This is a genomic window from Micromonospora sp. NPDC049523 (genome assembly GCF_040676775.1).
GTDB lineage: Bacteria > Actinomycetota > Actinomycetes > Mycobacteriales > Micromonosporaceae > Micromonospora_G.
Genome location: NZ_JBFAPP010000018.1, coordinates 115,343 through 170,045 on the forward strand (window position 1 = coordinate 115,343; position 54,703 = coordinate 170,045).

Below are 54,703 nucleotides of genomic sequence, written 5' to 3' on the forward strand. Positions count from 1 at the left end.
GCGGGGGAACTGGCCGCAAGCGACGACGCGGTGCAGCGGCGGGCGGCCCGGCACCGGTTGCTCGACCACTACCTGCACAGCGCCCTGGCGGCGGACCGGTTGCTGTCCTACCAGCGTCCGCCGCTGGCAGCGCCAGCGGACGCACCGGGGTCGTCGTCCGCCGTCGCTCGGCCCCAGCCTGGCAGCACAGCCGAGGCGCCGTCCGATGTGGACGCCGCGTGGGCCTGGTTCACCGCCGAACGCCCGGTTCTGCTCGCCGCGGTCGAGCGGGCCGCCGCCGAGGGTTTCCCCCGCCACGCCTGGCAGCTCACCTGGGCGATGGTGCCGTTCCTGCACCGGCGCGGACACTTCGCCGACTGGATCAGCGCGCAGGAGACCGCGCAGGCAGCGCTCGACCCGCACGAGGACCGCCTCGGGCTGGCCCACGTCGGCAGCCAGTTGGGCCTGGCCTACACCGAACTCGGCCGGTACGACGAGGCCAGGGAGCAGCTCACCCGCGCGGTGGCCCTCTTCGCCGACCTCGGTCACCACATCGGCCAGGGCGACACCTACCGTCGCCTCGGCGGCATCGCGTACAAGGAGGAGCGGTACGACGACGCCCTCGCACACAGCCTGGCCGCGCTCGACCACTACACGGCGGCCGGTGACCGCCCCGGCCAGGCTCACGCCCTCAACAGCGTCGGCTGGGTGCACGTGCTGCGCGGCGACCACCACCTGGCCATCGACTATTGCGGGCGGGCGCTGGTCATCCTCCAGCAGGTCGGCAACCGGCAGGGTGAGGCGGCCACCCGGGACAGTCTCGGTTACGCCCACCACCACCTGGGCGAGTACGCGCACGCGGCCGACTGCTACCGGGAGGCGATCCGGATCCGCCGGGAAACCGGTGACCGGGTGTACGAGGCGAACAGCCTGCACCGCCTCGGTGACAACCACCTGGCGGCCGGTGAGCCCGACGAGGCGTACGCGGTGTGGCGGCAGGCCCTCGACGTGATGACCGAGATCAGTCACCCGGACACCGAGAAGGTACGGGCAAAGCTGACCGCCGGCCCGGTCGACGGTTAGGTGATCTCGGTGTCCCGGAGCAGGCGCCAGAGGCCGGCACCGTCCGGGGCGTACAGCCACGGCTGGCCGGCCAGTCCGGAGGCGCGCGGGTCGCCGTTGTGGTGACCGGGCAGGCCACCGGCGAGCACCGACTGGGTCGGGGAGAGCCGGCGGATCGCGACCGCCGCCACGTTCTCCGCGTGGGCGGCGGCGAACTCTGCGTAGATCTCCTGGTCGTGCTGGCCGTCGTCGCCCACCAGCAGCCAGCGGACCTTCGGGAACTCGCGGGCCAACTGGGCCAGGGTGGCCCGCTTGTGCTCCCGCCCGCTGCGGAACCACCGGTCGACCGTCGGCCCCCACTGGGTGAGCAGCAGCGGGCCGGCCGGGTAGAGGTGCCGGGAGAGGAACCGGGTCAGCGTCGGAGCCACGTTCCAGGCGCCGGTGGAGAGGTAGAACACCGGGGCGCCGGGGTGGGCGGTGACCAGCCGCTCGTAGAGCACCGCCATGCCGGGTACGGCCATCCGGGCGTGTTCGTCGAGCACGAACGTGTTCCAGGCGGCGAGCAGGGGCCGGGGCAGCGCGGTGACCATCACCGTGTCGTCGATGTCGGAGAGGATGCCGAAGCGGGCCTCCGGGTCGACCACGCGTACCGGTGCCTCGACGGGTTCGGCGCCGGGGCTGGTCAGCCTCGCCGATCCCCAGCCGGGCGGCAGGTCGGCCTTGATCACGGCGTCGATGAAGCCGCTGCGGTCCGTGCGCGCCTCGTGCCGGCTGCCGCCCGCCTCGATCAGCACCGGGGCGTCCTTCACCGGCAGGGTGACGAAGCTGCGCCAGCCGCGTACCTTCTCGGCGGGTCGGGGTGCGCGCGGGTCGATCCGGGTGAGCAGCATCCGGCCCATCACCCGCAGCCAGCCCTGGCCGCCGTAACCGGCGTACGCGACGATCGTGGGCGGCCATCCCCGCTGCCGCAACCGGCGGGCGAACAGCTCGTGCACCGCGTCCTCGACCCGGGCCGCCCGGTGTGGGCGCCGGGTCACGGCCGACGATCGGGCGGGTACGAGCGACACCCCTGACACCCTGCCATAAGCGGTCCCCGCCGGCCATGCGAGCGGCGGGCGCAATGATCAAAAATTCCCCGGACCTGCCCGTTTTGCCGAGATGAACGGTTTTCACCCTATTCATCGTGCGACACTGCCTGCGGGACGACGACGGGGGCGTTGGTCGTGTCAGTGGCAGTGGAGCAGACCGAACGGCGGCACCGGTGGCTCGATGCGCCGGGGCTGGTGGCCCTCGTACTCGGGCTGGTGGGCATCGGTTACCGGCTGGTCCTGATGCTGCTGACCGTGCCGGGCGGGAACAGCGACGAGGCGACCTTCGGGCTCGCCGCGGCGCACATCGCCACCGGTCGGGAGTGGCCGATCTTCCTCTACGGGCAGCACTACATGGGCGTCGTCGAGTCGTACCTCGCGGCGCCGCTGTTCGCCGCCTTCGAACCGAGCTGGGTACTGCTCCGACTGCCGCTGATCTTCCTCTACGCCGCCTTCGTCTACCTGATGTACCGGCTCACCCGGCGGCTCTACTCACCCTGGCTCGCCACGCTCACCGTCGGGCTGTTCGCGCTCGGCTCGGAACGGGTCATCCGCGACCAGCTCACCGCGGTCGGCGGACGACCGGAGGTCAAACCCGCCGTCGCCCTGCTGCTGCTGATCGCGCTGGCCCTCGGCGAGCGCCGGATCGTCCGCCGCCGCTGGCTCGCCTTCGGCGTATTCGGCCTGGTCACCGGGCTCTGTGTGTGGGACGACTGGCTGATCCTGCCGTACCTGGCGGTGGCCGCGATCGTGCTGCTGATCGGTAACGCCCGCGAACTGCTCGGCTGGGCCGGACTGCTGCTCATCGCCGGATTCGTCCTCGGCGTACTGCCGCTGATCCTGGACAACGTGTACGCCCCGCCGGGGCAGGACTCGCTGTCCGTGCTGTCCCAGGTCAGTGCCGGTGAGGGCGGGGACACCTCGACCCTCGACCAGTTGCACGGCAGCGTACTGGTCGGCATCCCGCTCGCCACCGGAATCTGCCTACCGACCGCCTGCACCGGATGGCAGATGGCGTGGGGGGCGCTCTACCCGCTGCTGTTGCTGGTCGCGGCGGTGCTCGCCGTACTCTGCCTGCGCCGGCCGGCACCGGTCGAACCGACCGCCGGTCACCGTGGCGACTCCGCCGCCGGGCGCACGCCGCTCGCCCGCCGGCTGCGGTACGTCACCCAGCTCGCCCTGCTCGCCGGTGCCGCCCTGACCCTGGCCGGGTACGCCCGCAGCTCGCTCGCGGCCACCGCACCGCTGGCCAGCGCCCGGTACCTGTCGATCCTGCAACTGTCCCTGCCGGCCGTGCTCTGGCCGCTCTGGCTCGCCGCCGGCTGGGTGCGGCGGGGCCGACGACGAGCGCGGGTGGCCGGGGTCCTGGCGAGCGGGGTGCTGGCGGTGCTGGCGGCCACGATGCTCTACACGACGATCGACCTGATCAGGGAGGTGCCCACGATCAGGGCCGAGGAGGGTCGGTCCCGGGAACTGGCGACCGTACTGCGCCGGGCCGGCATCACCCGCGTCTACGGCGACTACTGGACCTGCAACCGGCTGATCTTCAACAGCCGGGAACGGGTGATCTGTGCCGTACTCGGGGACAGCCTGCGGCCCGGTCAGGACCGCTACCCCGCGTACCCGCGCCAGGTGCACGCGGCCGACCGGCCGGCGTTCGTGTTCGGCCGGCTCGAACCGGCCGACCAGGCCTTCCGCGACCTGCTCCGGGAGCGCGGCATCGGGGCGCGGACGACCGAGTTCGCCGAGTACCGGATCTACCAGCCCGACGTGACCGTACGGCCAGGCCGGTGACGCGCCGGCTCAGCCGTAGAGCCGCTCGGCGTACGCCGGGCCGTAGTAACGCTCCAGCTCTTCGAGAGACTGGTCGGGTGATTCGAGCGCCTTGGCGATGCACGCCCGCGACGGCACCACCTCGGGCTGCCAGCTCTCCGGCCGCCACAGGTCGGAGCGGAGGAACGCCTTCGAGCAGTGGTAGAAGATCTCCTCGACCTCCACCACCATGGCCAGTACGGGCACCCGCCCCTTGACCGCGAGCCGGGGGAAGAACGGGGCGTCACGGACCAGCCGGGCCCGGCCGTTGATCCGGAGCGTGTCGCCCCGGCCGGGGATCAGGTAGACCAGCCCGACGTGCGGGTTGTCGATCACGTTGTGGAAACCGTCGGCCCGCCGGTTGCCCAGCCGGTCCGGGATCACGATCGTGGTGTCGTCCAGGACCAGGGTGAAACCGGCCGGGTCGCCCTTGGGCGAGACGTCGCAGGTGCCGTCACCGCCAGCGGTGGACATCAGGCAGAACGGTGACGCGGCCAGCCACTGCCGGTCGTAGTCGTGCAGGGACGTACGCGCCTTCTCCGCCACCCGTTGCAGCGGTGCGCCGAGCAGCTCGCGCAGCTCGTCGTGCGAGGTCACCTCGACCAGATCGTCCGTGTCCGTCATCACGCCACTCCCCGTGCCGTCGGCTCTACCGGGTCCGAGCCCTCCGAACCGAGCCTAACCAGGCCCGCAAGGCCGTTACCGTCCCGCGAGCCCGCGTGACGTCACCGGGCGGTCGTGTCGACACCGAGTACGCCGTCGCTGCGCCGGACGATGCCCAGCGGATTGCCGTCACGCAGCGCCACCGGCAACAGTTCCTGCGGCAGCCCCTGGTACGCCACCGGGCGCAGGAAGCGTCGGGCGGCGGTCTGGCCCACCGAGGTGTGGATCGAGGCGGTGGTCGCCGGCCAGGGCCCGCCGTGCTGCATCGCCCAGGTGACCGCCACCCCGGTCGGCCAGCCGTTCCAGATGATCCGGCCGGCGCGGGCGGTGAACACCTCGACCAGGTGCCGGGCGAGCACGTCGTCGTCGGGCAGTTCCGCGTGCAGGCTCGCGGTCAGGCTGCCGGGCAGCGCCGCCAGCGCCGCGAGGAGTTCGGCGTGGTCGGCGTACTCGACCAGCAGTGCGGCCGGGCCGAAGCACTCGGTCAGCAGTTCGTCGGGGCGGGCCAGCAGGTCGCTCACGGAGACCGCGAGCAGCCGGGCCGGCACCCGGTAGCCGTCCCGCTCCGCGTCGTCGGCCGGGGCGAGGTCCCGTACGCCGGGCACACCGGCGAGCGTGGCGGCGACGGCGGTGTAACCGTCGCGGATCCGGGAGTTGAGCAGTGGTCCGATCGTGGCGGCGCGCAGCGCGTCGAGCAGCGCCGGCTCCAGCCCGTGACCCGCCGGCAGGAACAGCAGGCCGGGCTTGGTGCAGAACTGGCCGGCGCCCATGGTGAACGAGGCCACGAACCCGGCGGCCAGTTCCGCCGGCCGGGCGGCGGTCGCGGCCGGGGTGAACACGGTCGGGTTCAGCGAGCCCAGCTCGCCGTAGAAGGGAATCGGGTCCGGCCGGGCGTTCGCCAGGTCGTACAGGGCCCGGCCACCGGCCTCCGAGCCGGTGAAGCCGACCGCCCGGATCGCCGGGTGGGTGACCAGTGCCCGCCCGGCCTCGGTGCCGTGCACGACGGCGAACGACCCCGGGGGCGCACCGGCGGCGGTCAGCGCGTCGGCCACGATCTGTCCACTGAGGACGGAGAGTCCGGGGTGGCCGGGATGGGCCTTGACCACGACCGGGCAGCCGGCGGCGAGCGCGCTGGCCGTGTCGCCACCGGCGACCGAGAACGCGAACGGGAAGTTGCTGGCGGCGAAGACCGCGACCGGTCCCAGCGGCACCAGCATCCGGCGCAGGTCCGGCCGGGGTGCCGGCAGGGCCGCCGGGTCGGCGGGGTCGACCACCGCCTCCAGCAGCGATCCCTCCTCCAGTGCGGCGGCGAAGAACTCCAACTGGACCGTGGTGCGGGTCAGTTCGCCGCCAAGGCGTACCGGCCCGAGCCCGGTTTCCCGGTCGGCGAGCGCGACCAGCTCGTCGCGGCCCGCTTCGAGCGCCGCCCCGACCGCGCGCAGCAACCCGGCCCGCTCGGCCGGCAACAGCGCAGCCAGTACGGGAGCCGCAGCGGCGGCCGCGCGGGCGACCCGCTCCACCCGCTGGGCGGAGCTGTGCGCCACCGGGGCGCCGACCGCCGTCCCGGTCTGCGGGTCCATGCCCTGGTCGAAACCGGTCGTCTGCACCGTGATCCCTCTCCACCCCGTCGTCACGCCGGTCGGCCTGACGTCCACCACACCCGGCTCGTCAACTCAGCCGGCTGGTCAACCCAGCCGGCTCGTCAACCCAGCCGGCTGGTCAGCTCAGCCGGCTCGTCAACCCAGCCGGCTGGTCAGCTCAGCCGGCGATGACCAGCTCGCGCAGTTGGGCGTCGAGTGCCGCCGCGTCGAGACCACCGGGCCAGCCGCGCAGCAGCGCGCCGCCCTTGGCCACGACCGCCACCGCGCCTGGCTCGCGGACCGCGTACGACTGCCAGATCGTCTGGGCCGGGTCGAAGACCACCGGAAACGCGACCTTGTGTTCGCGCAGGTAGGGCTCCAGGTCGGCGGGCTCGTCCTCGCTGACCACGCCGACGAAGACCACCCGGTCGCGGTAACTGCGGGCGAGGTCGCTCAGTGCGCTCTGTCGTTCGGCGCAGGCGGTGCACCACGAGCTGAAGAAGGCCAGCACCACCGGGCGCTCGGCCCAGAGATTCGCGACGGTCAACGGGCTGCCGTCGGTGAGGGTGCCGGTGAAGGCCGGTGCGGCGGGCGCGCCGGACGGGGCCGGGCGCAGTGCCAGCCCGGCAGGCACCGGGCCGGGCAGGGTGTTCGCGCCGCCGGCCGCCGCCGGGGCGGAGGATTCCCCGGCGGCGGACTCCGCGGCGGGACCGGAGCACGCGCCGAGCGCGAGCGCGGCCACGAGCAGCAGCGCGGGCAGCAGCGCCGTACGCGACGGTCCGGTGGGGCGCGACGCCGGGCCGGACGGCGCCGTACGGTCGAGGAATCGCCTCACGACGGCACCACGGCGACCAGCGCCGGTCCCTCGTCGTTGTTGGCGGTGAGGTCGATCGGGGCGCGATCGTCGACCACCAGCCGGTAGCGGTCCCGCTTGGGCACCGAGACCGGGATGGCGAACTCGCAGTAGGTGGGGATGCGCGCCACTTCGAGATCCTCCTGGAAGGTACGCACCGAGGTGCCGGGCGGCAGCTTGCCCTCGTTCAGGGTCTCGCCGTCGCCGTCCACGACCCGGTACGACGCCTTGTTGTGGATGAAGAGGTAGGGCCCGGTTCCGGCACAGTCCACCCCTTCCTCACGGATGTTGATGTCCCGCACCAGCACCCGTACGGTCGTGGCGGAGGCCGCCTCGGGCTCGTCCGAGCAGGCGGTCAGCCCGGTTCCGGCCAGGAGCACGCCGAGCAGTAGCGGCGCGAGGGCCGCCGGTCGGGCGTACCCGATGGTCCGTCGCCGCATCGTCTCTCCTCGGTCGGTTGGTGCCCGGCGCAGGTCGTCGGGTCGGCATCGGCGTACCCCGACCCGACGACCTGTCCGGTGGTCAGTTCCGGTGATCAGTCTTGACGATCGGTCAGGACTTCTCGACCCGGCACTGCTTGGTGACGGTCTTGCTCGGGTCGCTGACCGAGGTGGCGGTCAGCTTGACGAACCCGGTCGCGGCGGCGTCGCTGTTGGCGGCAACCGAGACCTTGACCGTGGTGGACTTGCCGAACTGGGCGGTGGCGAGTGCGTTCGGCAGCTCGGACCGCCAGCCCTTACCGGCAACCTCGGTGGAGAGCCGGTAGACGTCGGACTTGAGGTATGCGCTCACGTCCTCCGGGTGCTGCTGACCGCCGGCCGAGTACGTGCCGGTGTTGGTCAGGTCGAACGAGCAGGTGACGCCCTTCTTGGTGGGCGCACCGGCGCTGGTCACCTCGCCCTTGCCGAGGTTGACACCGTGGGCGCTGGGCCCGCCGTTGCCGTCCAGCGACTGGACCGCGACGGTGTACGACAGGATGCCGTCAGCGTTGCGCTTGATGTCCAGGACGTAGAAGTGCAGCCGGTTCGGACCGTCGACGTACTCGTACTCGCTGCCGGAGTTGGTGCCCGCGTGGAACAGGGCGTCCGACAGCTGCCGGTAGTCACCCATGGTGATCTTCTGCGGGGTGCCGTTCGGCTGGTAGAAGTCGATCATGTCGATGTCCTGGGGGTTGGCATCGATGACCCACTGGAACGGTGCGCTGTCCGCGTTCTTGGTCTTGCTGACCATGACACCGGCGTCCGGGGTGAACGAGTCCGCACCCATCCGGTCCACGACCTCGACCGTGTAGTTGTTGAAGTTGCCACCGTCGCAGAGCGGGTCGGTGGAGGTGTTGCAGGCCGGCTGAAGGTCCTTGTTCAGCGCGATGTTGATGCCGGTCAGACCCTTCGGGCCGGCGTCGACAGCACGCGCCTTGATCTCGGCGACCACGAGGCCGGACGAGGCCAGGGCCTCACGGGACAGCCGCAGCGCGTGCTCCTCACCGAGGAGACCGATCTTCAGCTTGTCCCGCAGGGTATGCAGGGAACCCATCGAACCGCCGTTGAGCGGCGGGATCTGCCAACGGGTGTGCGGACCGCCCGGGCCGTTGAACGACCCGCGCGACATCATGCTCCAGACACCGGTGTACGCCCGGCGCAGCGGAGTGCCGTACGGGTTGTTGTAGTTGTCACCGATGCTGAGCAGGTGGCTCAGCTCGTGGGCGTACGTGCCCATGCCGGAGCTCTCCGCCTGGGTGGAGGAGCCGCCACCGGCGTTCGGCCAGATGGTCGCCGCCGACTTCCACGAGGTCCAGTCGACGTACCGGGTCTTGGCGTAGTTCGGCATCGCCGGGTCCGGCGGGCCCCACGCGTCCGGGACGTCTTCCTTGGTCTGGAACATCATCTGGCCGAATTCCTGCCAGGTCGACGACTCGTCCTGACCGGCACCGAGGATGAAGACCAGCTCGAACGAGTCCGCGACCTCGTCGCCGACGGCCGCGCGCCAGGCGCCCAGACCGTCGGTACGGATGTTGCGGTTGCAGGTCTCACCACCGGGGCACATGCCCGGGTTCATGTCGTTGGTGATGCCGTACTGGTACGACTTCGCCGGCATCGTGTACGGGCCGAACCCGTTCAGGTCGACGCCGTACCGGCCGTTGGAGTCCTGCATCCAGTACTCGTGCAGGGTGTGACCCTTGTTCAGGTCGTTCGGCTTGTTCAGGAAGTCCTGGTAGAACTGCGGCACCTGGTCGCGCGGGATGTTCTGCGCGGTCGACTGGGGGTTGCCGAAGACCGACGACCGGGCCCGCTGGGTGATGACGAACGGCTGGTCGACGTAGTCGAGCGTGACCAGCGCGATCTTGAAGTTACGGACCGAGCCGCGCACCGTCGGGTCGTTCCAATTGGTGCCCGGGGCGGCCTTGAAGTCGTCCCAGGTCATCGTGTCCGGGAATTCCCAGTTCTGCGGGTCGAGGACCTGGAACGGCCCGGTACCGCCGGCGGGATTCGCCGGAGCCGCCGACGCGCCACTCGTTGCCACGGAGACGACCAGTGCGGACGTGACCGCGGCGACCAGGATGGAACGCCGTGCGTTTCTCTTATTGAACGGAAGGTGCATGTAGTCGCCCTTCGTCGCGGGGGTTCGACGCGGGAGGCGCCGAGGATGCCGGGCGCCCCCGAAGGGTCCGCGCCGCGCAACGAATGTAGAAGCATCGCTACTTCCCGGTCACCGTGCAGATGTCGGCAGGTCAACCAGCGTCTTTCGACACCTGAAGGAGCAACCGGGCCGTTACGTTCGACGCTGCGTCGGGGCGGGTCGGCGGAGGTCGATGCCTTGGTCAACGGACCATCGGCGTACCGCTATTCGCCTGGTCACATGGGCGATCGCCGGGCACCGAGACAGGCCAGGTCATCGCGCGACGACGACCACGACACAGGGACGCCCGGGGGTACGGCGAACAACGCCGCCAGCGCGCAGGTCCGAGGTTCAGTCGATCGGCTCAGCCGAAGGGCGGGCAGGACAAGGGGATTCGCACTCCAAGGATCGATGTGGGAGAACGGACCATCACCGTACGGTCGATCTCGGTCCAATCCGTACGAGCGATCGGTGAGGTGTTTCCCATGAAAGGTCACGTTGACCGCAGGCGGTTCCTGCGGCGTGCCGTCGGTACGGGCGCCGGGGTCGGCGCGTTGGCGATCGGCGCCGCGGTGGGCGCGAGCGGGGCGGCCGAGGCGGCCCCGTCCGGCCACGGGGTGTCCGGCAGCCCGGTGCTGGGCACCTGGCGCGGTGTGGTCACCTTGCCGCACGAGGAGGAGGTCGGCCTGTTCACCTTCCTGCCCGGCGGCTTCTTCCTGTCGTTCGCGGAGGGCATCCACATCGCCACTGGGCGGTGGGAGGCCACCGGACGGCGTACGGTCACCTTCACCCTGTGGCAGGTGCTGCCGGACGACCTGAAGGGGCTGCCACACCGCTACAACGGCGAGGTTCGGGCACTGCACCACGCACGGGTGGACGGCGACAGGCTGACCAGCGAGGGCACGTACCGGGCGCTCGACATCGACGGCAACGAGATCGGTCGTGGCCCGGTGAGCGCCCGGGCGACCCGGTTCGACATCAGCACCTTCTGACCCGGCCCCGGGCGCGGACGGCGCTCAGTTCACCAGGCCGGCGTGGTGCGCCAGGATCGCCGCCTGCACCCGGTTGGTCAGTTGCAGCTTGGCGAGCATCCGGCTGACATGGCTCTTCACGGTGGCCTCGCTCAGGTACAGCCGCCGACCGATGTCGCTGTTGGTCAGCCCTTCGCCGACGGCCACCAGGACCTCCCGCTCCTTGTCCGTGAGCACCGCCAGCCGGCGGACGGCGTCCTCGCGGCGTGGGCTGACCGGCTCGGCGAACCGGTGCAGCAGCTTGCGGGTGACCTGCGGGGACAGCATGGCGTCCCCGGCAGCGGCGCTGCGCACGGCGGTGGCCATCTGGTCGGCGGTGGCGTCCTTGAGCAGGAACCCGACCGCGCCGTGCCGCAACGCCGTCTGGACGTACTCGTCGAGGTCGAACGTGGTCAGGACGACGACCTTCGGCGGCACCGCGAACCGGGACAGTGCCGCGGTGGCGGTGAGGCCGTCGGAGCGGGGCATCCGGATGTCCATCAACACGACATCGGGGCGCAGGGCGTGCGACTGCCGCACCGCCTCGTCCCCGTCCCCGGCCTCACCCACGACGTCGATGTCGTCGTAGGCCGACATGATCGTGCGCAGCATGGCGCGGACCATCCACTCGTCGTCCACGATCAGCACCCGGATCATCGCGGCACCTCCGTCGCCGTCGCCGCCATCGGCATCCTGGCCAGCACCTCGAATCCGCCTCCGGGCAGCGGCCGGGTGCGGAGCGTGCCACCGATCAACCGGACGCGTTCGGAGATTCCGAGCAGCCCGTGCCCACCACCGATAGCCACGTCCCGCGCCGGAGCACTGCCGTCGTCTCGGACGACCAACAGCAGGCCGTCGCCGTCCGAACCGACGGTGACCGTGGTCCTGGCCTCACCGGCGTGCTTGTGCACGTTCGTCAGCGCCTCCTGGACCACCCGGTAGACCGCGTGCTCCACCAGGGCCGGCGCCCGTAGCCCGTCCTCGACACTCAACTCGACCGCGAGACCGAGGGCCACCGAAGCGGCGACCAGTTCGTCGAGGTCGGTGAGCCCTGGTTGCGGTCGCAGCGGGGCGGCGGCGTCGTCGCGCAACACCCCGACCAGCGTACGGAGTTCCTCCAGCGCGGTTCGACCGATGCCCTGGATCTGGCCCGCGATCGCCATCGCCTCCCGCCCCTGCGCCGACTCCAGGGCCGTGGCGTGCAGCACCATGAGGGACACCCGATGGGTGACCACATCGTGCATGTCCCGGGCGATCTGGGCCCGCTCCTCGGCGCGGGCCTGGTCGATCCGCAGCCGCTCCTCGCGTTCGTTGCGCCGGGCGCGCTCCTCCAGACTGGCCAACAGCTCCCGACGGGAAGTCAGGTAGAGACCAACCAGCACCGGCACGATGCAGAGCGCGAAGCTGAGCGGTACGGCCCCGTCACCCCCGCCCACCCGCCACAACGGCACGGCCACGACGGCCAGCATGGCGGCGGTGAGTACGACCCGACGCCGGGCGGAGCGGACATCGGCGCCGACGGAGAACTGTGCCACCAGCAGGGCCGGGTAGGCGCCCACGACACCCCAGCACAGCAGGGCACACGTGTACAGCAGCACCGGGCGACTGCGCCGGACCAGGACGGCGAGGCCGGTGAGTATCCCGAGTGCCACGTCGACCGCCAGCGGCGCCCGCTGGTCGACGAGCGGGGATCCGTCGAACAGGCCGGACTGGAGACCGTCCCAGGCGCCGGCGAGTACGCAGACCGCGGCGAGCAGTACGTCGACGACGCGGCGCTGCCCGAGCCCCATGCCGGAAGTCTACGGAGGTCAACGGCACTGCGCCTCCACCGTCGGATTCAACCGAAAGTAGTGCCCGTCGCCGCATCGGCCGACTATCGACCACCGCTCTGGAACACATCGACCGATGTCGCACAGCTCGGGCGAACCTAGTTTTCGAGCATGCATCCCGACATGCCCTCTGGTCCCCGCATCGCGACCGGCCGTGACACCACCCCCGCGGCGGTCACGATATTGCACTGGGCCTTCACGTGTTTCGCCCTGTTGAACGTCGTGCTGCTCCTGAACGGCTCCGGCTCAGGCGTGCTCCCGACGGCGGCCCTCGTCGGCTACTCGCTGGCTGCCGGGTTGTCGGTGTCAGCCGCGTTACGCGGACCGGAGCGCGGTCGCCGGGTCACGATCGTCCTGCATCTGGCCATGGCGCCGCTACAGTTCGTATTCAGCATCCCGGTCCTGATCGCTCTGCTCGGCATCCCGCTGTCGTTGACGATCCTGGCGCTGAGCCGGCCACAGTTCCCCCGAATGTCGCCCCGGACCCGCAAGATCTGGCTTGTTCTGCACGTCGGGTTCAGCGTCGGATGGCTCGGTGTGGGCCTCACCATGACCGTGCTGGCAATCGTCGGCACGACCGCCGCCTCGCCCGCGATGCGACACGGCGCGTACGAGCTGCTGCACGTCGTCGATCAGGCGGTCGCGATTCCGTCGATGTTCCTGTCGATCATCACCGGCCTGGTCGTGTCGCTCGGCACGAAGTGGGGCCTCGTCCGGTACTGGTGGGTGATCGTCAAGTTCGCCATCTCGGTCAGCATTCCGCTGGTGGCCGGCACGGTCGAAAGCGCGCTGGCGGACGAACTCTCCCTGCGCACGGCCGACCCGGCCGGCGAGCCGGGTGGGACCGGGATCGCCCTGACGGCCTGCCTGGCCGCGTTCACGCTCGCCCTGTGGGCCGCCACCATCCTGTCCGTGGTGAAGCCGTGGAGCCGGACCCGCTGGGGCCGCGCCGCCGACGCGCGCGAGCGGCACCAGCGCCGCCGACGAGTCGAGGGCGTTCCCGAGTCCTCCACCATCGCTTGAACCTGCGTTGAAGACCTACCGCAATTGCACTGCGACCGGCCGGCGGCGCGACGTCGGTGCCGACGGTAGCCGGGTCGGACGTGCCGGCTCGGTTGGTACCGGCTCGGTGACTGAATGGTGCCCCTGCCCAACGTGTGACGATGGCAGGGGCCCGTCCGTACTCAGATCAGGAAGCCCTCGGGGAACGGGTCTTCGGGGTCGAGCATGTACTGCGCGGTGGCGGTGATCCAGGCGCGGCCGGTCACCGTGGGAAGTACGGCGGGCAGGTCGCCGACGGTGGTGGTGCCGGTCAGCCGGCCGGTGAACCGGGTGCCGATCGGCGACTCGTTGACGAAGTCGGTGTCCAGTTCGAGCAGGCCACGGGCGTGCCGCTGGGCCATCCGCGCCGACGTACCGGTGCCACACGGCGAACGGTCCACCCAGCCGGGATGGATGACCACGGCGTTGCGCGCGTCGGCACCGTCGCGGCCCGGCTGGACGATCTGGATGTGCCGGCAGTCGTCGATGCCCGGGTTGGTCGGGTGCACCGGAGGTGCCTGCTCGTCGATCGCCGCCATGATCTTCAAGCCCCGGCGGATCAGCTCCGGCACGGTCGCCGGCTCGACCGGCAGGCCGAGCGACTCGGCCTCGACGATGGCGTAGAAGTTGCCGCCGAAGGCCATGTCGTAGCGGACCGACCCGATCCCGTCCCCCACCGTGACCTCCTGGTCGGCGGCGAGCAGGAACGACGGTACGTTGCGGATGGTCACCGCCGCGGCCCGTCCGTCGTGTACCTCGACGTCGACGGTGACCAGGCCGGCCGGGGTGTCCAGCCGGATCGTGGTCACCGGTTCCACCACCGGCACCATGCCGGTCTCCACCAGAACCGTCGCCACCCCGATGGTGCCGTGCCCGCACATCGGCAACAGGCCGGAGACCTCGATGAAGAGCACCCCGAAGTCGGCGTCCGGCCGGGTCGGCGGTTGCAGGATCGCGCCGGACATCGCGGAGTGGCCGCGCGGTTCGAGCATCAGCAGCCGGCGCAGCCCGTCGCGGTCTCGCTCGAAGAGCTGCTTGCGCTCGAACATGGTCGCACCGGGCAGCACTCCGACCCCGCCGGTGATGACCCGGGTCGGCATGCCCTCGGTGTGCGAGTCGACCGCGTGCAGCACCATCCGGCTACGCATTCGTACCGACCTGGGTCACGGCGAGGGCGCGGGCCATGTCCTTGCGTACCTGCGCCTCGGTTTCGGTGGAGAGCGGGCCGCGCGGCGGGCGGCAGGGGCCGCCGTACCGGCCGGCGAGTTCCATCCCGAGCTTGATCGCCTGTACGAACACCGGCCGGCTGTCCCAACCGAAGATCGGGTGCAGGGCGGCGTACAGCGGCAGCGCCTCGGCCAGGTTCTGCGCGCGGGCGAGTTCGTAGAGCTGCACCGACAGCCTCGGCAGCGCGTTCGGGAAGCCGGCGATCCAGCCCTTCGCCCCGCACACCACCAGTTCCAGCAGTACGTCGTCGGCACCGGCCAGCACGTCGAGGTGCGGGCTGAGGTCGAGGATCCGGTGCAGCCGGCGTACGTCGCCGCTGAACTCCTTCACCGCCACGATCCCGTCGGTCTCGGCGATGGTGGCGAGCAACTCCGGGGTGAGGTCCACCTTGGTGTCGAACGGGTTGTTGTACGCCACCACCGGTAGCCCGACCGAGGCCACCTCGCGGAAGTGCGCGACCACCTCGGGGTCCCGCGCCGCGTACGTGTTCGGAGGCAACGCCAGTACGGCGTGCGCGCCGACCGACGCGGCGTGCTCGGCCCAGCGGCGGGACTGGCGGCTGCCGTACCCGCCGACACCGGGGACCACAGCGAACCCGGCGGGGGCCGCCTCGACGGTGGCGCGGACCACGTCGGCCCGCTCCTCGTCGCTGAGGTTCTGGTACTCCCCCAGCGAGCCGCACGGGGTGACACCGTGACAGCCCTCGTCCGCCAACCAACGCACGTGTTCCTGCAGCCGGTCGAAGTCGACGGAGAGGTCCTCGCGGAACGGCGTCGGTATGGCGACCACGACGCCCTGCCACGGCTTTCGAGCTGTCACGGGGTTGTTCCTTCCTCGGCGACGGTGCCCAGTGGCACCGGCATGGCTATGTGACGGTTGGCGAAGGTGTCGAGCGGCTGCGGCCGCCCGCTGACCTGGCCCAGCAGGCAGGCTGCGGCCCGCCCGCACATCCGACCCTGGCAGCGGCCCATCCCGATCCGGGTGACCAGCTTGAGTGCCCGCAGGTCGTCGATGCCGTACGCGGTGATGTCGGAGCGGGTACGGCCGACGGTCACCTCCTCGCAGCGGCAGAGCACGGTGTCCTTCCGCAGCCAGTGGGTCCAGCCATCCGGCACCGGGTAGACCTTGTGCAGTGCGGTGGCGAACCGGCGCTGCCGGGCGATCCGGCGGCGCAGTGGTCCGGCGGCGCGTCCGAACGCGGTGGTGTCGAGCCGGCCGATCCGGTGCAGCACCGCCAACCCGGCCAGGGTGCCCTCGTACCGGGCCAGGTCGGCGCCGCCCACTCCGGTCGCCTCACCGGCGACGAAGACCCCCGGTACGGTGCTCGCCTGGCTGTCGTCGACGCTGACGACGAGGCTGCCGTCGGCCGGGTCGTGGTGGGTGGCGCAGCCGAGCGCGACGGCCAGTTCGACCGACGGGGTGAAGCCGTGGCCGACGCAGACGGCGTCGACCGCGACCGCACGGGTCACCGCTGCGGGGCGCCACCCGGCGTCCACCCGGCGCAGGGTGGCCCGCAGCCGGTCGCCGTACGGTTCGACCATGGTCACGGCCTCGCCGGACCAGATCGGGATCCGGCGTCGACGCAGCGAGCCCAGGTAGCGAACCGCTTCGCCGACCTTGCCGGGTGTGCCGGCGATGGCGCCGAGGTGCCGCCCCCAGCGGCTGGTACGGGACGCCTCGACCACCCCGACGACCTCGGCTCCGGCGGCGGCGAGCCCGTCCGCGACGGTGAGCAGGAACGGCCCGGTCCCGGCGACCAGCACCCGCCGGCCGACCAGCACGCCCTGCCCCTTGGCCAGGGACTGGGCGGCACCGGCGGTGACCACACCGGGCAGGTCCCAGCCGGGGAACGGCACCACCCGGTCGTGCCCGCCCGGGGCGAGCACCAGCGCGGACGGGTGCAGCGTGACCGGCCCGGTCGGCCCGAGCAGGCGCAGGGTGAAGCCGGGGCCGCCCCGGTTGTCGAGGTGCGGGATCGCTTCGGTGGTGGCCTGCCAGACCTGGTGTCCGGTCAGGAAGGTGATCCGGGGATGGTTCCGGGTGCGGTCCAGCAGCCGGTTTGCGGCGGCGCTGTGCCGGGCGGGCGGCAGCCCGGCGACGGCGGGCTGGCGCAGGTACTGGCCGCCGGGCAGGGCGCCGAGGTCCACCACGGTCACCCCGGCACCGCCGTCGGCGGCGGCGAGCGCGGCGGCCAGCCCGGCCGGTCCGGCGCCGACGACCACGATCTGCGGGTCAGCCATGGTCGCTCCCGGTCACGATCGCGGCGCTGGTTTCGATGACGGCGCCGGTCTCGATCACGGCGCTGGTTTCGATCACGGCGCCGGTCTCGATCACGTCGCCGGGGGCGACGGGGCACAGGCAGGAGCGGATGCCGGGCTCGCCGTTGCAGACCACCAGGCAGTCGAAGCACGTCCCGATGCCGCAGAAGACACCGCGTGGGCGGCCTTCGATCCGGGTCCGTCGGGTGGCCAGCCGGCCGCCGCCGAGCAGCACCGCCGCGACGGTCTGCCCCGGACGGACCGGGACCCGTACGCCGTCCACGGTTATCTCGAACCCGGTGGCGGGCGGGTCGTCAGGCGGCGACATCCGCGACCACCTCCTCGCCCGAGGCGAACCGGGTCGGGCTGAACGGGCCGAGGTCCAACTCCGGTTGTTCACCGGAGACGACCTGGGCGACCAACTCACCGGTTGCCGGGGCCAGGCCGATTCCGGCGCCCTCGTGACCGTGCGCGTGCACCAGGCCGGGGGCTCGCGGATCGGCTCCGATCACCGGCAGGTGGTCCGGCGAGAACGGGCGGAAACCGTGGTAGAGCCGCATGATCCGGATCCGGGCCAGCACCGGGAAGAGCGACACCGCGCCGTACGCGAGCCGGCGGATCGCCTCCGGGTTGGGGGTCGGGTCGAAGCCGACCAGTTCCCGGGTGGCGCCGATCAGGATCGTGCCGCTCGGGGTCCCCTCGACCACCGCGGACGACTGGAGGTCGGAGTCACCGCTGGCCACGTTGTCGAGGTAGTCGGCGGCGTAGACCTTGTGCCGTACCAGGGGTGGGGCCGGTTCGGTGACCAGGATGAAGCCGCGTCTGGGGGTCACCGGCACGGCCGCACCGGCGAAACCGGCGATCTGGCCGGCCCAGGCACCGGCCGCGTTGACCACCTGCCCGGCGCCGACCACACCGGCGGCCGTCACCACTCCGGTCACCCGGCCGGTGCTGTCCCGCCGCAACGCGGTGACCTCGGTACGCAGCCGCACGCGGGCGCCCGCGTCCCGGGCCGCGGCGAGCAGCACAACCGCCGCCCGTGCCGGCATGAGCTGCATGTCCTGCGGGTAGAAGACGCCACCGGCGAGCCCTTCGGTGATCTCGGGCTCCAACTCCCGCAGCCGGTCGGCGCCGACCGGTTCGACGGTGACACCATCGGCCGCCTGCCCGGCCGCGAAGTCGGTCAGCGCCGCCAGCCCGGTGTCCGTACGGGTGACCATGAGGCCGCCCTTGCGTTCCAGTTCGAAGTCGCCGTACCGGTCGGACAGTTCGGCGTCGAGGTCCTGCCAGAGCCGGTTGCTGAGCAGCGCCAACGCCAGTTCGGGGCCGGGCGACTTGTCGGAGATCAGCAGGTTGCCCTCGCCCGAGCCGGTGGCCCCGCTGACCAGGCCGCCGCGTTCGAGCACCGCCACCGACAGGCCCCGCCGGGCGCAGGCGTACGCGCAGGCGGCACCGACTATGCCGGCGCCGATCACCACCACGTCGTACCCGTCGGGCATCTCGTCTCCTCCCCCGCGCTTCGGGGCAACCGTAAGGACGACGGTTACGGCCAGTCTTCGGACAGTTGCCGAAACAGCGGGGTGCCCGGCAGTGACTTCTGTCGGTAGTTCGCCCCGACTTCTGCCGGTAGTCGGGACCGTTTTCGGTCTGGACTTGGTAACGAGCCCTTGCGCTCGGACCAATATCAACGCGAAGGTAGGGCCTGGCGGTCCAACGGCTCCGGTCGGATTCCCGGGGCACCTGCCCCATTGGCAACCAGGGACGACCAGGGGATGACATGCAGGCTGAGCTGCAACGCATCGTCGATGCCGTCGCCGCCCGCGTCGGTCGGCCGGCGCTCATCGAAGACCGGCGCCAACGCGTCGTCGTCTACAGCGAACACACCGGGGTGCTGGACAACGTCCGGCGGGCCTCGATCCTGCGCAGGCACACCACGCCCGAGGTGATCGCCTGGTTCCGCAACGTCGGCATCATGAAGGCCCGTGAACCGGTACGCACCGAGGCGTGCGAGGAACTCGACCTGCTGCCCCGGGTCTGCGTACCGATCCGCCACGACGACCTGCTGCTCGGTTTCGTCTGGTTCATCGACGACGACGGTGGCATGACCGACGCCGACATCGAGACCGCGAACAGTGTGATGGCCGACCTGGCGCTCGCGCTGTACCGGGAGAACCTGCTCGGCGAACTGGCCTCGCAACGGGAGACCGAGGCGGCCCGGACGCTGCTGGTGGAGAGTGTGGAGGCCCGCCGGCACGCGGTCCGTACGCTGCTCGAAGAGGGTGTGATCGCCGGTGACGGCGCGGCCACCGGGCTGGTCGCGCAGCTCGTCGTACCGCGCGGGCAGGTGCCGGACGAGGTGGCCCGGATCGCCCTGGAACAGGCGCTGGTCACCACCCGCCGCTGGCTCGGCACCCGCGAGGCGCTGCACCTGGTCCGGCACGACCACGGAGTGCTGCTGCTCTGCGGCGGCCGGGTCGCCGGTCGACCCGCTCCGGAGGCGGTGGCCCGGCACCTGGACGAGGCACTACAGCACGCCACCCGGGGGCTCGGCTCGGTCGTCCGTACGGTGATCGGCATCGGTGGGTCCCGGGCCGGCCTGGTCGACGCCGTCGGCTCGTACGAGGAGGCGGCGCAGGCGGCCCGGGTCGGTGTCCAGCTACCCGCGCTCGGCCGGGTGGTGTCATGGGCGAGCCTGGGCATCTACCGGGTGCTGTCCCGGCTGGACGACCAGCACCTGGACGTGGCCGGGGTGCATCCCGGCCTGGAACGGTTGCTGCGCGACGACGCCAACCACGTCCTGCTGGAGACGCTGGAGGCCTACCTGGACCTGGCCGGCAACGCGCACGCCACCGCCGAACAGCTCCGGCTGCACCGGACCACGCTCTACTACCGGCTGCAACGGGTGGAACAGCTCGCCGAGACCGACCTCAAGGACGGCAACGAGCGGCTCTGTCTGCACCTGGCGTTGAAGCTGGGCCGGCTCACCGGCAACTACCGCCCGCAACAGTAGGGAGTGACCACCCCATGTCCGAGACGCTCGACACCGGCAGCCACGATCTCGCCATTCCCGCCGCCCTGGCCGAGTTCATGGGAACCGGGTGGAGCGAGCCGGACGCGCCGGCCGAGGTCCACCCGGAGGTGGCCGCCTGGGCCGCGAAACGCCGGGCCCGGCTGGCCGGCATGTTCCCGGGCGAGCACCTGGTGGTGCCGGCCGGAGCCGCGCCGGTACGCAGCAACGACCAGTTCTACCGGTTCCGTCCCGGCGCCGACTACACCTGGTTGACCGGGGACGGGAACCGGGGCGGGACGCTGGTGCTGGACCCGGACGGTGAGGCGACCCTGTACACCGACGAGCCGCCGACGTTGGGCAGCACGGCGTACTGGGCCGACCGGACGACCGGGGTGGTGTGGAACGGCGCCCGTGCCGACCTGGCCACCCTGGGCCGGGCCCTGGACCTGCGCTGCCGCCCCCTGGCCGAACTGCCGGCCGCGCTGCGTACGACCCGGCGGGCGCGGCTGCTGCGGGGCATCGACCCGCATCTGGACGCCCTGGTCCCGGTCACCGATCCGGCCGGCGACAACGACCTGGCGGTGGCCCTGGCCGACCTGCGACTGATCAAGGACGAGTGGGAGGTCGCCCAGCTCCAGCACGCCGTGGACGTCACCGCCCGCGGTTTCGAAGACGTCGTACGGGCGTTGCCGCAGGCCACCGGCCCCGGCGGCGAACGGTGGCTGGAGGGGACCTTCTGGCGGCGGGCGCGGACCGAGGGCGAGGAGGTCGGGTACCACTCGATCGTCGCCGCCGGTGCGCACGCGGCCACCCTGCACTGGAAGGACAACACCGGCCCGGTGCAGCCCGGCCAGTTGCTGCTGCTCGACGCCGGGGTGGAGGTCGGCACCCGCTACACCGCCGACATCACCCGGGTGCTGCCGGTCAGCGGCCGGTTCACCCCGGTCCAGCACGACGTCTACGAACTCGTACGCGCCGCGAACGACGCGGCCATCGACGCCCTGCGTCCCGGTGCCGCGTTCCGCGACTACCACTGGGCGGCGATGGCGGTGCTCGCCACCGGGCTGGTCGACCTGGGCCTGCTGCGCTGTTCGCTGGACGAGGCGCTGGACCCGCAGCGGCAGCTCTACCGCCGGTGGACGCTCTGCGGTTCCGGGCACATGCTCGGCCTGGACGTGCACGACTGCGCCCGAGCCACCCCCGGCCGGTACGCCGACGGCGAGTTGCAGGCGGGCATGACGCTGACCGTCGAGCCGGGCTTGTACTTCCAGCCGAACGACGAACTGGTCCCCCTGGAGCTGCGGGGCCTGGGCATGCGGATCGAGGAGGATCTGCTGATCACGACGACCGGCAGCCGGAACCTGTCGGCGGCACTGCCGCGCAGTGCCGCCGACGTGGAGTCCTGGATGGCCGCCCTGGCGGGGTGACCCCGGCCCCGGTCAGCCCTGCCGGCGCGCTTCCTCCAGCACGGCCAGGTAGCCGCCGGCCGCGATCTTCTTCGCCCGGTTGGTGTAGAAGTCGGGGTCTTCGGGCAGTGCGGTGGCGAGTCCGTCGACGTAGCGGTTGAACATGCAGAACGCGGCGGCGATCAGGACCGTGTCGTGGATCTCCTGGTCGGTGGCGTCCTCGGCCCGGGCCGCCTTGACCAGGTCGTCGGTGACCGCCCGTCCGGTCTTCTGTACGGCGGCGGCGATGCGCAGCAGGGCCCGCAGTTTGGCCGAGACGGGTGCGCCGTCGATGTCGGCGCGTACCTGCTCGACCAGTTCCATGCCCTCGTCGAGTTGCTCGGCGGCGTACGCGGCGTGCGCGGAGTAGCAGTAGGTGCACTCGTTGAGCGCGGACACGTACGCCGCGATCAGCTCGCGCTCGCCCCGGCTCAGCGTGCTCGGTCCGCAGAGCAGCACCTCGACCAGGCCGTTGAGCGGGAGGGCCGTCTCGGGGCGGAACCGGAACAGTCCCCGGATTCCCGGCTCGTGCAACGTCAAGTGCGGCATCTGCGCTCCTTTTCCGACCCCGGCACACCGGGATCACGGCTCGGCTCGCCGACCAGGCTGGGTTATGGGCGTTCGCCCGTCAACAAAGCTGAAAGCCGACGAAATGGCGGCATGTCGGACGGTAACTTCGGGCACTCGGAGCATCCTGGCCGGAATCGACCGGCCGCCAGCGCACGAATGAAGATGCTCGAAGCCGCGCCGCGAGTGCGCCCCGCCGACCTCCGTAGCCTTATGCAGGTGACAACAACGGTGCGGGAGCGGATCAGGGCGGTAGTCGTCGGCTCGGTGGACTATGAATCCGGGCTGGACGCGCTGACCGTCACGCCCCCGGCCGAGGTCGATCCGGCGCTCGTCGCCGTGGTGCACGAGGCGTGCGCGGGGCTGTGGCGGCGGGGGTGGCAGCCGGTCGAGCTGCACCGGGTGGTGGGCCGGCGGGGGCAGCCGACGCACACCCAACTGGTGACCGACGCGATCGCCGCGCACCTGCGCCACGTCTCCCGCAAGCGCGTCGACGAGCGGTGGCTGGCGCAGGCGAACGCGCTCGAGGCACGGGTCTGGTGGCGCAGCGACGCCACGTACCTCGACGAGGTCGCCGTCCGGTGGCGATCGGACCGGGTGGCCGTACTCGATGCGGTGTTGACCCTGCTCACCATCCTGGCCGAGCTGCCGCCGATCGAGGTGCTCGTGCCGCCACCCGGAACCGCGCCGCAACCCGGTCGCCGGTCCGGCAGCGTCGGCGGCAGCGGGCGGATCGACGAGCGCCTGCTTGACCGGGTACGGGCACTGCTGGCCAAGGCCGAGTCGAGCACGTATCCGGCGGAGGCGGAGGCGTACACCGCCAAGGCCCAGGAGTTGATCACCCGGCACAGTCTCGACGAGGCGCTACTGCTGGCTCGGGCCGGTGACACCGCCGTGGTGCCGTACGCCCGCCGGATCGGCGTGGACCACCCGTACGAGGCAGAGAAGGCCTCCCTGCTCGACGCCGTCGCGCGGGCCAACCGCTGCCACACGGTCTGGTCGCCGGAACTCGGTTTCAGCACGGTCTTCGGCTTCGACGCCGACATCGACGCGGTCGACCTGCTCTACACCTCGCTGCTGGTGCAGGCGCACCGGTCGATGGCGCGGGCCGAGCCGCCGGGTGGCAAGGCCGGCCGGGCCAGGCTCAAGGCGTTCCGCCAGTCGTTCCTGGTGGCGTTCGCGATCCGGATCGGTGAACGGCTGGCCGATGCGGCCAAGGCCGCCCTGACCGAGGCGACCCGCGACACCGACGAGATCGGCACCGCCGAACCGGTCAACCTGCTGCCGGTGCTCGCCGCCCGCGACGAGCAGGTACGCGAAACCATGCGGAAGGTGTTCCCGCAGACCGTCCGGGCCCGCGGCAGCAGGGTCGACAGCCGGGAGGGTTGGGAGTCCGGCCGGGAGGCCGCCGACCGCGCGACCCTGCCCACCCCGTAACCCGACAGCGCGCTTCGACGCGGTCAGCCACCGGCCGGGGTACGGGCGGGCCCGACGTCGACGAACCGGAACGTGCTCAGCAGCGGCGCGTCGCCCAACTCCTCCAGGATCAGCCCCTTGGTGGGCGAGAACTGGAGGAACGCGCCCTGGTTGCTGATCGCGTACACGCCCTTGCCGTGGGCGGTGATGGTGAACCGCTGAGCCGGGTTGTCAGGGTCGCAGAGAGCGCCCTCGACGGTCAGCGACCGGCCGGAGTTCGGGTTGTAGACCTGCCAGCAGGACGGCTCGTCGGCCGCCGGGTGGTTGTTCGCCCGGGGGTAGGACAGCACCTGGTAGAGGTCCCCGCCGAGCGGTTTCGGGACGAACCGCTGGCGACCGCTGTCGTCGTCGACCTCCATCAGCCCGTCGTCGAGCGCCACCGCGCCCTCGGACGCCTGCATTCGCACGATCGTGACCTCACGCGTACCCGACAGCAGGGGGTCGGCCGTACCCGCCGGGGTGGTCGGCGGCACGGACGATGGCGTCGGCGACGCGGTGGGCGACGTGGAGGGGCCGGCGGATGCGGGAGGGCCCGCGGGTGGACCGAGCTGCGGACCCGCGTTCGGCTGGCTCACCGCGATACCCGCGGTGAGCAGCCCCACCAGTACGACGCCGAGTGCCGCCGTGCCGGCGTACCTGCGTTTGCGGCGTTTGTCGCCGCGTTGCCGGACGTCGGCGGCGACGTTCGGGAGCCGGCCCGTACGCGCGGCGTGTGCGGCGAGCGAGCGCAGTGCATCGTCGAGGTGGTCGTCGGGCATCATGGCCGTTCCCCATCCATGACGTACTGCTCGGAGCTGTCGAGGTGTTCGGCCAGGGCCCGGCGGCCCCGGGCGAGCCAGGTCTTGACCGTGTTGGCGGATGTCCCGGTCTCCACGGCGATCTCGGCGACGCTGAGACCGACAAGATGGTGCAGGACGACGACCCTACGCTGGTCTTTCGAGATCTTGCGCAGGGCCTGCACCAGCGCTACATGGTCGGGGCTGATGGCGTCGACGTGTTCCTCGGTCGCGTCCCGGTGATGCGCCCGCAGCCGGTTCGTGGCCTTGCGCCAGGCGGAGACCGCGATCCGGTACGCGACCCGGCGCACCCAGGCCTCCGGGCTGTCGCACTCACGTACCTTGCTCCACCGGTCCCAGGCCCTCAGGTAGGCCTCGGCCACGGCGTCCTCGGTCTCGGCGTAGTTGCCGACCATCACGTACACCTGGCCCAGCACGCGCCTGGAGGATGCGGCGTAGAAGTCGTCGAACTCCTCGGCGTTACGCATGTGCCATGTACTCCCGCCCCGACCGGACAACCGCCTCCGGGACCCATTTACCCAGCGTGCGACCTCGGTATTCGCCAGCCCGACATCGACTCCCGCCGAAGAGGGTAGGCGCCCGACGGCACACGGCCGGCACGGGGGTACGGCGAGCGCGGCCGTCGGCCGGGGAGGCGGTTCGTCCGTCGCCTCCCGCGACCATCGGCGCGCTCGAACCTGCTCAGCCACCGGCCGGAGTACGGGCGGGGCCGACGTCGACGAACCGGAACGTGCTCAGCAGCGGCGCGTCGCCCAACTCCTCCAGGATCAGGCCCCTGGACGGGGAGAACTGCAGGAAGGCCGACTCGTGGCTGATCGCGTACGCGCCCTTGCCCTTGACGGTGATCGTGAATCCCTGGGCATTGTTGTTCGGGTCACACGCGGCGCCTTCGACGGTCAGCGGCTCCGAAGACTTCGGGTTGTAGACCTGCCAGCAGGTGGGCTCGTCGGCGGCCGGGTGGTTGTTGGCCTTGGTGTACGACTTGACCAGGTACTTGTCCCCACCGAGCGGGGTGGCGACGAAGCGCTGGCGACCACTGTCGTCGTCGACCTCGGCCAGCCGACCGTCGAGGGCCAGCCCGCCCTCGGTCGCCTGCACCCGCACGATCGTCATCTCCCGCTTGCCGGACAGCAGGGGGTCGTTCGTGTTCGCCGGCGGCGGTGCGGCGGACGACGGCGCCGAGGACGGCGTCGAGGACGGCGTCGAGGACGGCGTCGGCGCGACGGTCGGCGTCGCGGACGAGGAGACCGAGGGTCCGGCGGATGCGGTCGAACCTGCGGGTGATCCGGTCTGGCACGCCACCAGCGCACCCGTGCACGCCAGCATCGTCGCGCCGGTAACCCATTTCACCTTGGGCATGGCCTACTCCTCACACACCGCCCCGCAACTCTCTGCCGGGCTATCAACAGGGACACCGTGTGGGCAGGTCACCCTCGCCGACACCCCCCAAACACGCCTGCCACCGTCCGTCGGTTTCAAAAGGTCGCGGGTTTATTCGGTTGGCTCGGCCCGACGGGCTGGCTAGCCTGGCGGCGCCCTTGTCCCGACCTCCGAAGTGGGTGCGTTTGATGCCGGCGAACAGCGTGCTGATCCGGACCGACCAGCCTCAGCGCCAGTTCACCCACACCTCGGACGTCAGGAGTCTCAGAAATGGATCTTCCACGTAGTTTCACCATCCGCGAGGGCGACCTTCGCATCCTCAACCCGTTCACCTCGGAGAAGCTGGCCACCCTCGGGCAGGCCGTACGCCTGCGCCCCGGCATGTCGCTGCTCGACCTGGCCAGCGGCCGGGGCGAACTGCTCTGCACCTGGGCCCGGGACCACGGCATCTCCGGCACCGGCGTCGACATCAGTACGGTCTCCACCGAGGCCGCACGGGTCCGCGCGCTCAGCCTCGGCGTGGCCGACCGGGTCGACTTCGTGCACGGTGACGCCGCGGGGTACGTCGCCGCGACACCGGTCGACGTGGCCGCCTGCATCGGTGCCACCTGGATCGGCGATGGCGTCGCCGGCACCCTGCAACTCCTGGAACGCAGCCTCCGGCCCGGTGGAATGCTGCTCGTCGGGGAGCCGTACTGGCGGATCGACCCGCCCGACGAGGAAACCGTCCGCGCCTGCTACGCCCGGACGAAGGACGAGTTCCGGAGTCTGCCGAGTCTGGTGGGCCTGTTCCGGGACAGCGGTTGGGACCTGGTCGAGATGGTGCTCGCCAGCCAGGACAGTTGGGACCGGTACGCCGCCGCACACTGGCTCAACCTGCGTACCTGGCTGGACGGGAACCCCGACGACGAACTCGCCGGGGAACTGCGCCAGGAGTTGACCGACGATCCGCTGCGTTACGTCCGCTACGTACGCGAACACCTTGGTTGGGGAGTGTTCGCGTTGATGCGGCGGTAGCGGTTACGGCGCAGAGTCCAGCGCTTCGGCCTGCATCGAAAGGAAACTCCGGCGAATGCTCCATCGGGTAGCGTCAATTGCAGTCATCAACGAGCCACGTACGGGGCGGGGCTTTCGTTGACACCACGGCATTGACCTGCCTTCGGCCGCCCCTTGCTCGTACGGGCGCGGATCCGGAGGTCGTACATGCTCACTCGAAGGCGCGTTGCGGGAATGTTGCTCGCCAGCGTCCTACTCGTCCTGTCGGCGCTGGTCGGCGGGGTCGCTCCGGCCAGTGCGGTCGACCCCGCCTTCCCACCCAGTTGGCAGCGTTACCGGCTGCTGGAGGCGGCGACCAGCGACCTGTACCTGGACGTCTCCGGATCCGGCCCGGCCAGTGCGGCAGTCCAGTTGTGGCCGGACAACAGGAGCGACGCCCAACTCTGGGTCTTGGAGTACGCCCGCGAGGGCGGCGCCTACTTCCACCCGGGCTACAACCGCAACCTGTGCCTGGACTTCGACGGCGAACGGGGCTGGGGCGTACTGATGGAGGTAAATGCCTGTAATGGCAGCGCCTCCCAGCGGTGGCATTGGTCGTCGGGCTGGAATGGCGGCCTGCAACTTGCCACCCACAGCGATCTGCAGTTCTGCATCGACGTCCCGTCGAGCAATTTTGCCGCCGGACAGCGGCTGCAGCTCTGGGGTTGCAACTACAGCGGGGCCCAGTCCTGGTATTTCTACGGAGCCTGATCCCCCGCGACGACTCCGCGCCCGGCCGCGACCACCCGGCCGGGCGCGGGCCCGCCCACCTGGTCATTCAAGACCTACCGAAGGTCCACTCAAGACGGGGCAACCAGGCTGCCCCCGTACCCGTCCACGTGCACGCAACCGAGGAAGGCCACATCTGCGGTGGCTGGAGAACGTCGGCCACCTGAGCCGGACCCGGACCGGCGCCACCCTCCCGATCGAGCGGAGGGCGGCACCGGAGCTCAGCGGTCGTGCGTACGGAACACGTGCCGGTACGTCTGCGGCGAGACGCTGGTGACCCGGCGGAAGTGCCGGCGCAGGCTGACCGGGTTGCCGAACCCCGCCACCCGGGCGATCCGTTCCACCGGTTCGTCGGTCGTCTCCAGCAACTCCTGGGCCACCCGTACCCGCTGCTCGACCAGCCACTGCAAGGGGCTGGTACCGACCGTGTCCCGGAACCGCCGGGCGAACGTACGCGGGCTCAGGTGGGCCCGGTGCGCCAACTCGGCCACGGTCAGGGGTCGGTCCAGGTGTCCCCGGGCCCAGTCCAGCAGCGGGGACAGGTCCGGGTGCGGTTCCCCTCGGGTGACCGGTCGGGCGTACTGGGCCTGGCCGCCGTCGCGGTGCGGGGGCACCACCATCCGGCGGGCCACCTCGTTGGCGACGGCGGTGCCGTGGTCGAGGCGGACCAGGTGCAGGCACAGGTCGATGCCGGCGCCGGTGCCGGCGGAGGTGAACAGGTCACCCTCGTCGGTGTAGAGCACGTCCGGTTCGACGCGTACCCGGGGGTAGCGGTGGGCGAAGTCGACCGCGTTCATCCAGTGGGTGGTGGCCCGGCGCCCGTCGAGCAGGCCGGCGGCGGCCAGCACGTAGGCGCCGCTGCAGATGGAGACGATCCGCGCGCCCCGGTCGTGTGCCTGGCGCAGCGCGTCGAGCAGCGGCGCGGGTGGGCGCAACTGCACCGCCCGGTTGCAGGCGGCCACGACCACGGTGTCCGCGCTGGCCAGCTCGTCGAGCCCGTACGGGGCTTCGACCCGCAGACCGAGGGTGGTCCGCAGCGGGCCGGGCTCGGCCGCGCACAGGCGCAGGTCGTACCAGGGGTCGACCAGGTCGGACCGGTCGATGCCGAAGACCTCGCACGGTACGGCGAACTCGAACACCGGAATCGCGTCGGTGACCACGAGGGCGACCACGTGGGATGACTTCATGGCAGGAACGTACCGCAGATCGTCATTCCTGCCACTGGCCGGTAATCGACGGGTGCAGCAGGTTGGACCCGTGACCGACTCGTTGATCGAAAACAGCAGCACCGTACGAACCGGCGGTCGGCTGACCGTCGCCCAGGGCACCGCGCTCTACGTCGGGGCGGTGCTCGGCACCGGCGTGATCGCCCTGCCCGCGCTGGCCGCCGAGGCGGCCGGACCGGCGTCGCTGCTGGCCTGGCTGGCCCTGGTCGTACTGTCGATGCCACTCGCGGCGACCTTCGCCGCGCTGGGCGCGCGCTACCCGGACGCGGGCGGCGTCTCGACGTACGTCCGCAATGCCTTCGGGCCGCGGGCGGCGGCCATCGTGGGCTGGTGTTTCTACTTCGCGGTCCCAGCCGGCGCGCCCGCCGCGGCGCTGTTCGCCGGCGGTTACGTGGCGGCCGCGCTGGGCGGCGGCGGGACCACCACGGCGGTCACCGGGGCGATCCTGATCGTGGTCGTGACGGTGACGAACGCGCTCGGGCTACGGGTCTCCGGCCGGGTGCAACTGGTGCTCGCCGCGCTGCTGGTGGCGCTCCTGCTGACCGCCGTGCTGGCCGCACTGCCGCACCTGCGCTGGGACAACCTGCGCCCGTTCGCGCCGCACGGCTGGTTGGCGGTCGGGCCGGCGGCGGCCCTGCTGGTCTGGAGCTTCGCCGGCTGGGAGGCGATCACCCACCTGGCGGCGGACTTCCGGCGGCCCAAGCGTGACCTGCCCCGGGCGGCCACCATCGCGGTCGTGGTGGTCGGGGTGCTCTATCTCGGTGTCGCGGGCGCCACCGTGCTCGTGCTCGGCCCCGCCGCCGGTGAGAGCGAAGCACCGCTGGCGGAACTGCTTGCCCTCGGCATCGGGGGCGAGGTCCACCTGCTCGCCGCCGTCGCCGCGCTACTGCTCACCCTCGGCACGATGAACGCGTACTTCGCCGGTGCGGCGAAGCTCGGCGCCGCGCTCGGCCGGGACGGCGCGCTGCCGGCGTGGCTGGACCGGGGCAGCAGCGCGGGCGAGGTGCCCCGGCGCAGCCTGCTGGTGGTCTCGGTGCTGGCCGCGGTGGCGATGGCGGTCGCGGTCGCCGCCGGCATCGGCCCGAAGCCGCTGGTGCTGCTCACCACCGGCTGTTTCGTCCTGGTGTACGCCCTCGGTACGGCCGCCGCGCTCCGGCTGCTGCCGCGCGGCACCCGGGCGCACCGTTCGGCGCTGTTCGCCCTGGTGGCGGTCACCGCGCTGCTGGTGATGACCGGCTGGTACCTGCTCTGGCCGCTGCTCCTGGCCGCCGGTGCCCTGCTCTACCTCCGTCTGCGGCGGTCCACTTCGGACGCAGCCGCGTCCGGGCTCGGGTAGCTTGAGCCCGATACCCGCGACGGGATCCTGATCCGGGACGGCCGCGCGATGACCACGGGGGGCACGAGATGACGGACAGGGACCAGCTGGAGCCGAATCCCGAGCGGCCGGACAAGCCCGCGGTCGACCTGCGTACGGACCGACCGCACCCGGCCCGGGTCTACGACTACCTGCTCGGTGGCAAGGACAACTTCGCCGCCGACCGGGCCGCCGCCGAGCAGGGCCTGAAGGCGAACGGCAACAGCAGGGTCCCGCCCCGGGAGAACCGGGCCTTCCTGTCCCGCGTGGTGCGCTACCTGACCGAGGAGGCCGGCATCCGGCAGTTCCTCGACATCGGCACCGGCATCCCGACCGCACCCAACGTGCACCAGGTCGCCCAGGCCATCGCCCCGGATTCGCGGATCGTCTACGTCGACAACGATCCGATCGTGCTCGCACACGCCCGCGCCCTGCTCACCGGAACGCCGGAGGGCAGGACCGAGTACCTCGACGCCGACCTGCGCGACGTGGACCGGATCCTGGACTCGCCACAGCTGCGCCGGACGCTGGACCTGGACCAGCCGGTCGGGCTGCTGCTGATCGCGATCATGCATTTCGTGCCCGACTCCGACGACCCGTACGCGCTGGCGAACCGGCTGCTGGACGCGCTGCCGTCCGGCAGCTACCTGGCACTGACCCACCTCACCGGCGACTTCGCACCGGAGGCGTGGGAAGCGGTCGCGGCGATCTACCGCAGGACCGGGGTGACCATGCAGGTACGCCCCAAGCCGCAGATCGAACGCTTCTTCGACGGCCTGGACCTGGTCGAGCCGGGGGTGCGGGTGCTGCCGGACTGGCGCCCCGACCTCGGCCCCGCCGGGACCGGGGAGCGGCCCAGCGACGTGGCGGTCTCGGTCTACGGCGGTGTGGCCCGCAAGCGCTGACCTGTCCCGAGCCGGGTCAGCTCCCGGACGGCGCGTGGGCGCCGATCTCGGCCTCGCTGACCCGGGTCGGTTCCAGCACCCGGTGCAGGAACTCCCGGGTACGGGGCTCACGCGGCGCGCCGAAGACCTCGTCGGGTGGGCCCGACTCGACAACCGTGCCACCGTCCATGAAGACCACCCGGGACGCGACCTCGCGGGCGAAGCTCATCTCGTGCGTGACGACCAGCATGGTCATGCCCTCGGCGGCGAGTCCGCGCATCACCGCCAGCACCTCCCCCACGAGTTCCGGGTCGAGTGCGCTGGTCGGCTCGTCGAAGAGCATGAGCTGCGGATCCATCGCCAACGCCCGGGCGATGGCGACCCGCTGCTGCTGCCCGCCGGAGAGCTGCGCCGGATACGCGTCGGCCTTGTCTGCCAGGCCGACCCGGTCGAGGTTCACCGCCGCGATCCGGTCAGCCTCGGCGCGCGTACGGCCGAGCACCCGGCGCTGCGCGATGGTCAGGTTCTCCCGTACGCGCAGGTGGCCGAAGAGGTTGAACTGCTGGAAGACCATGCCGATGCGGCGGCGTACGTCGTCGATGTCGCAGTCCGGATCGGTGACCTCGACGCCGGCCACGTGCACCGATCCGCTGGTCGGCTGTTCCAGCAGGTTGACGCAGCGCAGCAGGGTCGACTTGCCCGAGCCGGAGGGTCCGATCACGCAGACGACCTCGCCGGTCTCCACCGACAGGTCGATGCCGCGCAGCACCTCGAGCTTGCCGAACGCCTTGTGCAGGTCGCGAATCTCGATCGCGGGCACCGCCGGGTCACCTCTCCTTCGCGGCCCGGCGTTCCAGCCACCGGACCAGTTGTGACAGCGGCAGGGTGATCGCCAGGTACAGCAGACCGGCCACCACCAGCGGGGTCGGGTTGACCCTGGTGTTGAGGGCGTCACCGGCGAACTTGGTCAGCTCGATGGTGGTCGCGGTGACGCCCAGCACGTACGCCAGCGAGGTGTCCTTGGTGAGCAGGATGATCTCGTTGGTCAACGGCGGGATCACGATCCGGAACGCCTGCGGCAGCACGATCGAGACCATCGCCCGGCCGTGTGACATGCCCAGGGTCCGGGCCGCCTCCAACTGTCCCTTCGGCACGGCCTGGATCCCAGCCCGGATCGTCTCCGCCATGTACGCCGCGGCGGTCACCCCGAGACCGATGGTGACCGCCCCGTACACCCCGCCGGGGATCTCCCGGTTGGGGAAGGCGAGCGGCACACCGTAGCCGACCATGAACAGGACCAGCAGCGACGGCAGGCCACGGAACAGCTCGATGTAACCGGTGGCGAACCAGCGGTACGGACCGACCGACGACAGCCGCATCAGCGCCAGCACCAGGCCGAGCACCAGCCCGAAGGCGAACGCCAGCAGGGTGTACACGATGGTGTTGCGCAGCGCGACGGTTATCGCCTCGGGGAACATCTCCCCGGCGACGTCGAGCCGGAAGAAGGCGTCGGCGAGCGTGCCCCAGTCGGCCGCCGCCACCACGGCGAGCAGCAGCGCGACGAAGACCAGGTATCCGGCCGTACGTCCGAGCCGTTGCCGTTGGCGGCGGCCGAGCCGGCGGCGCCGGGCCGGCGGCGGGACCGGGGCGGGTGCTGCCCCGCTCCCGACCGCGAGCGTCTCTGGTTCTGCCATGCCTCCCCCAGATCGCGCGGCGGCGTGCGCCACCGGGCGATGTTGTTTCCCGGACCCGGTCAGCTCGCCGGCTTCGCGCCGATCCACTTCTCGTAGATCGTGTCATAGCTGCCGTCCGCCCGCGCCGCGGCGAGCGCGTCGTTGATCGCCGCCAGCAGCTTCGGGTCGCCGCCCTTCTTGACCGCGAAACCGTACTGCTCGCCGGTGTCGAAGCCGCCCGCGACGACCACCTTGCCGGGGTTGGCCTTGACGTACTCGTTCCACACCGGCAGGTCGCCGACGGCGGCCTCGATCTGGCCGGTGGCCAGCGCCTGCTGCTCGGCGCCGAGGTCCTTGTACGAGACCACCTCGATCTTCAGGCCCTGCTGCGCGACCTGTGCCTTGACGTAGTCCTCGCCGGTGGTGGCGCCCTGCACGCCGAGCCGCTTGCCGGCCAGGTCCGCCAGCGTCTTGTACGGCTTGCCGACCGGCACCACGAGGGCCTGGGTGGCGTCGAAGTACGGGGTGCTGAAGTCCAGCACCTCCTTGCGGGCGTCGGTGATGGTCATGCCCGCCGCGGCCACGTCGCACTTGCCGGAGTTGAGGTCGGCACCGGACTTGATCCCCTCGAACGGGGTGTCGACGATCTTCTGCGTGACGCCGAGCTTCTTGGCGGCGAGGTCGACCAGGTCGACGTCGAAGCCGACCACGTTGCCGCTGCCGTCCTTGGACTGGAACGGCGAGTACGGCAGGTGGGTGCAGGTGGTGAGCTTTCCGGCCTCGACCAGCTTGACGCCGTCAGCCGTGGTGGCGCCGGTGTCGTCCTTGGCGCAGCCGGCCAGGCCGCTGATCGCCAGTGCCGCGCCCATGACCAGTGCCGCACCCCGCCGGGTGCCTCGAAGCTTTCCCATCCGCACAACCTCCCCAGGTGAACAAAACGTACGTTCCCTATAGGTTATGCCAAGATCTCCCGGTACGGTTCTCCGGCCTGCGCGGGGGTGGCGTGGCTAACGCGGCAGCGTCGCCTCGATGCCGGTGAGGATCCGGTCGAGTCCGCGCTCGAACCGGGTGTCGAAGTCCCGGTCGGCGCCGGCCCGCACCACCCGCGTGAAGTACGGGTAGTTGCCGCCGCCGGTCAGCGTCTCCAGGTAGCGGGACATGCTCCGCTGCCACTCCCGCTCGTCCATCCCCCGGTCCCGGCGGGCCGCCTGCTCGGCGACCTCCTCCTGCACGAACCCGCCGACCCAGCTACTGACCAGGGCGAAGATCTCCAGCATGTCGGCGGTGTCCAGGCCGAGCCGGTCCAGGATGGACATCCCGTACTCGAAGATGTCCAGCATGTTCGGGCCCATCGCCGGCCGGCCGGCGGCGATCCGGGCCAGCCACGGGTGGCTGAGCTGTGCCCGGCGCAGGCTCCGGGCCACCTCGGCCAGGTCGGCACGCCAGTCACCGGTCGGTTCGGGCAGCTCCGCCTCGCCGAACATGTGGTCGAGCATCAGCTCGCAGAGGGCTTCCTTGTTGTCCACGTAGCGGTAGAGGCTCATCGGGCCGGTGCCGAGGGCGGCGGCGACCCGACGCATGGAGACCGCCTCGATGCCGTGCTCGTCGGCGATGGCGATCGCGGCGGCGGCCACCTGCGCCCGGCTGTACGTCGGCGCGGGTCCACGCGAGGACGGCGGGGCGGGGAGGCTGACCCGTACCGACGTGGGCAGTTCGGGAGCCGGCCCGTTCCGGGAGTCGCCATCGAAGCTGTCGCCTGTTGCCACCAACGTGCCTTCCGGTGTCGCCGCCGTGCGGGGTCGTGTCGATCGCGGTCGATTCTCCCGTACCCACTTGCGTACAGCGTACCCGGTTAGCTAGCGTGCAGACATCAAACCGCGTACGGCGTACCCAGTGGGAGGTTCCGTGGCACGGGCAACAGGCGACGCGGTTGTCGTCGCGGAAGGGCTGCACAAGCGCTTCGGCTCCACACAGGCCCTCGCCGGCCTCGACCTGGCGGTGCCCGCGGGCACGGTCTACGGGCTACTCGGCCCGAACGGCGCCGGCAAGAGCACCGCGGTCCGGATCTTCGCCACGCTCACCCGGCCGGACGCCGGCCGCGCCTTCGTCGCCGGCCACGACGTGGTCCGGGAGGCCGTCCGGGTACGTCACCGCATCGGCCTCGCCGGCCAGTACGCCGCCCTGGACGAGGGGCTCACCGGCCGGGAGAACCTGCAGATCTTCGGTCGCCTCTTCCACCTCACCAGAGCCACCGCGAAGCGCCGCGCCGACGACCTGCTCACCCGTTTCGACCTCGCGCACGCCGCGGACCGGCTGGTCCGGACCTACTCCGGGGGCATGCGCCGCCGGCTGGACCTGATCTCCAGCCTGATCGTCTCCCCCGCCGTGCTCTTCCTCGACGAGCCGACCACCGGGCTCGACCCGCGCAGCCGCAACGAGATCTGGCAGACCATCCGGGAACTCGTCGCCGACGGCATGACCGTCCTGCTGACCACGCAGTACCTGGACGAGGCCGACCAGTTGGCGCAGCACATCGCGGTGGTCGACCACGGCAGAGTGGTCACCTCGGGCAGCCCGGACGCGCTCAAGGCCCAACTCGGCGGCCGGATCGACGTGGTGGTCCGTACGCCGGACGAACTCGAATCCACCGGGGCGGTGCTGGCCCGACTGGCCGGCGCGACACCGGACGTCGACCCCGACCGGCGACTGCTCAGCGTGCCGATCGGCGCCGACACCCTCACCCTGCCCGCGGTCGTACGCCTGCTCGACCAGGCCGGCGTGGACCCGCAGGACGTGGCGGTACGCCGCCCGACCCTGGACGAGGTGTTCCTCAGACTGACCGGCAACCCGCCGGACGCCAGCCGGGACGGTGACGGCGCGACGCTCAAGGAGACTGTCGGATGACCACGATCGGCACCGGCGTGCAGGACACACTCGGGCTGGCCCGGCTGCGCTGGCGGATCAGCGACATCCTGACCGTCTGCCACCGCAACCTGCTGCAACTCAAACACGCACCGGGTCAGATCGTCGGCACGGTCGCCTTCCCGCTGACCGCGGTGGTGCTCTTCGGCTACGTCTTCGGCAGCGCCATCCCGATCGCCGAGGGGGCCAACTACCGGGCGTACCTGATGCCCGGCCTGTTCGTGATGTCGACGGTGACCACCCTGGTCACCGCGATGATCACGCTCGTCGGTGACAGCGACCTCGGGGTGATGGACCGGTTCCGGTCGATGCCCGCCGAACGGTCGTCCATCCTGCTCGGACAGACCCTGTCCGACCTGCTGACCAACGCGGTGAGCCTGCTGGTGATGGCCGGTGCCGGACTGGTCGTCGGCTGGCGGGTGCAGACCGGTCCGGGATCCGCGCTCGCCGGCTTCGGGCTGCTGATGCTCTTGCAGTTCGCGATCTCGTGGGTCGGGCTCTTCCTCGGCACGGTGATCCGCAACGTGCAGACGGCGGCCAAGCTCGGCCCGCTCATCATGCCGGTCACGATGATCTCGAACGTCTTCGTGCCGACCGAGGGAATGCCCCCGGTGCTGCGTACGGTCGCCGAGTGGAACCCGGTCAGCGCGTCCGTCGCCGCCTGCCGTCAACTCTTCGGCAACCCGGCCAGCGTCGCCGTCGACCCCGCCTGGCCGCTCGCCCACCCGATCACCGCGACCATCGGCTGGTCCGTGCTGCTGATCGTGATCTTCATGCCGCTGACCATCCGCCGGTTCGACACCGGCCCGAACTGAGCCCCGGCCGGCGACCGGGGCCGCCACGGATCAGATCGGGTAGCCCCACTCGGCCAGCGGCTTCTCCAGCACCCGCTCCACCGCGCCGAGCTGGGCCGGGCTGAGTTCGTCCCGGTACGCCGCAGCCCGTCCCGACGGGAAGTCGTACCGGGCGAAGCCCTTCTGGAACGCCGGTGACCAGTCCAGCCCGAGGAAGTCGAGCATCCGACCGACCTCCTCGCGCGGCTGCGCGACCAGGTCCTCGTACCGGACGTCGAGCCACTGGTCGGCGGGGTGCCGCAGCCGGGCCTGCGCGAACGCCTCCATCAGCATCTTCCAGCCGAGGGCGGCCAGCACCTGGAACGACTGGCCGGACTCGGCCCACTCCTGGCGCAGGTCGTCCGGGAGCGAGCCGTAGATCCAGTTGTCCGGCCCGCGCCACCCGTCCCACCAGCCCATCTGCAGCCAGGAGTTGGCCACCGCCCGACCGTCCCGGACCACGTTGACCACCCGCAGGTCGGGGTACGCCGCGTGCAGGAAGCCGGTCCGCGGCCACCCGGTCACGTGCTGCACCAACTGCTCACAGCCCTGCCGGGCGATCCGGTCGTCGAAGAAGGCGCGCAGCCGACGGGCCACGAACGGGGTCAGGTCCTCGGCGAGCAGGTCCCGGCAGGGCCGGGAGAAACCGCCCAGCACATGCCGGTCGAGCAGGTGGTACGCCTCCGACGGCGCCACCCGCAGCCGGCCCCGCTCCAACAGCCGGCGGCTGTGCCGCAGCGAGGTCATGCCGGCCGGGCGCGGCGCGGAGCGCCGGTAGAGCGCGCCGTTGAACCGACCCTTGGGGTTGAGCCGGGCGAGTTTGTCGTCCAGTCCGGAGACGAAGCCGACCGCCGGGTGCCGGGAGAGCAGTTCCTGGACCAGCGTCGAACCGCACCGGCCGGTGCCCACCACCAGTGAGAGCATCGTTCAGCCTTCCTGCCGGGTGGCGGGTGAGGGGGAAACAGCGATCGGTTCGGGTGCAACGGCGGCCGTGGGAGCAGCGGCCGGGGCGGCCGGGCGGCGCAGCGGGTAGCCGAACCGGCGCAGGGTCGGGCCGGTCAGCCCGGTCACGGTGACGTACGCCCTGGTCGAGAGCCTGGAGAGCCACTCGCTGTCGGCGACCACACCGACCACGCCGGTCCGGTGCCGGGACGGGTTGCCGGCGACCGAGTGGGTGGCGGCGAGCCGGACCGTGTCCGGGGTCGGGAACGGCAACTCGCCCGGGGTACCGCCGACGAACCGGATGATCCGGGCGGTGGTGTCGGCCGGGGCGGCGACGAAGTCCTCGTACCGCACGCGCAGGTACCGGCCCGACGAACCCCACAGCCGTACGGTGGTGTTGTTCCAGACCAGCCAGAGCAGGGCGGCCTTCCACACCGGTGGGCGGCTCATCAGCCGGTCGTCGGTGCCGCCGTCCAGGCCCCGGCGACGGCGCCAGGAGAACGCGGTGGCGCGCGGGTCCCGGACCACGTGCAGCACGTACAGCTCGACGCCGGGCAGGCTGCCGAGCAGCGCGCCGTACGGCGGCAGCTTGGACGAGTCGACGATCACGCCGCCCGGGGCGTCGAGGAAGGCGTGCTCGGCGATCGCGGCGTACAGCCGGGCCAGTTGGTCGTCGTCGGGGTGACCGGGCACCGGCGGGCGACCCCGGCGGTGCCGGCGCAGCAGCGCGGGCAGCCGGCGCAGCCGGAGCCGGTCGGCGAGCCGGCCGGCGATGCCCGCCGGGTCGGCGTCCGGCAGGTCCCGCAGCACGGCGGTCCAGATCGGACAGTCGGCCAGCGGCAACCCGCACCCGCAGGGGCGGTTGTCCAGGATGCCGCGGCGCCACAGGTAACGCAGCTCACCGGCGGCGAAGAAGTCGGGCAGCTGGCCCAGCACGGTGGTGACCAGGGTGCTGCCGCTGCGCCCGCTGCCGGCGAGGTAGAGGACCCGGACCGCGCTCACCGGGCCGCTCCCCCGTCCCTCGTCGCATTCGCACCGCTCGGCGCGGCACCGACCGGTGACGGTACCCGCCGGTTCCGGGCCGGCACGGTCTTGGCGGCGTGGTGGTAAAGCTCGCGGATCCGGTCCAGGTGAAGCTGGGGGGCGAAGTCGCGGGCCACCCTCGCCCGACCGGCCCGCCCCATCTCGAACGCCCGCACCGGGTCCGCCACCAGTTCGCCCAGCGCGGCGGCGAGCGCGGCGGCGTCGTCCGCGGCGACGGTCGTCCCGTCCACACCCGGTTCGACCAGCTCCGGCAGGCCGCCCAGGTCGGTGGTGACCACCGGGACCCCGCAGGCGTACGCCTCCAGCACCGCCATCGGCTGGTTCTCGTGCCAGCGCGACGGCACCGCGACCACCGCCGCCGACCGGACCAACTCGTGCAGCCGGGCCTTGTCCAGCCGGCCGTGGAACCGGATCCGGCCCGGCACCCGCCGCGCCGCGAGCGCCTCCAGCGCCGGGCGGGCCGGACCGTCGCCGGCGATGTCGACCGGCACCCCGTCCGGCAGCGCGGCTACCGCCTCGACCAGCACGTCGACGCCCTTCTCCGGGGCGAGCCGACCGGCGAACACCACACCGCCGCCGGGTTGCTCCTTGGCCGCGATCCCGGTCAGGTCGACGAAGTGGTTCACCACCCGCAACCGGTCCGGGTACACCCCGGCACGCCGCATCACGTCGGCCAGGAACTCGCTCGGGCTGACGAAGACCTGCACCGGGTCGTACGCGTGCAGTTCGCGGTGCAGCCAGGACTCGACCGCGAGCAGTGCGCTGCGCGACAGCGAGCCGTCCTTGCAGCGTCGCCGGGCGGCCTGCAACGGGCCGCCGGTGACGCAGGCCTGGCAGGGCCGCCCCTGGTCGAGGAGCTGGTAACTGGGGCAGGCGAGCTTGTAGTCGTGCATGGTCAGCAGGCACGGCACCCCGGCGGACCGGGCGGCGGCGAGCACCGACGGGGAGAGCTGGTGGTAGATGTTGTGCAGGTGCAGCACGTCCGGCCGGAATTCCTCGATCACCCGGGCCAGCCCCCGCCGGCTCGACGGTGACCAGAACATCCGGGCGGCGGCCGTCGCGCGCGGGCGCAGTCCGCTCGGCGCCGGCTCCAACTCCACCTCGGCCGGGAAGTGCCCGGCGTACGGCAGCGGCGTCTCGTTCTCCGGGTGGGTCATGCCGAAGTAGGCGACCGTGTCGCCGGCTGCCCGCTGCAACGCGGCCAGGTCGAGCAGGTAACCCTCGGCGCCGCCACGGCGGTAGAGGTACTTGTTCACATGCAGCACACGCATCGACTTGGCCCGCTCACGTCGATCGGGCGAACCCGGCCCGGGGGTGGTGATCGGGGTCTGCCTGCCCCGACCAGGGCTCACGGTATGCAGGGCTGGTCGGCGAGTCCAGTTCACATTTGTCATGTGCCTGAACGGATGATCTTTGTGTGCCCGTACGGCCCGCAGCCTGGCCTCCCGCCATGATCTCCCGATAACCTGGCTCCGCCGCCGGCCGTACCCCGTTTTCCCGCAGGGTAGTGCCGGTGCCCGAGCGAGGAGGACCGTGGCAGCCGACGACGAGGTCTCCGCGTTCGCGTACACCGCCAGGCGGGTGGCGCGGCACCTGCGCTGGGCCCGTACGGAGGGGATCGGGCGGCTGGTCGAGGAGGACCGGCTCGATCCGGTCGACCGGATCAGCACCGCGTTGGCGAAACGACGCTGGCGGCGCCGGGCCGGACGCGTACCCGGCCAGGCGATGCCGGTCTACCTGGTCGGGCTGCAACGCTCGGGCACGAACATGCTGGTCCGGGGGCTGGACTCGGCACCCGAGGTCGAGGTACGCAACGAGAACGACCAGACCCTGTTCCACCGCTTCCAGCTCCGTCCCGACGACGTGCTGACCGCGACGATCCGGCGCAGCCGGCACGCGTACGTCCTGGTCAAGCCTTTGTGTGAGAGCCACCGGGTGGACGAGCTGCTGGATCTGCCGGGGCTGGCGCCCGGTCGCGCGCTCTGGGTCTACCGGGACGTCGACGACCGGGCCCGTTCCGAGGTGGCGAAGTTCGGCGACGCCAACCTGCGGGCGTTGCGCGCCATCGCCGACGGCAGCATCGGTGGGCGGTGGCAGGGGCAGCGGCTGGACGCCGCGACGGTGGAGCTGGTCCGCGACTGCGAACCGGAGCGGCTGGACCCGCACAGCGGCGCCGCCCTGTTCTGGTACGTACGCAACTCGCTCTACTTCGGGCTGGGCCTGTCCGAACGCGCCGACGTGCTGCTGTGCCGGTACGACTCCCTGGTGACCGATCCGGAGACGCAGCTCCGCCGACTCTGCGCCTTCCTCGACTTCCCCTACCACCCGCGGCTGCACGCGCACATCGCCCCGCGCCGCTCCCACGGCGCACCGGAGCACGGGTCGGCCGACCGGCGGCTGCCGATCGAGCCACGGGTGCGGGCACTCTGCGACGAGCTGGCCACCCGGCTCGCCCCCGCCGCCGACGCTGGGCCGCGTGCGGCGAGTGCCGCCGACATTCGACCGGGCGTGCCCGTCGCCGCTGATGCTGGATCCGACCGGAAGGCGGCCGACCGTGGCTGAGCCCGAACCCAACACCGCGCCGATCTTCCTGGTCGGTTGCCAGCGGTCCGGCACCACGATGCTGCGGCTCGTGCTCGACTCGCACTCCGGCATCAGCTGCGGTCCGGAGACCCGGTTCCTGCCGGACCTGCAACGGATCGTCGGCCGGGACTGGGAGCGGCTGGCCCGCTTCGGCTTCCCGCGCGAGGACTGGCTGCGCCGGATCCGGGAGTTCTTCGGCGGTGTGCACGCCGACTACGCCGCCGCCCGGGGCAAGACCCGATGGGCCGACAAGACCCCGCTGTACGCGATGTCGCTGGACTTCGTCACCGAGGTCTTCCCGGACGCCCAGATCGTGCACCTGATCCGGGACGGGCGGGACGTGGTGGTCTCGCACCGCAAGCGGTTCGGCTACTGGTCGGCGGTGAAGTGCGTGGTCAAGTGGCCGCGCTACATCCGTACCGCCCGCGCGGTGGGCGCCACCCTGCCGGCGGACCGCTACTACGAGCTGCGCTACGAGCAGACCGTGACCGAGCCGGAGAAGGCGATGCGCGGGCTGTTCGAGTTCCTCGGCGAACCGTGGGAGGACGGCATCCTCGACTACGACAGCAAGCAGCACGACGTGGCGCAGAAGTACACCACCGAGGCGGACAAGCGGCGGGCGGCGGCGGACGTGGCCGCGCCGATCTACCCGTCGCGGGTGGGCACCTACCGGCGCGAACTGGACCCGTTCCTGCGCCTGCTGGTCTGGATCTTCTCCGGGCGTACGCTGCGCGCCCTGGGCTACCGATGACGCGGGTGGGGCGGGGCCGGGTGCGTGCGCTGGCCGCCGCCGTACTCGCCGCGGTGGTGCTGGTCGGCGCGGGCTGCACCTCCGACGGCGAGCAGGCGCCACCGCCGGCACCGCCGGGCAACGGCTCCCCCTCCGGTACGCCGGCACCCGGCGACACCGGGCCGGGCCGACCCGTCGGCGGGGTGAGCAACCCGTTCGGCGCCCACTGGGACTGGTCCCGGTACGACCAGTTCGCGCCGTACCTGGCGAAGATCGGCGGCTCGGCCACCTACGAGGAACTGACCTGGTGCGAGATCGAGCGGACCTCGGGGCAGCTCGACTGGGCCGAACTGGACCGGATCGCCACCCGCAGTCGTGACCTCGGCATCAAGCTGCACCTGAAGATCCGTACCGGGGTGTGCTGGGCGACCGGGGGCACCGCGGCGTACACCCGGGGAGCGGCGAACAAGACCGAGTCGGCGATGCCGACCGACCTGGCCGCGTACCAGCGGTTCGTCGGCGCGGTGGTGGCGCGCTACGCCCCGTACGGCGTGCGCGAGTACGCGATCGAGAACGAGGTCAACGCGCCGAGCTACTGGGCCGGCAGTCCCGAGGACTACGTACGCCTGGTGAAGGCCGCCGCCGAGACGATCCGCGCGACCGATCCGCAGGCACTGGTGGTCGACTCCGGCATCAGCAGCGTCGCGTACGGCATGGGCGTCGCCGACCGGTTGCTCAAGGCCGGGCGGGTGCCCGACGCGGTCGCCGCCTACCAGGCGTACTTCCAGCGGCGGGTCGGCACGCGGGGCCAGCAGATCCCGGCGGTGACCGGGGAGGCGGCGCTACGCAAGGCGCTCGGCACCGACACCAACACCCGCAGCCTGCGGTTCCTGGCCGCGACCGAGACCCTGCTCGCGGACCGTACGGTCGACGTCCGGCAGTTGCACTTCTACGAGCACTTCGACGGGGTGCCGCCGCTGCTGGACTACCTGCGCGCGCAGACTCCCGCCGGGATGCCGATCCAGGCGTGGGAGGTCGGCCAGTTCTGGCGCGACGGCGACGGTGATCCGGCCAGCCGGGCCGCCGAGATGGTCAAGACGGTCACCCTGCTGGTCGCCGGTGGCATCGGCGAGATCGCCTGGCTGCCGTTGGCCTACAACCCGAACAACGCCGCCGGCAGCGAGGTGCGGTACGGGCTGCTCGACCCGAACGGCACCGAACGCGAGGCGGGCGCGATGATGGCGAGCCTGGCCGAGGCGGCCCGGGACGCGACGGTCACCCCGTTGCCCGCCTCCGCGGCCGGCAAGCTCGACGGGGTCGCCTTCGTCCGGGGCGGCGCCAGCACGCTGGTGCTCTGGTCCGCGTCCGGTACGCCGGTCACGGTGCCGGCCGCACCCGGTGGGCAGAGCGGCGCGGTAGGCGCACCGCTGCGGGCGGCCGGCGGTGCCGGCACCACGATCGGCGCCACTCCGCTGCTGCTCCGCGCCGACCAGCCGGTGGACCGGATCCTCGCCGGCCTGCGCTGAACGTACCGAGGATCATCGGTCCGGGCCGGCGGCATCAGCGCTAGCCGGAACCGACCGTGCCCCGGGACCATGAAGCGGTCCCGGGGCACGACCCCCGCTCTACGGATCCTGGAACTGGGTTACTTGACTATCTCGATCTTGCGCTCGTCGTACACGCTCTTGCAGCCGGTCTGGTCGCAGACGTCGAGCCGGGCCGATCCGAACGCGACACCCTTGCGGTAGGGCTTCAGGTCCGGGGTCACCGCCACGTTGATCTTCTGCTGGTCGCCGGTGCACTCCGGAACGGTGAAGACCTTCTCGCCCTTCGCGATGCCGTTACCCACCGCCTGGGTGACCTCCACCACCAGGTAGGCACTCCCACCGGGCGTGCAGGCGACCTTGACCGGCGCGAACACCACCGCGCCGTTCGCGTCGAGCCGGGCCTTCGCGCCGAGGCTCACGACCGCCACCGAGGGCGACTCCGACTGCACGCTGACCGCCGCGCCGGCCGGCAGGGCGAACGCGATCACGCCGCCTACCGCGATGGCCACCAGGGCGAGCGCTGACGCCCGGAAGCGGGACATCTTCATGCCTTCTCCTCTACTACGGTTGAACTGGGATGGATCTCCCCGGTGGCCGGTGCGGCAAGCCCGACGAGCAGTGCGCCGACGAGCGGCAGAACCGCGATGTGCCACAGGAAGTCGAAACCGCTGTGCACGGCGAACGCCGTGAGTGCGGCAAATACACCGGCCCTGATCCCGGCCCGGTGTTGGTCCGCACCGCCCCGGCGGACGGCCAACGCCATCGCCGCGAACAGTGCCAGTAACGCGAGCGCGCCGACCACGCCGAGGTCGACGAGAAGCTGCAAATACTCGTTGTGCGCGTAGAGCGCGAGCGCGCCGTTCCCGTTGGGCGTCACCCAGAGGAAGCGGGCCTGACCCAGCCCGGTGCCGATCCACGGGTTGGCCGCGACGAGGTCGAACGCGGCCGTCGCCGCACCGCTGCGGCCGGGCGAGTTGAAGTTGCCCCGGCTCGCCAGCACCGCCCGCAGGTGCTCGGAGTCCCACTGACTCAGCAGGGTGAGCCCACCGGCCAGCAGGGCCACCATCATCGCGACCACCCGTACCCGGACCGGCAGCAGGACCGAGCCGAGCACGACAAGGGCTCCGGCGACCAGCCCGAACATCGCGAGCGCGGGTTGTGGTTGACCGGCGGCCGGAGTCGACGGTACGAGCGTGACGACGGCGATCCCCGCGCCCAGGATCAGCGGACCCGCCCGGGAGATGGTCAGCCACGGGCCGGCGGCGATGGCGAGCACCACCAACCCGGCAGCCAACGCGATCAACCCGGCCCGGCTCAGCGCCGCCCCCGTACCGACCAGCAGCAGGTACGCCGCCCCGGCGCGAACCAGCGACCCGGCGATCCCGCGCCCGCGCTCGGCGACCAGGACCTGCTGGTTGCCGGTGGCGGACCAGACCCTGGCGGCCTGGGATCGGGCGCCCGGTTCGCGCCCCGCGTGTGCCGCCGCAACGCCACCGTCCGGTCGGGCGAGCAGCATTGCGATCGCGAGCAGGGCGAGCGGGGCGAGCAACGCCGCGGCGGCGTTGGGGTAGGTGAGTGTGGACGCGCCCCGCCACAGTCGGCCCTCGACCAGCACGGCGAACCGGGGCACCCGGTAGGCCACCCCGATCCAGGCGGTCACCGCGACCAGCACCCCGAGGCCGATCAGGGCCTCGACGCACCGCTCGCGCTCGACCAGGGTGGTACGCGTCAGGATCAGCACCACCGCGGCGACTGCGCCGAGCGTGGCGACCGCCCCGAGCGCCACCGGGTACGCGTCGGCGAGAACCGCCCGTACCAGGATCCAGCCGGCCAGGGCGGCGCAGGCGGCCACCACCGGCCAGGCGTCACGGCGTACCCGGGGCCGGAGCCAGAGCGCGGCGACCAGCGCGACCGCCACCAGTACGGTGACCAGCCCTCGCCCGGCCGGGTAGTAGCCGCCCTGGGCGACCACACCGGCGGAGAGCGCCGCGATCAGTACGACAACATGTGCGGGCAGCGTGGAGCCGCCGGTTTCCGTGGCCGGGTCGGCGCTGGGTGCAGCGTCCAGCCCGGATCGCGCAGAAGTACGCATCTGTCCCCCGTGGACTTCCGTCGCGTTTCTGTGACCCAGTAATGATCATAAAGAGGTCGGTGACCGCCGCCACCCCCGTCGAGCCGGTGGCGGCGGCACTCCCCCCGTCAGTGACCGCGTCCAGCTCGGAGCTTCACCCCCGCACCACGCCCACGGTGATAGCACGCCCTAACCGCCCCCCAGGTTGCACCCCACCCCTGCAACAAACCCGACACCCCGCCCCACCCCCACCCCACCCCACGCCGTTGATCATGAAGTTAGCGCGCCTCCGAGGGCTTCCAGAGGTCGCTAACTTCATGATCAACGAATGTCAGTGGGTGGGCCAGGGGGGTGGGGTGGTTTCGAGGAGGGTTGATAGGTGGGTGTTGTGGGGGGCGAAGTAGCGGGTCAGGCGGGTGGTTAGGGCGGGGGTCAGCTCGGTGGGGCCGGAGTCGACGCGGCGGGTGTGGCGGGTGAAGGTGTCCGGGGTGAAGGGCGGCAGGTCGAGGAAGCGCAGGATCTCGGCGTACGTGCCGGCCGGGTCGGTGTGCAGGTCCTCGGTGTAGGCGACGTGGATCCGCTCCCGGGGGATGTGCGCGTACCAGCGTTCGAGTTGCTCCGCGTAGCGTCCACGGGCGACGTACGAGTGGTTGCGCAGCGCCCGGTGGGCGGTACGGGTGTCCGGGCCGTCGCGCAGTGCCAGCGCCAGCCGCTCCTCCTCCGCGTCGAGTGCGTCCGCGAACGGAAGCGGCTCCGCGCCGTACGAGCGGGTGTGCAGGTAGTGCGAGTACGCGCGCTGCACCGGGTCGCGCAACAGGGCGACAAAACGCGCCTCGGGCAGGTCCGCCGCGATCCGGGCCGGCACGCTCGGGTGGAACAGGTAGTACGGGCTCGCCTCGAAGCTCCGCTCACCTGGCGCGAGGGTCGGGAAGTGGCCCCGGTACCAGCGCAGCCCTCGACCGTGGTGCAGGCTGAAGAACTGCAGCTCCTTGCCGGTGGCGCCGCGTACGAGCGGATGGGCGGCGAGGTAGTGGTAGAGCGACGTGGTGCCGCAACGTTGACCACCGATGACCAGGAAATCCGGCAGCGGCCCCGAGGGTCCCGGACGGCTGGCCCGTCCCCACGCCCGCGCCGCCCGCACTCCGCGCCGCAACCGGTCGGTCACCAGCCGCCGGCCGACCCCGGTCACGACCGCACCCCGACCGGTCCCGCCACGCCGACCCCGGTCACGACCCGACCCCGGCCGGTTCGGTCGCCCCGGCCCGACCGGCACCCGGACCCCCAGTGTCCGGGCCACCGGCATCCGGGCCACCGGCATTAGGGCCACCGCGATCCGGGCCGCCGGCACCGGCGGCACGGCGGCCGCCTCGACGGGTCACCGCGCGCAGCACCATCACGTCCTCCCGACTGAGCCCGAGGGCGAGCACCGCCCCCAGGTAGACCAGCGCGATCACGGCCAGCCCGACCGCGAGTTCGGCGCCCCAGCCGGGCACCAGCCACCGGGCGCCGAAGCCGGCGCCCAGGGCGAGCACCGCCGCGGCCAGGCCCTTGAGCATGCCGACGGTGACCGGCACCGCGTGCACCAGCACCCGTACCTGCCAGACCCGGGCGATGTTCACCGCGGCCAGCGACACCGCCCAGGCGACCGCCGCGCCGAGGATGCCGTACGCCGGGATCAGCCAGAGGTTGAGCAGGATGTTGAGCACCAGCGCGGCGAGGTTGTCGACCATGTTGACCGACACCCGGCCGGACATGTTCAGCAGCGTCCCGCACGGGCCGGTCGCCGCGTTGACGAGCTGACCGAGCGCCAGGGCGATGGTCACCGCCGCGCCACCGGCCAGCGCGGACCCGTTGACCAGGTGCAGCAACTGTTCCGGCAGGACCAGCAGCGCCACGAACGCCGGCAGCGACAGGCGTACGACCCAGCCGGTGGCGACCGCGTAGATCCGGCGTACCTCGTCCATCCGGCCCTGGTGGTAGAGGTGCGCCAGGTACGGGCCGAACGACGCGTTGATCGGCGCGAGCACGAACACCGCCACCGTGACCAGCCGCGTCGCCACGTGGTACGCGCCGATGTCGTCGTTGCCGTAGAAACCGAGCAGCAGCGTGTCCACCCAGATCAGCCCGGTGGAGGAGAGCGACGACACCCAGCTCACGGTGGAGAAGCGGAACAGCTCGGTGGGCCGGTACGCGGGTCGCGCGGCCGCCACCCGGCGCAACATCCGGGCCAGCGCCACGAGGGCGAACCCGGCCGCGCTCCAACTCGCCAGCACCACCGCCCAGAACGCCCCGGTCAGCCCGGCGCCGACCACCAGCGCCAGCACGGTGAGCAGCAGCCGGGCGGCCGGCTCGTAGACCTGACCGATCAGCGCGTACGCCCGCTGGGTGCGCCAGCCTCGGGTGGCGGCGAGCGCCGCCTCGCAGACGGTGGCGGCCGGCAGGGTCAGCGCGGCCAGCCGTAACCCGGTGGTGAGCTGCGGATCGTTGAGCGCCTGCGCCAGCCATGGTGCGCCGAGCGCGAGCCCGACCGCGATCAGGCTGGACGCCGCGGCCGAGATGCCGACACCGAGCCGGATGGTGCCCCGGATCGCGGCCGGGTCGTCGTCGGCGAGGTGCACCGCGACGAACCGGGTCAGCCCGGCCCGGAACCCGGAGAGCGAGAGCAGTCCGAGCAGCGACAGCACCGCGTAGACCTGGGCGTACCGGCCAACCTCCCGCAGGCCGAGCACCCGGGCCAGCAGCAGCATGATGAGGAACAGCGCCGCCTGGCTCAGTATCGCCCCGGCCAGGTTCAGCACTCCGCCGCGGGCCATTCCGCGTACCTGTTGGTCGCCGGACTCCGACTCGGCCGGCGGCCGGCCGGTCAGCTCGCCGCTCACCCGGCGGTCCGGTCCCGACCGGTCACGACCGGACCGAGGTGGCAGTGTCGACCGGGGCCGGCACCGGCGGGGCCGACGGCGCGTCGACCGTCGCGCCGATGGCCGCCGGGGCGGGGGTCGGCCGGGCCGTCGGGCGCAGCGCGGCCCGACCCCGTGACAGCAGTTCGAGTACGCCCACCAGCAGCACCCCCAGCAGCACCCCGGCACCGGCCACCGGCAGTGCGGTACGGATCAGCTCGCTGATCCGGCTCACCGCGTGCACCTGCCCGATGCTGGTCACCTGGGCCGGGTCGGCGGCCTGGGTCTGCGCCCGAGCCGCCTGCAACCCCTGCCTGGCCTGGGACAGCGCACCGGTCGCGGCGTCCCGCTGGGCGAGCAGCGCCTGGTAGTCGGGCAGCTTCGGCCCCAGCTCGTCGAGCTTCTTCTGCGCGGCGCTGATCGCACTGGCCGCCGCGTCCGCGCCCCGGCTGTTGCCGACCGCCTGCATGGACAGCTGTTGCTGCCGCAGGCTGGTCAGCTCGCTCAGGGTGGCCTGGTAGATCCGGTCGGGCTGGGAGACCTTGTTCAGCTTCTCCCAGTCGCCGATCGCCTTGGTCGCCGCGGTCACGTCCGCGTTGGCCGCCTCGACCTCCCCGGTGGCGATGCCGACCTGGGAGGAGAAGAGGAACGCCAGCGCGCGGGTGGTGGTCGCGGTGAGCACCGGTGCCACGTTCGCCCGCTTGGCCGCGGCGTACCGGACTTCGAGTTGGCTGCTCGCACCGACCTGGGTGACGGTCAGCCCGTCGCGCAGCCGCTCCGGTGCCACCCCGGTGTCGGCGGCCACGTCGGCGAGTACGCGGGGCGAGGTGACCGCCGCACCGAACGCCGCCACGAACTGGTTGGCCGCCTGGGTGCCGCTGTACTGCGTACCGGCGGCACCGCCGACCAGGGCCGGCGCGGCCACGTACGCGGTGCCGCTGTACTGCTGGGGTGCGAGCAGCACGATGCCGGCCGCCGCGCCGGTGGCGAGCACCGGCACTCCCACGAGTACCCAGAGCCGCCGCCGGGCGACCCGCAGGTAGTCGACGATCTCCACGCTTGTTACCCCAATGCTGTTGTTGCGTGCGACGGGACGGGTGTGCTGCGTGGCTTCGCGCTGGCCGGTTCGGTCGCCGGCCGGCGCGCGATGGCGCTGGCCGCCGCGGCGAAGGCGACGAAGTACCAGAGCGTGACCACGTTGGAAATGACGTTCGAGGCGGCGCTGACCGCCACGAACGCGGTGGCGCAGCCGGCGAAGCCGACCGCCACACCACGCTCGAAACTGCCGGGTGGTGCCCGCCGCAGAGCCGTACGGGCGGTGTAGAGGAAACCGAGCAGCATCGCCAGGTACGCGCCGAGGCCGAGCAGCCCGGTCTCGACGTACGCCCGGAGGAAGTCGTTGTGCGGCTTCTTCGCCTCGTCGGTCTCGCGCTGGGTCATGTTCGGCCCGATGCCGGTCAACGGGTTGCGGTTGGCCAGCGTGACGATCTCGGTCCAGTAGCCGATCCGCCAGGCCAGGGTGTTGCCGGTCGGGTCACCGCCGACCGCGCGGGAGTCGGCGAGCTGGGCGAACCGGGCGCCGACCGCCGGCACTAGGGTCACCCCGGCGACCGCCACCACGCAGAGCGTCACCAGCATCCGCTTGCTGCGGTGCAGTACGGCCACCACGACGAGTCCGATCGCCGCACCGAGGATGGCACTGCGGGTGTTGGTCAGCAGCAGGAAGACCAGCGACAACCCGAGCATCACCCCGAGTACGACCCGCATTCGGCGACTCAGGAAGCGGTACACCGCGAACCCGAAGATCACCATGAACATCAGGTAACGCCCGAACGTGGTCGACTGGCTGAACGTACCGCTGATCCGGGTGAAGCTGCCCTTCACCTCGGCCGGCGGGTGCCCGAGCAGCGACAGCAGCACGGTGTAGCCGAGCGCCAGCACCAGCGAGAAGTAGCAGGCCAACAGGACCCGGCGGATCGCCGCGGTGTCCGGCATGAGCTGCTCCAGCACCACGAACATCACCACCACGGTGAGGATGCGCAGCGCTTCCAGCAGGCTGTTCGACGGTACGGCCGCGCCGAGCGCGCTGACCAGGCTGGTCGCGCCGACCAGCAGCATGGCCCAGCCCATCGGCGAGCCGCGCAGCCGCCCCTGCCGGCTGAACTGGGCGGCCAGCCAGAGTCCGGCGGCGAGCAGGAAGAGCACGGCGAGCAGGGTGGACGGGTCGGTCGCCCGGCCACTCTCCACGGGTGCGGCCTGGCCGGCGCTCGGTCCGGTGAGCTTGAACAGGTCGACGCAGGAGCGGACCGCGAGCATCAGCAGCACGTACCCGGCGAACCGGGTCAGTGCGAGCACCGCCACCGCGATCCCGGCGACGGCGGCGATCGGCAGCACCACACCCTTGCGGTCACCGTCCGCCAGCGACAGACCGGCGACCACCGCGATGACCGCGGCGACCACGGCCGCCCCGCCGACGAGGAGCCGGGCTGCCGTACCGCCCCGGATCGGATCGACTCCGACGGTCGACGCACCGCCGTCGCGTACGCCGACCAACTGCTGCGTGTGTTGTTCCACCGGTCCCACTGAAGCCGAATCGACGCTGCCCCGACCGCTGCCGGGCGCGGCCATCCCATTCCTCCCCGGACGAAGCCCAGGTCCTCCCGGCACGAAGATCGGTTCAATCTAGCCCCGGTCACTCGTCCGGCAGAAGGGGCCGTTACGCCGACCGGGGCATCCTCCCCCGGGTTGACCGGCACCGACCCCGCTGAGCAGGGCAGATGCCTTGTCGGCGAGAAGACGGAAGCGGCGCCGGGCGGACCGGAAGGCGCCGGGCGGCACCGGGCGGCACCGGCGGCCCGGGAAGTCAGGCGGCGGGTGCTCGGGCGGCGAGCCGGGCGCGGGCCCGGCGGCCGGGGACCCGGGCCAGTTCGAGGTAGAGCTGTTCCAGCTCGCGGGCGGCGGTGTCCCAGCTGTACATGCCGGTCACCCGGTCGCGCAGCGCCTCGGCACCGGCCCGTTCGGCCGCCGGGTCGGCGAGCAGCGGGGCGAGCGCCCGGAGCAGGTCGTCCTCGTCGCCGTCGCGGAACAGCCGCCGCCCCGGTGCGTCGGACTCCAGCACCTCCACGTGCGGCGCGATGTCGCTGGCGACCACCGGCAGCCCGTACGCGGCGGCCTCCAGCAGGGTCAACGGCAGACCCTCCAGGCGGGACGGCTGGACGAAGCCGGCGGCGTTGGCGTACAGCTCGGCGAGCAGGTCACCGTAGGCGAAGCCGGTGAAGACGATCCGCTCGTCCCCCTCGGCCTCGCGGCGCAGCTTCGCCACGAAGTCGTCGGTGAACGACGAGCCGCCGACGATCGCCAACCGCATCCGGGTGTCGCTGCGGCGGAATGCCCGGATCAGCAGGTCGGCCGCCTTCTCCGGAACGAGCCGGCCGACCAGGATCAGGTAACCGCCCGGGGTGAGCCCGAACCGGGCCCCGATCTGTCGGGCCGGTAGCGGCCGGGCGGCGTTCACCCCGTTCGGGATGTAGCTGGTGGGGCGGCCGAACCGGGTCTCGTAGTGGGCGGCGAGGCCACGGGAGACGGCGACCCGCCGGTGCGGGACGTACCCGCTCATCCAGTGGGCGCTGCCCAGCACCGCCCGCGCGCCGGCACCCCACTTGTCGCGCTGGTTGTCCAGCCCGTGCACGGTCAGCACCACCCGCGCCCGGGACAGCCAGCGCGGCAGCGGTGCGACCAGGCCGGGTCCGAGACCGTGGTAGTGCACGATGTCGGGCCGCTCGCGCATCGCCGCCATCGTCGAGGTGGCGGCGTGCACGATCGCGTCGAGGTGCTTGCTCGCCACCGTACGGACCTGGCGCAGCCGTACGCCCCGGTAGCGGTCCAGCGGCATGCTGCCGTAGCTCTCCCGGCAATAGACCGTGACCTCGTGGCCGTAGTCGGCCAGCCGGCTGGCGAGTTCCTCGACGTGCCGCTCGATCCCGCCGTAGGTGGCCGGCATGCCCTTCTGGCCGATCATCGCGATGCGCAGCGGTCGCCAGCCGGCGCCCGGTCCGGCGGGATGCGCGGGAATCTCCCGCCGGACCGGAGCGCCCCGGCCGTGTTGGCCGGGAATGGCAGTTTTGTGAGGCTCGTGGTCTACTTTCTCGGCCTGCAGGTCGGGATGGACCACGGTAACTCCCTGCGTGACTAGATGCGCGCCCGCTGCCCGGGCAGATCAACACCCTGCCACGAACGGGCCGACCTGCCCGCTGAACATCTGTTGGAAAAGATCACTCGTGGTGTTCGTCACTCGTAGAAATGACGCCCGGATGTCGTGGAGACGCTCCGTGGTGTCGCGGGGTCGAACGGTGCACGAACAAATTCCTACAGGTGAAGATGGCGATCCGTGCAGGCCGCCGCCTAACCTACCGAAGCTTCTGACCTAAAAGGAGAACTGCATGGGTCGCATCAGCAGGCTGTGGCGCGCGGGTATCGCCGTGCTCCCCGTGGCCGCGCTCGCCGTCGTCGGGGCGGCGCCACAGGCACTCGCCATCGACACCCCCGCGATCGTCGTACAGGACGGCGTGACGCAGCCGGTCTTCGGCTACGCGGACGCCATCCGGGAACGACTTTTCATCGACTCCACTTTCGACAGTGACAACGACGGGCTGCGCGACATCATCGCGTTCGACGTCATGCGGCCGAAGGCGACCGCGAATGGCCTCAAGGTGCCGGTTGTCATGGACGCCAGCCCCTATTACTCGACCGTCTGCCGCGGCAACGAGTCCGAGTGCAAGGCCGACCTGGATGGCGACGGCCTGAACGACAAGTGGCCGTTGTTCTACGACAACTACTTCGTGCCGCGTGGATACGCGGTGATCCTGCTCGACATGGTGGGCACCAACAACTCGACCGGTTGCCCGACCACCAACGCAAACGAGGACAACCTCAGCGCCAAGCAGGCGATCAACTGGCTGAACGGCCGGGCCACCGCCCGTAACGCCGCTGGTCAGGTCGTCAAGGCGGACTGGCACAACGGCAAGACCGGCATGATCGGCAAGTCGTACGACGGCTCGCTGGCCATGTCCACGGCGGTGACCGGGGTCAAGGGCCTCACCACCATCGTGCCGATCAGCGGCCCGACCGAGTACTACGACTACGTACGCAGCAACGGGGTCATCACCCGGGGCAACAGCTACGTGGCGTCGCTGGCCAACACGGTGACCAACCCGGAGCGGCGGGACTACTGCAAGCCGACCCGGGACGCGATGGCCGCCGTCGACGGCGACGAGACCGGTGACTACACCTCCTTCTGGAACGAGCGCAGCTACGTCAAGAAGGTTCCGAACGTCACCGCGAGCGTGCTGCTCTACCACGGCCTGAACGACGACAACGTACGGCCGGACCACTTCAGCAAGTTCTGGTACGCGCTGGCCGAGAACAACGTGCCGCGCAAGCTGTGGCTGTCGCAGGAGGGTCACGTCGACCCGTTCGACTCCCGCCGCGAGGTGTGGGTCAACACCCTGCACCGCTGGTTCGACTTCTGGCTCCAGGGTGTGCAGAACGGCATCATGGAGGAGCCCCGGGTCGACCTGGAGCGTTCCGCCGACGTGTGGGAGACGTACGCCGACTGGCCGGTGCCGGGTAAGGCCGACACCGAGGTCTTCCTGCAGCCGGGTACCACCGGTGCCGGTGGCCTCGGCCTGGTCCCGACGACGAAGCCGGTCAACGGCACGTTCACGGACAGCCCGACGCAGAGCCAGAACACGATGATCCTGAACCCGGACGCCGTGCAGCCGAACCGGCTGGCCTTCCTCTCCGCCCCGCTCACCGCGCCGCTGCACGTCTCCGGTACGCCGGTCGTGCAGCTTCGTGCCTCGGCCGACCAGACCGACACCAACTTCGGTGCCATCCTGGTCGACTACGGCACCGCCGAGCGGGTCAACCACCGCGCCTCGGGCGAGGGCATCATCACCCTCGAGACGTCCGACTGCTGGGGTGAGAGCAGCCCGACCGACGACGGTTGTTACAAGCAGACCCAGAAGCGGGTGGCTACGGCCGACTACGAGCTGGTCACCAAGGGTGTCATGGACGCCCAGAACCGGCAGTCGATCCGTACCGCGGTGCCGCTGGTGCCGGGTCAGGCGTACAACTTCAGCTTCCCGCTGCTGCCGGAGGACTACGTCTTCCAGCCGGGTCACCGGGTCGGCGTGATCATCGTCGGCAGCTACCCGCAGTACTCCAGCCAGGCGGACCAGACCCGCGCCAACATCGCGGTCGCGCTGAAGAGCAGCAACATCGTCCTGCCCGTGGTCGGTGGCACCGCCGCCGCGCACGCCGCCGGACTGTAATACCCCCGGAACGTCTCCCGCGCAGTTGGCGTTCCACGGGAAAACCCGCAGGCCGGTGGCTCCATCAGCCCCGCCACCGGCCTGCGGCCCCGAACCTGAGCGCAGCGTCCGGGGGGGGGGGGGGGGGTGACGGAAGAAGACGCCACCCTGGGGTGGGGCACCCACACCCCCCCCCGGCGCCGCGAAGGACACCCCGGGGGGGAAGGGT

Annotated in this window: 49 protein-coding genes (1 of these 49 only partly in view); 17 read left to right on the forward strand and 32 right to left on the reverse strand. The window is 71.6% G+C overall.

What is annotated here, in order from left to right:
* Positions 1 to 1,062 carry the end of a tetratricopeptide repeat protein gene (locus AB0J90_RS25695; protein WP_363599932.1) on the forward strand. The gene continues 1,821 nt to the left of window position 1, outside the view, so only the last 1,062 of its 2,883 coding nucleotides appear in the window; its start codon lies beyond the left edge, outside the window; it ends in the stop codon at positions 1,060 to 1,062.
* On the opposite strand, the gene AB0J90_RS25700 is transcribed toward AB0J90_RS25695, so the two are convergent.
* A complete protein-coding gene (locus tag AB0J90_RS25700) occupies positions 1,059 to 2,108 on the reverse strand; it encodes a phosphatase domain-containing protein (protein ID WP_363599934.1) in 1,050 nt (349 codons plus the stop codon). The genes AB0J90_RS25695 and AB0J90_RS25700 overlap by 4 nt on opposite strands.
* 156 nt (positions 2,109 to 2,264) lie before the next feature.
* On the opposite strand from AB0J90_RS25700, the gene AB0J90_RS25705 reads away from it, so the two are divergent.
* A complete protein-coding gene (locus AB0J90_RS25705) occupies positions 2,265 to 3,923 on the forward strand; it encodes a hypothetical protein (protein ID WP_363599936.1) in 1,659 nt (552 codons plus the stop codon).
* Positions 3,924 to 3,932: 9 nt separating this feature from the next.
* Here AB0J90_RS25705 and AB0J90_RS25710 read toward each other — a convergent pair whose 3' ends face one another.
* The 5 genes from AB0J90_RS25710 to AB0J90_RS25730 form a co-directional block, all read right to left on the reverse strand.
* A complete protein-coding gene (locus tag AB0J90_RS25710) occupies positions 3,933 to 4,565 on the reverse strand; it encodes a pyridoxamine 5'-phosphate oxidase family protein (RefSeq protein WP_363599938.1) in 633 nt (210 codons plus the stop codon).
* A 101-nt stretch (positions 4,566 to 4,666) separates the two neighbouring features.
* Entirely contained in the window at positions 4,667 to 6,211 is a 1,545-nt protein-coding gene (locus AB0J90_RS25715) for an aldehyde dehydrogenase (NADP(+)) (RefSeq protein WP_363599940.1), read from the reverse strand.
* A gap of 151 nt (positions 6,212 to 6,362) precedes the next feature.
* Positions 6,363 to 7,019 (reverse strand): TlpA disulfide reductase family protein, encoded by a 657-nt coding sequence (locus AB0J90_RS25720; protein ID WP_363599942.1) that lies wholly within the window; start codon positions 7,017 to 7,019, stop codon positions 6,363 to 6,365.
* On the reverse strand, positions 7,016 to 7,477 hold the full coding sequence (locus AB0J90_RS25725; protein WP_363599944.1) for a hypothetical protein: 462 nt from the start codon (positions 7,475 to 7,477) through the stop codon (positions 7,016 to 7,018). The genes AB0J90_RS25720 and AB0J90_RS25725 overlap by 4 nt, the downstream gene beginning before the upstream one ends.
* 112 nt (positions 7,478 to 7,589) lie before the next feature.
* Positions 7,590 to 9,557 (reverse strand): M6 family metalloprotease domain-containing protein, encoded by a 1,968-nt coding sequence (locus AB0J90_RS25730; protein WP_363599946.1) that lies wholly within the window; start codon positions 9,555 to 9,557, stop codon positions 7,590 to 7,592.
* 581 nt (positions 9,558 to 10,138) lie between these two features.
* Here AB0J90_RS25730 and AB0J90_RS25735 point away from each other — a divergent pair.
* Positions 10,139 to 10,645, forward strand: coding sequence for a hypothetical protein (locus tag AB0J90_RS25735; RefSeq protein WP_363599948.1), 507 nt, complete (start codon positions 10,139 to 10,141; stop codon positions 10,643 to 10,645).
* A 24-nt stretch (positions 10,646 to 10,669) separates the two neighbouring features.
* On the opposite strand, the gene AB0J90_RS25740 is transcribed toward AB0J90_RS25735, so the two are convergent.
* Both AB0J90_RS25740 and AB0J90_RS25745 read right to left on the reverse strand, forming a co-directional pair.
* Positions 10,670 to 11,320, reverse strand: coding sequence for a response regulator transcription factor (locus AB0J90_RS25740; RefSeq protein ID WP_363599950.1), 651 nt, complete (start codon positions 11,318 to 11,320; stop codon positions 10,670 to 10,672).
* Positions 11,317 to 12,453 carry a histidine kinase gene (locus AB0J90_RS25745; protein ID WP_363599952.1) on the reverse strand — a complete coding sequence of 379 codons (1,137 nt, stop codon included), beginning with the start codon at positions 12,451 to 12,453 and terminating at the stop codon, positions 11,317 to 11,319. The genes AB0J90_RS25740 and AB0J90_RS25745 overlap by 4 nt, the downstream gene beginning before the upstream one ends.
* A 162-nt stretch (positions 12,454 to 12,615) precedes the next feature.
* On the opposite strand from AB0J90_RS25745, the gene AB0J90_RS25750 reads away from it, so the two are divergent.
* Entirely contained in the window at positions 12,616 to 13,515 is a 900-nt protein-coding gene (locus tag AB0J90_RS25750) for a hypothetical protein (protein ID WP_363599954.1), read from the forward strand.
* A gap of 161 nt (positions 13,516 to 13,676) precedes the next feature.
* Here the strand turns inward: AB0J90_RS25750 and AB0J90_RS25755 are convergent, their stop codons facing one another.
* The 5 genes from AB0J90_RS25755 to AB0J90_RS25775 are packed head-to-tail and all read right to left on the reverse strand — an operon-like array spanning position 13,677 to position 18,517.
* Positions 13,677 to 14,681, reverse strand: a complete 1,005-nt coding sequence (locus AB0J90_RS25755; protein ID WP_363599956.1) for a proline racemase family protein — start codon at positions 14,679 to 14,681, stop codon at positions 13,677 to 13,679.
* Positions 14,674 to 15,579: a dihydrodipicolinate synthase family protein gene (locus AB0J90_RS25760; RefSeq protein ID WP_363599958.1), complete on the reverse strand. Its 906-nt coding sequence runs from the start codon at positions 15,577 to 15,579 to the stop codon at positions 14,674 to 14,676. The genes AB0J90_RS25755 and AB0J90_RS25760 overlap by 8 nt, the downstream gene beginning before the upstream one ends.
* Positions 15,576 to 17,000: an FAD/NAD(P)-binding oxidoreductase gene (locus tag AB0J90_RS25765; RefSeq protein WP_363599960.1), complete on the reverse strand. Its 1,425-nt coding sequence runs from the start codon at positions 16,998 to 17,000 to the stop codon at positions 15,576 to 15,578. Before AB0J90_RS25765 ends, AB0J90_RS25760 begins: the two co-directional genes overlap by 4 nt.
* On the reverse strand, positions 16,993 to 17,346 hold the full coding sequence (locus AB0J90_RS25770) for a (2Fe-2S)-binding protein (protein ID WP_363599962.1): 354 nt from the start codon (positions 17,344 to 17,346) through the stop codon (positions 16,993 to 16,995). The genes AB0J90_RS25765 and AB0J90_RS25770 overlap by 8 nt, the downstream gene beginning before the upstream one ends.
* Positions 17,333 to 18,517, reverse strand: coding sequence for an FAD-binding oxidoreductase (locus tag AB0J90_RS25775; protein ID WP_363599964.1), 1,185 nt, complete (start codon positions 18,515 to 18,517; stop codon positions 17,333 to 17,335). Before AB0J90_RS25775 ends, AB0J90_RS25770 begins: the two co-directional genes overlap by 14 nt.
* 278 nt (positions 18,518 to 18,795) lie before the next feature.
* On the opposite strand from AB0J90_RS25775, the gene AB0J90_RS25780 reads away from it, so the two are divergent.
* Positions 18,796 to 20,028, forward strand: a complete 1,233-nt coding sequence (locus AB0J90_RS25780) for a helix-turn-helix domain-containing protein (protein ID WP_326559792.1) — start codon at positions 18,796 to 18,798, stop codon at positions 20,026 to 20,028.
* Between the two features lie 14 nt (positions 20,029 to 20,042).
* A complete protein-coding gene (locus AB0J90_RS25785) occupies positions 20,043 to 21,455 on the forward strand; it encodes an aminopeptidase P family protein (RefSeq protein ID WP_363599966.1) in 1,413 nt (470 codons plus the stop codon).
* A 12-nt stretch (positions 21,456 to 21,467) separates the two neighbouring features.
* Here AB0J90_RS25785 and AB0J90_RS25790 read toward each other — a convergent pair whose 3' ends face one another.
* Entirely contained in the window at positions 21,468 to 22,022 is a 555-nt protein-coding gene (locus AB0J90_RS25790) for a peroxidase-related enzyme (RefSeq protein ID WP_363599968.1), read from the reverse strand.
* Between the two features lie 237 nt (positions 22,023 to 22,259).
* Here AB0J90_RS25790 and AB0J90_RS25795 point away from each other — a divergent pair, with 237 nt between their 5' ends.
* Complete coding sequence (locus tag AB0J90_RS25795) at positions 22,260 to 23,477, forward strand: DUF2786 domain-containing protein (protein WP_363599970.1); 1,218 nt, start codon at positions 22,260 to 22,262, stop codon at positions 23,475 to 23,477.
* Positions 23,478 to 23,500: 23 nt separating this feature from the next.
* Here the strand turns inward: AB0J90_RS25795 and AB0J90_RS25800 are convergent, their stop codons facing one another.
* From AB0J90_RS25800 to AB0J90_RS25810, 3 genes are all read right to left on the reverse strand, one after another.
* Positions 23,501 to 24,277, reverse strand: coding sequence for a hypothetical protein (locus AB0J90_RS25800; protein ID WP_363599972.1), 777 nt, complete (start codon positions 24,275 to 24,277; stop codon positions 23,501 to 23,503).
* Positions 24,274 to 24,780 (reverse strand): SigE family RNA polymerase sigma factor, encoded by a 507-nt coding sequence (locus AB0J90_RS25805; protein WP_363599974.1) that lies wholly within the window; start codon positions 24,778 to 24,780, stop codon positions 24,274 to 24,276. The genes AB0J90_RS25800 and AB0J90_RS25805 overlap by 4 nt, the downstream gene beginning before the upstream one ends.
* 214 nt (positions 24,781 to 24,994) lie before the next feature.
* Positions 24,995 to 25,672, reverse strand: coding sequence for a hypothetical protein (locus AB0J90_RS25810; RefSeq protein WP_363599976.1), 678 nt, complete (start codon positions 25,670 to 25,672; stop codon positions 24,995 to 24,997).
* 291 nt (positions 25,673 to 25,963) lie between these two features.
* Here AB0J90_RS25810 and AB0J90_RS25815 point away from each other — a divergent pair, with 291 nt between their 5' ends.
* A complete protein-coding gene (locus AB0J90_RS25815) occupies positions 25,964 to 26,710 on the forward strand; it encodes a class I SAM-dependent methyltransferase (protein ID WP_363599978.1) in 747 nt (248 codons plus the stop codon).
* 213 nt (positions 26,711 to 26,923) lie between these two features.
* A complete protein-coding gene (locus AB0J90_RS25820) occupies positions 26,924 to 27,439 on the forward strand; it encodes an RICIN domain-containing protein (RefSeq protein ID WP_363599980.1) in 516 nt (171 codons plus the stop codon).
* A gap of 239 nt (positions 27,440 to 27,678) precedes the next feature.
* Here the strand turns inward: AB0J90_RS25820 and AB0J90_RS25825 are convergent, their stop codons facing one another.
* Entirely contained in the window at positions 27,679 to 28,644 is a 966-nt protein-coding gene (locus AB0J90_RS25825; protein ID WP_363599982.1) for a helix-turn-helix domain-containing protein, read from the reverse strand.
* A 70-nt stretch (positions 28,645 to 28,714) separates the two neighbouring features.
* Here AB0J90_RS25825 and AB0J90_RS25830 point away from each other — a divergent pair, with 70 nt between their 5' ends.
* Positions 28,715 to 30,019, forward strand: coding sequence for an amino acid permease (locus AB0J90_RS25830; protein WP_363599984.1), 1,305 nt, complete (start codon positions 28,715 to 28,717; stop codon positions 30,017 to 30,019).
* 68 nt (positions 30,020 to 30,087) lie between these two features.
* A complete protein-coding gene (locus AB0J90_RS25835) occupies positions 30,088 to 30,942 on the forward strand; it encodes an SAM-dependent methyltransferase (protein WP_363599986.1) in 855 nt (284 codons plus the stop codon).
* Between the two features lie 16 nt (positions 30,943 to 30,958).
* On the opposite strand, the gene AB0J90_RS25840 is transcribed toward AB0J90_RS25835, so the two are convergent.
* From AB0J90_RS25840 to AB0J90_RS25855, 4 genes are all read right to left on the reverse strand, one after another.
* The gene (locus tag AB0J90_RS25840) at positions 30,959 to 31,741 is read right to left on the reverse strand and encodes an amino acid ABC transporter ATP-binding protein (protein WP_363599988.1); all 783 of its coding nucleotides are present in this window, start codon (positions 31,739 to 31,741) and stop codon (positions 30,959 to 30,961) included.
* A gap of 7 nt (positions 31,742 to 31,748) precedes the next feature.
* A complete protein-coding gene (locus AB0J90_RS25845; protein ID WP_363599990.1) occupies positions 31,749 to 32,615 on the reverse strand; it encodes an amino acid ABC transporter permease in 867 nt (288 codons plus the stop codon).
* A 59-nt stretch (positions 32,616 to 32,674) separates the two neighbouring features.
* Positions 32,675 to 33,505, reverse strand: coding sequence for an ABC transporter substrate-binding protein (locus tag AB0J90_RS25850; protein ID WP_363599992.1), 831 nt, complete (start codon positions 33,503 to 33,505; stop codon positions 32,675 to 32,677).
* Between the two features lie 96 nt (positions 33,506 to 33,601).
* The gene (locus AB0J90_RS25855; protein ID WP_363599994.1) at positions 33,602 to 34,360 is read right to left on the reverse strand and encodes a TetR/AcrR family transcriptional regulator; all 759 of its coding nucleotides are present in this window, start codon (positions 34,358 to 34,360) and stop codon (positions 33,602 to 33,604) included.
* Positions 34,361 to 34,499: 139 nt separating this feature from the next.
* Here AB0J90_RS25855 and AB0J90_RS25860 point away from each other — a divergent pair, with 139 nt between their 5' ends.
* Entirely contained in the window at positions 34,500 to 35,498 is a 999-nt protein-coding gene (locus AB0J90_RS25860) for an ATP-binding cassette domain-containing protein (RefSeq protein WP_363599996.1), read from the forward strand.
* Entirely contained in the window at positions 35,495 to 36,331 is an 837-nt protein-coding gene (locus AB0J90_RS25865; RefSeq protein ID WP_363599998.1) for an ABC transporter permease, read from the forward strand. Before AB0J90_RS25860 ends, AB0J90_RS25865 begins: the two co-directional genes overlap by 4 nt.
* Before the next feature lie 30 nt (positions 36,332 to 36,361).
* Here the strand turns inward: AB0J90_RS25865 and AB0J90_RS25870 are convergent, their stop codons facing one another.
* Genes AB0J90_RS25870 through AB0J90_RS25880 form a run of 3 tightly spaced genes read right to left on the reverse strand, consistent with a single transcriptional unit; the run spans position 36,362 to position 39,606 of the window.
* Entirely contained in the window at positions 36,362 to 37,273 is a 912-nt protein-coding gene (locus AB0J90_RS25870; RefSeq protein WP_363600000.1) for a sulfotransferase, read from the reverse strand.
* Between the two features lie 3 nt (positions 37,274 to 37,276).
* Positions 37,277 to 38,293, reverse strand: coding sequence for a hypothetical protein (locus tag AB0J90_RS25875; protein ID WP_363600002.1), 1,017 nt, complete (start codon positions 38,291 to 38,293; stop codon positions 37,277 to 37,279).
* Entirely contained in the window at positions 38,290 to 39,606 is a 1,317-nt protein-coding gene (locus tag AB0J90_RS25880) for a glycosyltransferase (RefSeq protein WP_363600004.1), read from the reverse strand. The genes AB0J90_RS25875 and AB0J90_RS25880 overlap by 4 nt, the downstream gene beginning before the upstream one ends.
* Before the next feature lie 262 nt (positions 39,607 to 39,868).
* Between AB0J90_RS25880 and AB0J90_RS25885 the strand changes: the two genes are divergently transcribed.
* Genes AB0J90_RS25885 through AB0J90_RS25895 form a run of 3 tightly spaced genes read left to right on the forward strand, consistent with a single transcriptional unit; the run spans position 39,869 to position 43,174 of the window.
* The gene (locus AB0J90_RS25885) at positions 39,869 to 40,897 is read left to right on the forward strand and encodes a hypothetical protein (RefSeq protein ID WP_363600006.1); all 1,029 of its coding nucleotides are present in this window, start codon (positions 39,869 to 39,871) and stop codon (positions 40,895 to 40,897) included.
* Positions 40,890 to 41,669: a sulfotransferase gene (locus AB0J90_RS25890; protein ID WP_363600008.1), complete on the forward strand. Its 780-nt coding sequence runs from the start codon at positions 40,890 to 40,892 to the stop codon at positions 41,667 to 41,669. Before AB0J90_RS25885 ends, AB0J90_RS25890 begins: the two co-directional genes overlap by 8 nt.
* Complete coding sequence (locus AB0J90_RS25895) at positions 41,666 to 43,174, forward strand: hypothetical protein (RefSeq protein WP_363600010.1); 1,509 nt, start codon at positions 41,666 to 41,668, stop codon at positions 43,172 to 43,174. Before AB0J90_RS25890 ends, AB0J90_RS25895 begins: the two co-directional genes overlap by 4 nt.
* Positions 43,175 to 43,293: 119 nt before the next feature.
* Here AB0J90_RS25895 and AB0J90_RS25900 read toward each other — a convergent pair whose 3' ends face one another.
* The 7 genes from AB0J90_RS25900 to AB0J90_RS25930 form a co-directional block, all read right to left on the reverse strand.
* Complete coding sequence (locus tag AB0J90_RS25900; RefSeq protein WP_363600012.1) at positions 43,294 to 43,743, reverse strand: hypothetical protein; 450 nt, start codon at positions 43,741 to 43,743, stop codon at positions 43,294 to 43,296.
* On the reverse strand, positions 43,740 to 45,287 hold the full coding sequence (locus AB0J90_RS25905) for an O-antigen ligase family protein (protein ID WP_363600014.1): 1,548 nt from the start codon (positions 45,285 to 45,287) through the stop codon (positions 43,740 to 43,742). The genes AB0J90_RS25900 and AB0J90_RS25905 overlap by 4 nt, the downstream gene beginning before the upstream one ends.
* 310 nt (positions 45,288 to 45,597) lie before the next feature.
* Positions 45,598 to 46,455, reverse strand: coding sequence for a sulfotransferase domain-containing protein (locus AB0J90_RS25910; protein ID WP_363600016.1), 858 nt, complete (start codon positions 46,453 to 46,455; stop codon positions 45,598 to 45,600).
* 37 nt (positions 46,456 to 46,492) lie between these two features.
* Positions 46,493 to 48,145 carry a flippase gene (locus AB0J90_RS25915; protein ID WP_363600018.1) on the reverse strand — a complete coding sequence of 551 codons (1,653 nt, stop codon included), beginning with the start codon at positions 48,143 to 48,145 and terminating at the stop codon, positions 46,493 to 46,495.
* Positions 48,146 to 48,167: 22 nt separating this feature from the next.
* Positions 48,168 to 49,220 (reverse strand): Wzz/FepE/Etk N-terminal domain-containing protein, encoded by a 1,053-nt coding sequence (locus AB0J90_RS25920; protein WP_363600020.1) that lies wholly within the window; start codon positions 49,218 to 49,220, stop codon positions 48,168 to 48,170.
* A gap of 5 nt (positions 49,221 to 49,225) precedes the next feature.
* Complete coding sequence (locus AB0J90_RS25925; protein WP_363600022.1) at positions 49,226 to 50,737, reverse strand: O-antigen ligase family protein; 1,512 nt, start codon at positions 50,735 to 50,737, stop codon at positions 49,226 to 49,228.
* 289 nt (positions 50,738 to 51,026) lie between these two features.
* A complete protein-coding gene (locus AB0J90_RS25930; RefSeq protein ID WP_363600024.1) occupies positions 51,027 to 52,334 on the reverse strand; it encodes a glycosyltransferase family 4 protein in 1,308 nt (435 codons plus the stop codon).
* A gap of 268 nt (positions 52,335 to 52,602) precedes the next feature.
* On the opposite strand from AB0J90_RS25930, the gene AB0J90_RS25935 reads away from it, so the two are divergent.
* Positions 52,603 to 54,495 (forward strand): CocE/NonD family hydrolase, encoded by a 1,893-nt coding sequence (locus AB0J90_RS25935; protein ID WP_363600026.1) that lies wholly within the window; start codon positions 52,603 to 52,605, stop codon positions 54,493 to 54,495.
* Positions 54,496 to 54,703: the final 208 nt, after the last annotated feature.

Excerpts from the sequence above, each read along its gene's own strand:
- AB0J90_RS25810 (WP_363599976.1), bottom strand. The coding sequence starts at position 25,672 with ATGCCCAAGGTGAAATGGGTTACCGGCGCGACGATGCTGGCGTGCACG.
- AB0J90_RS25820 (WP_363599980.1), top strand. The coding sequence starts at position 26,924 with ATGTTGCTCGCCAGCGTCCTACTCGTCCTGTCGGCGCTGGTCGGCGGG.
- AB0J90_RS25745 (WP_363599952.1), bottom strand. The coding sequence starts at position 12,453 with ATGGGGCTCGGGCAGCGCCGCGTCGTCGACGTACTGCTCGCCGCGGTC.
- AB0J90_RS25710 (WP_363599938.1), bottom strand. The coding sequence starts at position 4,565 with ATGACGGACACGGACGATCTGGTCGAGGTGACCTCGCACGACGAGCTG.
- AB0J90_RS25750 (WP_363599954.1), top strand. The coding sequence starts at position 12,616 with ATGCCCTCTGGTCCCCGCATCGCGACCGGCCGTGACACCACCCCCGCG.
- AB0J90_RS25785 (WP_363599966.1), top strand. The coding sequence starts at position 20,043 with ATGTCCGAGACGCTCGACACCGGCAGCCACGATCTCGCCATTCCCGCC.
- AB0J90_RS25755 (WP_363599956.1), bottom strand. The coding sequence starts at position 14,681 with ATGCGTAGCCGGATGGTGCTGCACGCGGTCGACTCGCACACCGAGGGC.
- AB0J90_RS25735 (WP_363599948.1), top strand. The coding sequence starts at position 10,139 with ATGAAAGGTCACGTTGACCGCAGGCGGTTCCTGCGGCGTGCCGTCGGT.
- AB0J90_RS25800 (WP_363599972.1), bottom strand. The coding sequence starts at position 24,277 with ATGATGCCCGACGACCACCTCGACGATGCACTGCGCTCGCTCGCCGCA.
- AB0J90_RS25865 (WP_363599998.1), top strand. The coding sequence starts at position 35,495 with ATGACCACGATCGGCACCGGCGTGCAGGACACACTCGGGCTGGCCCGG.
- AB0J90_RS25780 (WP_326559792.1), top strand. The coding sequence starts at position 18,796 with ATGCAGGCTGAGCTGCAACGCATCGTCGATGCCGTCGCCGCCCGCGTC.
- AB0J90_RS25900 (WP_363600012.1), bottom strand. The coding sequence starts at position 43,743 with ATGAAGATGTCCCGCTTCCGGGCGTCAGCGCTCGCCCTGGTGGCCATC.
- AB0J90_RS25770 (WP_363599962.1), bottom strand. The coding sequence starts at position 17,346 with ATGTCGCCGCCTGACGACCCGCCCGCCACCGGGTTCGAGATAACCGTG.
- AB0J90_RS25835 (WP_363599986.1), top strand. The coding sequence starts at position 30,088 with ATGACGGACAGGGACCAGCTGGAGCCGAATCCCGAGCGGCCGGACAAG.
- AB0J90_RS25850 (WP_363599992.1), bottom strand. The coding sequence starts at position 33,505 with ATGGGAAAGCTTCGAGGCACCCGGCGGGGTGCGGCACTGGTCATGGGC.
- AB0J90_RS25845 (WP_363599990.1), bottom strand. The coding sequence starts at position 32,615 with ATGGCAGAACCAGAGACGCTCGCGGTCGGGAGCGGGGCAGCACCCGCC.
- AB0J90_RS25905 (WP_363600014.1), bottom strand. The coding sequence starts at position 45,287 with ATGCGTACTTCTGCGCGATCCGGGCTGGACGCTGCACCCAGCGCCGAC.
- AB0J90_RS25880 (WP_363600004.1), bottom strand. The coding sequence starts at position 39,606 with ATGCGTGTGCTGCATGTGAACAAGTACCTCTACCGCCGTGGCGGCGCC.
- AB0J90_RS25825 (WP_363599982.1), bottom strand. The coding sequence starts at position 28,644 with ATGAAGTCATCCCACGTGGTCGCCCTCGTGGTCACCGACGCGATTCCG.
- AB0J90_RS25765 (WP_363599960.1), bottom strand. The coding sequence starts at position 17,000 with ATGGCTGACCCGCAGATCGTGGTCGTCGGCGCCGGACCGGCCGGGCTG.
- AB0J90_RS25935 (WP_363600026.1), top strand. The coding sequence starts at position 52,603 with ATGGGTCGCATCAGCAGGCTGTGGCGCGCGGGTATCGCCGTGCTCCCC.
- AB0J90_RS25740 (WP_363599950.1), bottom strand. The coding sequence starts at position 11,320 with ATGATCCGGGTGCTGATCGTGGACGACGAGTGGATGGTCCGCGCCATG.
- AB0J90_RS25790 (WP_363599968.1), bottom strand. The coding sequence starts at position 22,022 with ATGCCGCACTTGACGTTGCACGAGCCGGGAATCCGGGGACTGTTCCGG.
- AB0J90_RS25805 (WP_363599974.1), bottom strand. The coding sequence starts at position 24,780 with ATGCGTAACGCCGAGGAGTTCGACGACTTCTACGCCGCATCCTCCAGG.
- AB0J90_RS25815 (WP_363599978.1), top strand. The coding sequence starts at position 25,964 with ATGGATCTTCCACGTAGTTTCACCATCCGCGAGGGCGACCTTCGCATC.
- AB0J90_RS25725 (WP_363599944.1), bottom strand. The coding sequence starts at position 7,477 with ATGCGGCGACGGACCATCGGGTACGCCCGACCGGCGGCCCTCGCGCCG.
- AB0J90_RS25775 (WP_363599964.1), bottom strand. The coding sequence starts at position 18,517 with ATGCCCGACGGGTACGACGTGGTGGTGATCGGCGCCGGCATAGTCGGT.
- AB0J90_RS25895 (WP_363600010.1), top strand. The coding sequence starts at position 41,666 with ATGACGCGGGTGGGGCGGGGCCGGGTGCGTGCGCTGGCCGCCGCCGTA.
- AB0J90_RS25870 (WP_363600000.1), bottom strand. The coding sequence starts at position 37,273 with ATGCTCTCACTGGTGGTGGGCACCGGCCGGTGCGGTTCGACGCTGGTC.